This window comes from Bradyrhizobium sp. BRP22 (genome assembly GCF_020194175.1).
Classification (GTDB): domain Bacteria; phylum Pseudomonadota; class Alphaproteobacteria; order Rhizobiales; family Xanthobacteraceae; genus Bradyrhizobium.
On the sequence record NZ_JADYVX010000010.1, the window covers coordinates 1 to 57,671 of the forward strand.

The 57,671-nt window shown below is 63.6% G+C and carries 49 protein-coding genes and 1 pseudogene (1 of these 50 running past the window's edge); 12 read left to right on the forward strand and 38 right to left on the reverse strand.

Annotation, left to right across the window (positions count from 1 at the left end):
- The first annotated feature begins 338 nt into the window (after positions 1-338).
- Positions 339-3,182: a winged helix-turn-helix domain-containing protein gene (locus tag I6F35_RS15180; protein WP_225118492.1), complete on the forward strand. Its 2,844-nt coding sequence runs from the start codon at positions 339-341 to the stop codon at positions 3,180-3,182.
- A 79-nt stretch (positions 3,183-3,261) separates the two neighbouring features.
- Positions 3,262-3,969, forward strand: a complete 708-nt coding sequence (locus I6F35_RS15185) for a hypothetical protein (RefSeq protein WP_225118493.1) — start codon at positions 3,262-3,264, stop codon at positions 3,967-3,969.
- 3 nt (positions 3,970-3,972) lie between these two features.
- On the opposite strand, the gene I6F35_RS15190 is transcribed toward I6F35_RS15185, so the two are convergent.
- From I6F35_RS15190 to I6F35_RS15240, 11 genes are all read right to left on the reverse strand, one after another.
- Positions 3,973-4,911, reverse strand: a complete 939-nt coding sequence (locus tag I6F35_RS15190; protein WP_225118494.1) for an acyltransferase domain-containing protein — start codon at positions 4,909-4,911, stop codon at positions 3,973-3,975.
- A gap of 54 nt (positions 4,912-4,965) precedes the next feature.
- Positions 4,966-5,913, reverse strand: a complete 948-nt coding sequence (locus I6F35_RS15195) for an AEC family transporter (RefSeq protein WP_346283165.1) — start codon at positions 5,911-5,913, stop codon at positions 4,966-4,968.
- On the reverse strand, positions 5,913-6,800 hold the full coding sequence (gene mdcB / locus I6F35_RS15200) for a triphosphoribosyl-dephospho-CoA synthase MdcB (RefSeq protein ID WP_225118495.1): 888 nt from the start codon (positions 6,798-6,800) through the stop codon (positions 5,913-5,915). The genes I6F35_RS15195 and mdcB overlap by 1 nt, the downstream gene beginning before the upstream one ends.
- Positions 6,797-7,444, reverse strand: coding sequence for a malonate decarboxylase holo-[acyl-carrier-protein] synthase (gene mdcG / locus I6F35_RS15205; protein ID WP_225118496.1), 648 nt, complete (start codon positions 7,442-7,444; stop codon positions 6,797-6,799). Before mdcG ends, mdcB begins: the two co-directional genes overlap by 4 nt.
- Positions 7,445-7,451: 7 nt before the next feature.
- Positions 7,452-8,174, reverse strand: a complete 723-nt coding sequence (mdcE, locus tag I6F35_RS15210) for a biotin-independent malonate decarboxylase subunit gamma (protein WP_225118497.1) — start codon at positions 8,172-8,174, stop codon at positions 7,452-7,454.
- Entirely contained in the window at positions 8,161-9,099 is a 939-nt protein-coding gene (locus tag I6F35_RS15215) for a biotin-independent malonate decarboxylase subunit beta (RefSeq protein WP_225118498.1), read from the reverse strand. The genes mdcE and I6F35_RS15215 overlap by 14 nt, the downstream gene beginning before the upstream one ends.
- Positions 9,096-9,413: a malonate decarboxylase acyl carrier protein gene (gene mdcC / locus I6F35_RS15220; RefSeq protein WP_225118499.1), complete on the reverse strand. Its 318-nt coding sequence runs from the start codon at positions 9,411-9,413 to the stop codon at positions 9,096-9,098. The genes I6F35_RS15215 and mdcC overlap by 4 nt, the downstream gene beginning before the upstream one ends.
- A 13-nt stretch (positions 9,414-9,426) precedes the next feature.
- Positions 9,427-11,076, reverse strand: a complete 1,650-nt coding sequence (gene mdcA, locus I6F35_RS15225) for a malonate decarboxylase subunit alpha (protein ID WP_225118685.1) — start codon at positions 11,074-11,076, stop codon at positions 9,427-9,429.
- Between the two features lie 130 nt (positions 11,077-11,206).
- A complete protein-coding gene (locus tag I6F35_RS15230; protein ID WP_225118500.1) occupies positions 11,207-12,001 on the reverse strand; it encodes an alpha/beta hydrolase in 795 nt (264 codons plus the stop codon).
- 255 nt (positions 12,002-12,256) lie between these two features.
- Entirely contained in the window at positions 12,257-12,835 is a 579-nt protein-coding gene (locus tag I6F35_RS15235; protein WP_225118501.1) for a cytochrome b, read from the reverse strand.
- Entirely contained in the window at positions 12,832-13,890 is a 1,059-nt protein-coding gene (locus I6F35_RS15240; protein WP_225118502.1) for a catalase family peroxidase, read from the reverse strand. Before I6F35_RS15240 ends, I6F35_RS15235 begins: the two co-directional genes overlap by 4 nt.
- Before the next feature lie 193 nt (positions 13,891-14,083).
- Here I6F35_RS15240 and I6F35_RS15245 point away from each other — a divergent pair, with 193 nt between their 5' ends.
- Complete coding sequence (locus I6F35_RS15245; protein WP_225118503.1) at positions 14,084-15,172, forward strand: mandelate racemase/muconate lactonizing enzyme family protein; 1,089 nt, start codon at positions 14,084-14,086, stop codon at positions 15,170-15,172.
- 6 nt (positions 15,173-15,178) lie between these two features.
- Here the strand turns inward: I6F35_RS15245 and I6F35_RS15250 are convergent.
- A pseudogene (locus I6F35_RS15250) lies at positions 15,179-16,179 on the reverse strand (alpha/beta fold hydrolase).
- A gap of 433 nt (positions 16,180-16,612) precedes the next feature.
- Between I6F35_RS15250 and I6F35_RS15255 the strand changes: the two are divergent.
- The 3 genes from I6F35_RS15255 to I6F35_RS15265 all read left to right on the forward strand — a co-directional run bounded on the left by I6F35_RS15255 (position 16,613) and on the right by I6F35_RS15265 (position 21,009).
- Positions 16,613-17,476 (forward strand): alpha/beta hydrolase, encoded by an 864-nt coding sequence (locus I6F35_RS15255; protein ID WP_225118504.1) that lies wholly within the window; start codon positions 16,613-16,615, stop codon positions 17,474-17,476.
- A 414-nt stretch (positions 17,477-17,890) separates the two neighbouring features.
- Positions 17,891-18,691, forward strand: a complete 801-nt coding sequence (locus I6F35_RS15260) for a CbbQ/NirQ/NorQ/GpvN family protein (protein WP_225118505.1) — start codon at positions 17,891-17,893, stop codon at positions 18,689-18,691.
- Positions 18,688-21,009, forward strand: coding sequence for a VWA domain-containing protein (locus I6F35_RS15265; protein WP_225118506.1), 2,322 nt, complete (start codon positions 18,688-18,690; stop codon positions 21,007-21,009). Before I6F35_RS15260 ends, I6F35_RS15265 begins: the two co-directional genes overlap by 4 nt.
- A 162-nt stretch (positions 21,010-21,171) precedes the next feature.
- On the opposite strand, the gene I6F35_RS15270 is transcribed toward I6F35_RS15265, so the two are convergent.
- From I6F35_RS15270 to I6F35_RS15340, 15 genes are all read right to left on the reverse strand, one after another.
- Entirely contained in the window at positions 21,172-22,020 is an 849-nt protein-coding gene (locus I6F35_RS15270; RefSeq protein WP_225118507.1) for an urease accessory protein UreD, read from the reverse strand.
- Positions 21,986-22,642, reverse strand: a complete 657-nt coding sequence (gene ureG / locus I6F35_RS15275) for an urease accessory protein UreG (RefSeq protein ID WP_225118508.1) — start codon at positions 22,640-22,642, stop codon at positions 21,986-21,988. The genes I6F35_RS15270 and ureG overlap by 35 nt, the downstream gene beginning before the upstream one ends.
- Positions 22,643-22,646: 4 nt before the next feature.
- A complete protein-coding gene (gene ureC / locus I6F35_RS15280) occupies positions 22,647-24,356 on the reverse strand; it encodes an urease subunit alpha (protein WP_225118509.1) in 1,710 nt (569 codons plus the stop codon).
- Between the two features lie 4 nt (positions 24,357-24,360).
- A complete protein-coding gene (locus tag I6F35_RS15285; protein WP_225118510.1) occupies positions 24,361-25,056 on the reverse strand; it encodes an urease subunit gamma in 696 nt (231 codons plus the stop codon).
- A 12-nt stretch (positions 25,057-25,068) separates the two neighbouring features.
- A complete protein-coding gene (locus I6F35_RS15290) occupies positions 25,069-25,740 on the reverse strand; it encodes an urease accessory UreF family protein (protein WP_225118511.1) in 672 nt (223 codons plus the stop codon).
- 3 nt (positions 25,741-25,743) lie between these two features.
- Positions 25,744-26,274 carry an urease accessory protein UreE gene (gene ureE / locus I6F35_RS15295; protein WP_225118512.1) on the reverse strand — a complete coding sequence of 177 codons (531 nt, stop codon included), beginning with the start codon at positions 26,272-26,274 and terminating at the stop codon, positions 25,744-25,746.
- 33 nt (positions 26,275-26,307) lie between these two features.
- The gene (locus tag I6F35_RS15300) at positions 26,308-27,327 is read right to left on the reverse strand and encodes an alpha/beta fold hydrolase (protein WP_225118513.1); all 1,020 of its coding nucleotides are present in this window, start codon (positions 27,325-27,327) and stop codon (positions 26,308-26,310) included.
- A gap of 77 nt (positions 27,328-27,404) precedes the next feature.
- Positions 27,405-28,442: an aliphatic amidase gene (locus I6F35_RS15305; protein ID WP_225118514.1), complete on the reverse strand. Its 1,038-nt coding sequence runs from the start codon at positions 28,440-28,442 to the stop codon at positions 27,405-27,407.
- A 75-nt stretch (positions 28,443-28,517) separates the two neighbouring features.
- The gene (urtE, locus tag I6F35_RS15310) at positions 28,518-29,213 is read right to left on the reverse strand and encodes an urea ABC transporter ATP-binding subunit UrtE (protein WP_225118515.1); all 696 of its coding nucleotides are present in this window, start codon (positions 29,211-29,213) and stop codon (positions 28,518-28,520) included.
- Complete coding sequence (urtD, locus tag I6F35_RS15315) at positions 29,213-29,962, reverse strand: urea ABC transporter ATP-binding protein UrtD (RefSeq protein WP_225118516.1); 750 nt, start codon at positions 29,960-29,962, stop codon at positions 29,213-29,215. Before urtD ends, urtE begins: the two co-directional genes overlap by 1 nt.
- Positions 29,963-29,965: 3 nt before the next feature.
- The gene (gene urtC / locus I6F35_RS15320) at positions 29,966-31,114 is read right to left on the reverse strand and encodes an urea ABC transporter permease subunit UrtC (protein ID WP_225118517.1); all 1,149 of its coding nucleotides are present in this window, start codon (positions 31,112-31,114) and stop codon (positions 29,966-29,968) included.
- A 2-nt stretch (positions 31,115-31,116) separates the two neighbouring features.
- Entirely contained in the window at positions 31,117-32,010 is an 894-nt protein-coding gene (gene urtB, locus I6F35_RS15325) for an urea ABC transporter permease subunit UrtB (protein WP_225118518.1), read from the reverse strand.
- A 58-nt stretch (positions 32,011-32,068) separates the two neighbouring features.
- Positions 32,069-33,325: an ABC transporter substrate-binding protein gene (locus I6F35_RS15330; protein ID WP_225118519.1), complete on the reverse strand. Its 1,257-nt coding sequence runs from the start codon at positions 33,323-33,325 to the stop codon at positions 32,069-32,071.
- Between the two features lie 256 nt (positions 33,326-33,581).
- Positions 33,582-34,190, reverse strand: a complete 609-nt coding sequence (locus I6F35_RS15335; RefSeq protein ID WP_225118520.1) for an ANTAR domain-containing protein — start codon at positions 34,188-34,190, stop codon at positions 33,582-33,584.
- Positions 34,191-34,215: 25 nt separating this feature from the next.
- Positions 34,216-35,367, reverse strand: coding sequence for a transporter substrate-binding domain-containing protein (locus tag I6F35_RS15340; protein ID WP_225118521.1), 1,152 nt, complete (start codon positions 35,365-35,367; stop codon positions 34,216-34,218).
- 308 nt (positions 35,368-35,675) lie between these two features.
- On the opposite strand from I6F35_RS15340, the gene I6F35_RS15345 reads away from it, so the two are divergent.
- Both I6F35_RS15345 and lon read left to right on the forward strand, forming a co-directional pair.
- Positions 35,676-36,080 carry an Hsp20/alpha crystallin family protein gene (locus tag I6F35_RS15345; protein ID WP_225118686.1) on the forward strand — a complete coding sequence of 135 codons (405 nt, stop codon included), beginning with the start codon at positions 35,676-35,678 and terminating at the stop codon, positions 36,078-36,080.
- 9 nt (positions 36,081-36,089) lie between these two features.
- A complete protein-coding gene (gene lon, locus I6F35_RS15350) occupies positions 36,090-38,483 on the forward strand; it encodes an endopeptidase La (RefSeq protein WP_225118522.1) in 2,394 nt (797 codons plus the stop codon).
- A 31-nt stretch (positions 38,484-38,514) separates the two neighbouring features.
- On the opposite strand, the gene I6F35_RS15355 is transcribed toward lon, so the two are convergent.
- The 7 genes from I6F35_RS15355 to I6F35_RS15385 all read right to left on the reverse strand — a co-directional run bounded on the left by I6F35_RS15355 (position 38,515) and on the right by I6F35_RS15385 (position 46,467).
- Positions 38,515-38,847 (reverse strand): cytochrome c, encoded by a 333-nt coding sequence (locus tag I6F35_RS15355; RefSeq protein ID WP_225118523.1) that lies wholly within the window; start codon positions 38,845-38,847, stop codon positions 38,515-38,517.
- A gap of 9 nt (positions 38,848-38,856) precedes the next feature.
- Entirely contained in the window at positions 38,857-40,200 is a 1,344-nt protein-coding gene (locus I6F35_RS15360) for a molybdopterin-dependent oxidoreductase (protein ID WP_225118524.1), read from the reverse strand.
- A gap of 130 nt (positions 40,201-40,330) precedes the next feature.
- The gene (locus tag I6F35_RS15365) at positions 40,331-40,825 is read right to left on the reverse strand and encodes a DUF892 family protein (protein WP_225118525.1); all 495 of its coding nucleotides are present in this window, start codon (positions 40,823-40,825) and stop codon (positions 40,331-40,333) included.
- Positions 40,826-40,937: 112 nt separating this feature from the next.
- Positions 40,938-41,681 carry a Crp/Fnr family transcriptional regulator gene (locus tag I6F35_RS15370; protein ID WP_225118526.1) on the reverse strand — a complete coding sequence of 248 codons (744 nt, stop codon included), beginning with the start codon at positions 41,679-41,681 and terminating at the stop codon, positions 40,938-40,940.
- Positions 41,682-44,852, reverse strand: coding sequence for a CheR family methyltransferase (locus I6F35_RS15375; RefSeq protein WP_225118527.1), 3,171 nt, complete (start codon positions 44,850-44,852; stop codon positions 41,682-41,684).
- Between the two features lie 322 nt (positions 44,853-45,174).
- Complete coding sequence (locus I6F35_RS15380; RefSeq protein WP_225118528.1) at positions 45,175-45,456, reverse strand: hypothetical protein; 282 nt, start codon at positions 45,454-45,456, stop codon at positions 45,175-45,177.
- Positions 45,457-45,465: 9 nt separating this feature from the next.
- A complete protein-coding gene (locus tag I6F35_RS15385) occupies positions 45,466-46,467 on the reverse strand; it encodes a chemotaxis protein CheB (RefSeq protein WP_225118529.1) in 1,002 nt (333 codons plus the stop codon).
- Between the two features lie 98 nt (positions 46,468-46,565).
- Here I6F35_RS15385 and I6F35_RS15390 point away from each other — a divergent pair, with 98 nt between their 5' ends.
- The 3 genes from I6F35_RS15390 (at position 46,566) to I6F35_RS15400 (ending at position 49,735) form a co-directional block, all read left to right on the forward strand.
- On the forward strand, positions 46,566-46,961 hold the full coding sequence (locus I6F35_RS15390; protein ID WP_225118530.1) for a response regulator: 396 nt from the start codon (positions 46,566-46,568) through the stop codon (positions 46,959-46,961).
- Positions 46,962-47,100: 139 nt separating this feature from the next.
- Positions 47,101-47,280 (forward strand): hypothetical protein, encoded by a 180-nt coding sequence (locus I6F35_RS15395; protein WP_225118531.1) that lies wholly within the window; start codon positions 47,101-47,103, stop codon positions 47,278-47,280.
- A 340-nt stretch (positions 47,281-47,620) separates the two neighbouring features.
- Positions 47,621-49,735 carry a catalase gene (locus I6F35_RS15400; protein ID WP_225118532.1) on the forward strand — a complete coding sequence of 705 codons (2,115 nt, stop codon included), beginning with the start codon at positions 47,621-47,623 and terminating at the stop codon, positions 49,733-49,735.
- A 108-nt stretch (positions 49,736-49,843) separates the two neighbouring features.
- On the opposite strand, the gene I6F35_RS15405 is transcribed toward I6F35_RS15400, so the two are convergent.
- The gene (locus I6F35_RS15405) at positions 49,844-51,652 is read right to left on the reverse strand and encodes an alkaline phosphatase family protein (RefSeq protein WP_225118533.1); all 1,809 of its coding nucleotides are present in this window, start codon (positions 51,650-51,652) and stop codon (positions 49,844-49,846) included.
- A 426-nt stretch (positions 51,653-52,078) separates the two neighbouring features.
- On the opposite strand from I6F35_RS15405, the gene I6F35_RS15410 reads away from it, so the two are divergent.
- Positions 52,079-53,374, forward strand: a complete 1,296-nt coding sequence (locus I6F35_RS15410; protein WP_225118534.1) for a cytochrome c peroxidase — start codon at positions 52,079-52,081, stop codon at positions 53,372-53,374.
- A 4-nt stretch (positions 53,375-53,378) separates the two neighbouring features.
- Here I6F35_RS15410 and I6F35_RS15415 read toward each other — a convergent pair whose 3' ends face one another.
- From I6F35_RS15415 to I6F35_RS15425, 3 genes are all read right to left on the reverse strand, one after another.
- A complete protein-coding gene (locus I6F35_RS15415; protein ID WP_225118535.1) occupies positions 53,379-53,885 on the reverse strand; it encodes a hypothetical protein in 507 nt (168 codons plus the stop codon).
- A 266-nt stretch (positions 53,886-54,151) separates the two neighbouring features.
- Positions 54,152-56,251: an alkaline phosphatase family protein gene (locus tag I6F35_RS15420; RefSeq protein WP_225118536.1), complete on the reverse strand. Its 2,100-nt coding sequence runs from the start codon at positions 56,249-56,251 to the stop codon at positions 54,152-54,154.
- 259 nt (positions 56,252-56,510) lie between these two features.
- Positions 56,511-57,671, reverse strand: the 3' portion of a protein-coding gene (locus tag I6F35_RS15425; protein WP_225118537.1) for a cytochrome c peroxidase. The gene runs 216 nt beyond the window's last position; only the last 1,161 of its 1,377 coding nucleotides appear in the window; the start codon falls outside the window, past its right edge; it ends in the stop codon at positions 56,511-56,513.

The following is a 57,671-nucleotide window of genomic DNA, read 5'->3' on the forward strand; positions in this document are numbered from 1 at the left end:
ATCCCCGGACGGCCCCCGCCCCCTTTTCCTCTCCATGCACCATCTCTTTGTCGCTTCCCTTCGAACAGGTTGCTGGTTCTGGCGACAGACGATCCGATAGCCTGGAGCATGATCCGGAAAAATGGGCGCCGGTTTCCCGAAAAAAAACATGCTCAAACAAAGAGCTAACGCAGGATGACGATTCGAAGATACGTCATCACGCTTTCGGGAAGCCCGGCGTGGATCATGCTCGTCCGTCGCGATCCGCTCCAGCGAGGACTCCCGTCCAAACTAGTGCCCCAATCCGGGCACAAATCGTACTTTCGCCAAAGGCGGCTTTCGTAGCAGGCAGGTAGCGCGTGCAGGGCGGCAATACCGACGAGTCGGCGCTGGCATTCGGACCATTCCGACTGCTGCCAAAAGCGCGGCTGCTCGAAAAGGACGGCCAACCCGTACATATCGGAGGCCGCGCGCTCGACATCCTGATCTTCCTTGCGGAACGCGCCGGCGAGGTCGTCGGCAAGCGGGATTTGGTGTCCCGCGTGTGGGCCGACGTGAACGTCGACGAGGGCAGCCTCCGCTTCCACGTCAGCGCGCTGCGCAAGGTGCTTGGAGACAGCGCATCCGGCGCCCGATACGTGGTGAACGTTCCTGGCCGCGGCTATTGCTTCACCGCGCCGATCATGCGTGCGGAGACGACGCCCGTCGCACCGCCGGCCAGCGGCCCACCCCTTCCCGCGCAAATCGCCAGGATGGTCGGGCGCACGGAAACGATCGAGAAAATTGCCGCCGAGCTCGCGCGCCACCGCCTGGTCACGGTGGTCGGACCAGGCGGCATCGGCAAGACGGCCGTCGCCCTGGCGGTGGGGCACCGTCAGCTTCCCGCTTATGGCGGAATGGTCAGGTTCGTCGACTTCGGCGCGCTGCGGGACAAGCGCCTGGCGCCGAGCGCGCTGGCATCGGCACTGGGGCTTTCGGTCTCTTCCGACAATCCGGTGCCCAGCATGCTGGCGTTTCTGCGCGAGAAACGCATGCTGCTGATCTTCGACAGTTGCGAGCATCTGTTGGAAGGCCTGGCGATGCTCGCCGAAAGCATCATCCGCGAGGCGCCCGAGGTCTCTATTCTGGCAACCAGCCGCGAATCGCTGCGCGCCGAAGGCGAGCAGGTTCACCGGCTGTTTCCGCTGGATTGCCCGCCGGAGCGCACCACCATCAGCGCTCCTGACGTGCTGGCCTATCCGGCGGCGCAATTGTTTGTCGAACGCATCGCCGCGAGCCTCGGCAGCTTCGAGCTCGGCAATACCGAAGCGCCGCTGGTGGCGGAGATCTGCCGCAAGCTCGATGGTATCGCGCTTGCGATCGAGCTCGCCGCCGGCCGCGTCAACGCCTACGGGATCCAGGGCATCGCCACCCTGCTCAACAGCCGCTTCTCGCTGTTGTGGCAGGGCCGACGCACCGCGGTGCCAAGGCATCAGACGCTGAGCGCGGCGCTCGGCTGGAGCTACGATCTGCTCACGCCTTCCGAAAGCATCACGCTGCGCAGGCTGTCGGTGTTCGCCGGCACTTTTACCCTGGAAGCCGGCCTTGCGGTGGCCTGCGGCGGTGGGATCGACGAAGCCGAGGCGGTCGAGGCGATCGCAAACCTGGTGGCAAAGTCGCTGATCTCGCTGCCGTCAACGGCTCAGCCGATACGCTATCGACTGCTCGACACCACGCGCGCTTTCGCCGCCGAGAAGCTTGCGGAAAGCGGAGAAGCTGCCAGGATATCGCGCAACCATGCGATCTATTTTCGCGACCTCCTTGCCGGCATCGCCGCGAGAACCGCGGGCTTCTCGACCGGCGACAGCTTCGCTCCCTATGCGGATCATCTTGCCAATGTTCGCGCCGCCCTGGATTGGAGCTTCTCGGATCAGGGCGAGCGCGCGATCGGAATAGGGCTTGCCGCGGCATCGGCCCAATTCTTCCTCCAGCTTTCGCTGCTGACGGAATGCCATCGCTGGGCGCGACAGGCGCTGGCCGGGTTTGATCCAGAAGTTGTCGACCAGCGCCAGGAGATGGAGCTTCAGGCCGCGCTCGGCGTGTCCTTGATGTTCACACAAGGCAACACCGAAGAAGTTCATGCGGCCTTCACCCGCAGCCTGGAACTGGCGGAGGCCCACAACGACCTGCACTGGCAGCTGTGCCTGCTGCGAGAGCTACACATCTATCTCACCCGGATCGGCGATTATCGTGGCGCGCTCGTGATCGGCGAGCGCGGCGAGGTGGTCGCCAGGACATTGAACGATGCCGCTGCCATCCGCACCGCGGAGTGGATGCTCGGGGTCGCCAACCACCTGATCGGAAATCAGAAGAAGGCTGTCTTGCAGTGCGACAGCGCCACGAACCATGATCCGGCCAGGCTGCAGATCAACATGCAGCGCCTGGGATCTGATGACCGGATCGTCGCGCTGGTGGCTCTTGCACGCAGCCTCTGGCTGACGGGGCATCCCGATCGTGCCATCAAGGCGGCAAGATACGCGGTCAGCGAGGCCGAGCGCACACGGCAGCCGCTCACGATCGGCATTGGCCTGATATGGTCCATCTACGTGTTCCTTTGGGTCGGTGCTTGGGACGACGCCGACAGACTGATCGAACGCCTCATCAATCATGCGGCCAGGCATTTTCTCGGGCCCTACCAGGCCGTGGGACTCGGACTGAAGGGCGAACTGTTGATCGGCCGCGGCGAGCCCAAGATCGGCATCGAGCTGCTCCGTCAGGGCGCCGCAACATTGCGGCAGACGCGGCACAAAATCCTGAGCACGGTGTTCGCGGCCGCGCTCGCCGAAGGCCTGGTGCAAGTGCGGCAATATGAGGAGGCGCTCGGAATCATCGACGAGGCGATCGCGCAGCGCGACAGCGCGGGTCAATCGTTCGATCTGCCGGAGATGCTCCGCGTCAAGGGACACGTGCTGGCTTCCTCGGCCCGGCAATCCGAGGCTGAAACCTGTCTGATGCAGTCGCTCACGCTGGCCCGCGAGCAAGGCGCGCTCGGATGGGAATTGCGGGCGGCTGCCACCTTGGGACGGCTCTGGGGTGAGCAGGGCAATGCCGCGAAGGCCCATGCGCTGATCGCTCCGCTCTATGCGCGGTACGGCGAAGGCCTCGATAGCGCCGATCTCAGATCCGTAAAACTACTGCTCGATCAGCTGGCTCCGAGCATCTAACAACATCTAACGCGCAAATTTACCTCCCCTGGGCCATGCTCTTTCTGAGTGTGGAGCTGGTCGAAGACGGGATTTGCGAATGGGACTGCTTGATGACGCCCTCGAGGCCTGCGGCGGCCTGGAACGATGGCGTCGGTTGAAGAGATTCACCGTCCACGTTTCCATCGATGGCGCGCTTTTCTCCCACATCGGCAACGCGGGACGGCTCAAGGACATGGTCGTGGAGGGATCGACCGGAGTCCAGACGCTCCAGCTCACCGGCTTCACCGCCCCCGACAAATGCGGCCTGTATCAGCCCGACTGGGTCGCGATCCAGAGCCTCCAGGGCGAGATCCTGCGATCATGTCGCAACCCGCAGACGGCCTTTTCGGATCGTCACGACGACACGCCGTGGGACGATCTGCACCTGGCCTATTTTTGCGGTCTCTCGCTCTGGAACTGCTTGACCACCCCGTTCCTGCTGGCGCAACCGGAAATTGAGACCGAGGAATTGCCGCCCTGGAACGCCGGCAGCCAGATCTGGCGGCGTCTGCGCGCGATATTTCCGCCGACCATCGTGACGCATTCGAAGGAGCAGATCTTCTACTTCGATAGCGACGGGCTTCAGCGGCGATTGGACTACCAGGCGGCGGGGACGCCAGTCGCGCATTTGACCTGGGCGCATCAGAAGTTCAACGACATCGTCATCCCGACGCTTCGGCGTTGCCTGTCTCGCCAGCCCGACGGCACGCTGGTTGCGAAGCCGGCGCTGATCGACATCGAGATCTTCGACGCGTCATTCGAGTAGCCCTCAACGATCGACACGGGCTGCCAGCCAGGCGCGAACTCCGTCCAGCGTCCGGAAGTCCTCCAGGGATCGCGCCGCGACGTCATGATAGGCGCCAGCCACCATCTCGCTCAGCGCCCGGCCCGGCCCGAGTTCCAGAAAGACCGTCGCCTCGCTCTCGATGCATGCCTGCAGGCAATCGGCCCATTGCACCGTTTGCGATATCTGCGTTGCCAGCTTGTCGAGACCGGTTCTGACATCGATGACGGGCGCAGCATCTATCCCGCTCAGGAGCCGTATGCCGGTGGGTGGCGGGACTGTCACGGCAAGCTCGCTTAGTCGCTCGCGGAATTCCGTCGACGCGTTCGCAAGTCGTCTGGTGTGTGATGCGACTTCGACCGGCACATCGACGATCCTGGCCGCATTCATCGCCTTTGCATCATCGGCGAGCGCTTCCAACGTTGCGCGGCTGCCGCCGAGGACGAAGGCATCGCCCGGATTGACGATGGCGACCGCGGCATCGTGCCGTTCGCACAAGCGGTCGATTGTCTCGCGCGGAAGGCCGCGAACGAACAGCATTCCATCGCCGGGCAATGTGGCAGCGTCCATCACTTCCGCGCGGCGCGCCACCAGGTCGAGCGTATCTGCCATGCTCACCAGGCCCGCAACGCCCCAGGCCGCCACCTCGCCAACGCTGTAGCCGGCAATGATGAGCCGGTCGGGCAAGTGGGCGCGCAGCGCAGACGCCGCGGCCAGCGCCTGCAGCGTGCAGAGGATCTGGCCGATGCGGTTGTGATGCAGCGCCTCCGCAGTTTCGCTGCGGACGATCTCGCGCGGATCCCGGCCGCCAAGCAGTACCGCGGCGTGGGCAAACAGGCCTGCCGCCTCCGGCGCATCGCCGGTAAGAGCGAACATATCGCGGTGTTGCCATCCCTGCCCGGAGCAGAGGATTGCGAGGGTCATGGCTGCGCGCCTCTTCCTGTTTGAGCATGATCCTTTCGGAAAACCGGTTTCCACTTAGTGAGGAAACAGCACGGTGATGGCGATCGCCATCGTCACGATGCTGACTACGGTGCTGGCGGTGACCATGGATCCCGCCGTCCCCGGATTCAGGCGATAGTTTACGGCGAACAAAATGCCGAAGAAGCCGGAAGGCACGGCCGCGAGCAGGATGGCCACTTTGCCGATGCCAGCGGAGACCGGCACGACGGCGACGACCGCGACCGCAAGCAGCGGCCGGATGACGTCGGCCATGGCAGTCGCGGACACCGCTTTCCAATCCAGCTGGAACGGCTGGGCCGAGATCACCAGGCCGGTCAGGAACAGCGCGACGCCGGGAGCGGCATGCCCGATCAGCAGCAGGCAGGCGTCCGCGACCGGACCGAGTTCCAATCGGGACAGCGACAACACGATACCCAGCGCCGGCGCGATGACGACCGGCTTTGTCAGCGTGCGCCCCAGCGCCCTGAGCATCTGCACCGCGGGAGTGCCGACCGCCGTCTCCTTCCTGGTGCTCATCTCGACGATGATCAGCGTCAACGGGCTGACAACGATGGAGCCGGCTGCGAGCGCAACCGCGACCGGGACCGTTCCGGCCGGCCCTAGCACGGACGACATGATCGGCAGACCGACGCCGGCGAGATTGGGAAAGGCGATCGTCAGCGCCTGGACCGACGCTTCGGCCCTGGAGACGGCGGTGCTAGCGCGCATGCCAAAATACCATGCGAAGTAAACGATCAGCATGACCACGCTGAAGACTGCGAACAGCGGCGCCTGTTCGAGCATTTCGCTGCGCGGCGCCGATGCGGTCGCCGCGAACAGCGATGCCGGCAGCGCAAAGCCCATGACAAGAGAGTTCAGGCCATCGACCTGGTGGTTGTCGACGATGCGGAGCCTGCCGGCGCCGAAACCGAGCAGCATCACGAAGAACACCGGCGCCAGCGCCAACAGGATCGCATTGGACATCAGGGACAGGACCTTTCGTGAGCGTCGACGAAGAGGGTCATGGCCAGGAGATCGGCCGATCCGCCGGGGCTGAGCCGGCGGGCGACAAAGCGTTGGTGAATCGCGCCGGCGCGCTCCCGCCAACCGGGCGCACCGACGCCGCCCTGGCCGAGAAACTGCCGCGCCACGCGGCGCGCATACAGCAGGCCGTCGAGCCCGCCGCGGTGCAGCAGGTTGGTGTCCTCGACCGCGGCGATCAGCGCAAAGCATGCTTCGACCCGCGCGGCCTCCGCATCATCGGCGGCAATAAGAGCTCCTCTGCGCAACGCCGTCAGGCCGACCTGGTAGACGCTGGGAAATCCATTGGCCGCTTCCGCGCGCGCGCCGCCAGCGCCGAAGCGACGACGGGCCCTCATGCCATGGCTGTGGAGCAGCACGGGTCCAACGAGAATGCTGCTACCCCACAGGCGCGTCACGGTTGCTCCCAATGACAAAGCGGGATCGACTCGTCCGTTGCTTCTTGCTCCGGCCGCCGCGCACAGCAGTCCGAGGCCGAAGATGGCGCCGCGATGGGTATTGATGCCTGACGTCGCCGCGAACATCGCCGCCTCGGCCTCGAGACCGATGACCCTCAGCCGCTCCATCGCGCAGCCGCCGGCGCCGCCATCCGCCAACGCAGCGAAATACGGGCCAATGGTTTCCGCACTGACGCGCAGCGTCTCGGCATCCATGTCGTCATGGCTGCCACGATCGATATGGCTCACGAGGCCGGGCTTCGGCCATGTCTCCAATTCCAGCAGCAGGCAATCGACGGCGCTTGCCGCGATCGCCGCGGCGTCGGGCGCACACGGCGCCCGCACCTGTGGCGGCTGCGCCCGCTGGGCGCGCCATGCCAGAGCCAGCGTCATGACGGCATCTCCCCGGCAAGAAAGAGACTCGTGTCGCGCAAGGCGACGCCGCCGATGGTCTTGACGAGGACCTGCTCCGCGCCCGCGTGCAACTCCCGCCAGTTCACGGCCGCGCCGTCGTCGCGGACCAGTTCGCCATCGATCCGCATCGGCGCGAGGGCCTCGATCTCGGCGAGGCCTGCAACGAGGCCTGCAACATCGGTAGCGCAATCAATGCGCAGCAGCAGGTCGAGATCGGAACGATCGGTCAGGTAATCGAGCCCGGTCAACACGCGCCAGGCGAGGCTGCCGAACACCCTTGCCTCCACCGAATGAACCGAAGCGAGGTCATCGAGACGCTCGAGCGTGGCCCGCCACGCGGGTGGCGCCGTTCTGCTGGCTGCCTCCAACGAGGGCGGCGGCGCGATCAAGAGCACGTCTGCGGCCTGCATCAGGAAGGAAAGCCGCCGCTTGCCGGCAAAGGGCGGCAATGGCAGGCCCAGCGCCACGCCGTGTCGCTCGCAAGGCGTGGCACGCCGCCCGATCAATGGCCAGCCGTTCTCGACCCATGGCGCGACCAGCGGATCGGCCGCCAGATCGCCCCGCACAGCAAGCGCCGCGCTCCAGCTCTCGGGGCGGACGAAGATCAGGTCATGGCGTCTCATCGGTCCCTCAGCGGGTTTGCAGGGCAAGCTCACGAACACGCCCCGCGATATCTGCAGCCTTCACGCGGCCACCGCGTTCGTGACCGAGCGCGTCCCGTCGGTCGCGCGCATCGGGCATGTTGCGCAGCAGTTTTTCCAGTTGATCGGCCAGCGAGACGGTGTCGTCCCAGGTGACATGAACGGCGCCGAGCTGAGCGAGATTTTGCAGGCCGGGAGCGAATACCGGCGTGGATTTGGCTTTCTCTTCGAGCACCTCGATCGGCAATTTCGTCACCTTGGACATCGACGGCAGGTCCATCACCGCCGGATCCGCGCCGGGCAATCCCACCAGCATGCGGGTCGCAAGCGCGGTCGCAAGAAATGCACCGGCCGCCGAGTGGCCATACAAGAGCCCGATGGTCGGCCGTCCCTGGATGTCCGCATGGATCAGCGACTTGGCGAGATGGGCCAGGAACTCGTTCAGCCCCAGCAGTTCGTCGCGTTTGCTCATGCGCTGGCTGTCGCTGTCGACGATGACCAGGATCGGACCGCTTCCGCTCTTGAGCGAAGCAAGTACATATCCAGAGAGCTTGACGGCCTCGTCGACGCCGAGCGCGGCTCTATCAGCGACACCGATGACCAGCGCGCGGCCGCCGGATCGCAACGTGCCCGATCCCAGCAGAACGCCACTGTCGTTCTTCACGTCGTGGCCGTCGGGAAACATCGAAGCGAGAATACTATCGAGCGTCACGGGCAATCCTCCGGACCTTGTCGGCAAGTTCGATGAACTGATCGGCCGGCAACGCAGGAACGGACCCGGCGTCCGGAACGCCCTCCGCTACCCAGATGTCGACCGCATCCCTGCAGGCGCCAAAGCGCTGCAATCGATCTTCAAGGCGGGATTGCTCGGCATTCAACGTGTCGATGCCGAAGCCCGCCGTCGTCTCAAGCAGTTCCAGCGCAGCCTCACGAAAGGCTTGCACCGTGTCGTCGGCGAACAGGTCGGCGCCACCGATCAGCCGCCGGTGCTTGCCGCCCATCGTGCGCCAGACCAGGGCGCGGTCGCGCGAGTCGAACTCTTCCACGCCGCGGTTGGTCTCGATGACTTCGGGACCGGAGACGGCGATACGCCCCTGCTCGGACACCGCCAGCGCCGAACAGCAGCCCGCGATCAATCCGCCGCCGCCGTAGCATCCCGAGCGGCCGCCGATCAGCCCGATCACCTTCACGCCGGCGGTCCGCGCCTCGATCACGGCGCGCATGATCTCGGCAATGGCGAGCTCGCCCGCATTGGCCTCCTGCAAGCGCACGCCGCCGGTGTCGAACAGGATCAATACCGGGATCGACTTGAGTTCTTTCGCCGCCCGCAGCAATCCAACCAGCTTGGCGCCGTGGACCTCACCGAAAGCCCCGCCCATGAAGCGGCCTTCCTGCGCCGCGATGAAGACCGGCGATCCGGCAAGGCGGCCATGGCCCACGATGATGCCGTCATCGAACTGCTCGGGAAGATCGAACAGCTTCAGATGCGGGCTGACCTCGCGTTTCTCGGGGCCGATGAATTCGACAAAGCTTCCGGGATCGAGCAGCAGCCGGACCCGTGCCCGCGCTGACGCTTCGTAGAAGCTCGTCGCGCGGGCCTGCTCCACCGACGGCTTTTCCAGTTCCGCAATGCTCATTGCTCGTCCTCCGCCATCAGCCGCACCGCCTGGGCGAGACGCAGCGATACGGTGTCCGGCCGCGCGCCGCCGTCATTGATCGAGAATTTGAGCCCGCCGGGCGAGTAGCGCTCGACGAAGTCGGCGACCACGGCATCCCACACCTCGCCAAAGCCTTCGGCCGCCGTCTTGATCTCCAGCAGGCATTCCGTTTCGGGCAAGACACGCTCCGCCAGCACTTCCAGATTGCCGGACGCGACCACGCCGATGATGGCCATTTGCCTGGTCCCGCCGGCACGAGTGCGGGCCTGATGGTGAAAACTCAAGTCTTCCATCGCGGCGATCCTCTCACCAGTTACGGAATTGCGAAGGCGGCGCGTAGAGCCCGCCCGACCATCGGACCAGATCCTTGATCGAGCGCGCCGCCAGCATGCTCCTGTCGGCGTCGAGCGGATCGATGCCAAGATCCTCCGGCCTGCGGATCACGCCGCGCTCGCGCAACTGCTGCACCATTTTCCTGTCCCTGTTACGGCCGACATCGGTGTAGCCGGCGACGCCGCGGATCGCCTGCTCCCGCTCGTTCGCGTCCCGGCACATCAACAGATTGGCGACGCCCTCCTCCGTGACGATGTGGGTGACGTCGTCGCCATAGATCATCACCGGCGCCAACTCGAGCTTGAGCTTCTCGGCGAGCGCGAGCGCATCGAGCTTCTCGACGAACAAAGGCACATTCTTTTCGCCAAAGGTCTCGCCGATCTGCACCACCAGCTTGCGGCCACGGCGGAGCAGCGCCGAACCGTCGGGATCAGCCTCGCGGCCGGCCTGCAGCCAGGGCTCGCTCGGATGGCGCCGCCCGCGGGCATCGGCGCCCATGTTCGGCGCGCCACCGAAGCCCGCGATGCGCGACGCAGTCACCGTAGAGGAATTGCCTTGCAGGTCGATCTGCAGGGTTGAGCCGATGAACATGTCGCAGGCATAGAGGCCGGCGGTCTGGCAGAAAGCGCGGTTGGAGCGCAGCGAGCCGTCCGGTCCCGTGAAGTAGATGTCGGATCGGGCCCGAATGTAATCGTCCATGCCGACCTCGGAACCAAAGGAATGGATCTGTTGGACCCAGCCGGACTCGATCGCGGGAATCAGGGCGGGATGAGGATTGAGCGCAAAATGGCTCGCGATCTTGCCTTTCAGGCCCAACTTCTCGGCATAGGTCGGCAGCAGCAGTTCGATCGCCGCCGTGCTGAAGCCGATGCCGTGATTGAGCCGCCGCACGCTATAGGGCGCATAGATGCCCTTGATCGCAAGCATCGCGGTCAGGATCTGGCCTTCGGTAATGGCCGCCGGATCGCGGGTGAAAAGCGGCTCGACAAAGAACGGCTTGTCCGCCTCGACGATGAAATGGACGCGATCAGCCGGGATATCGACGCGCGGCACCTTGTCGACGACTTCATTGACCTGGGCAATCACGATGCCGTCCTTGAAGGCGGTCGCCTCGACCACGGTCGGCGTGTCCTCGGTGTTCGGCCCGGTATAGAGATTGCCTTCGCGGTCGGCGCTGACAGCAGCGATCAGCGCGACCTGCGGCGTAAGATCAATGAAGTAGCGGGCAAACAGCTCGAGATAGGTATGGATCGCTCCCAGTTCGATCTTGCCGCCGAACAGCATCTGCGCGATGCGTGAGGATTGCGGACCGGAATAGGCGTAGTCCAGTTTCTTCGCCACGCCGCGGTCGAACAGGTCAAGATGCTCGGGCAGCACGACGCCGGATTGCACCATGTGCAGGTCTTTCACCTTGGCAAGATCGACGGCGAGAAGCGCGCGGCTGAGCAGATCAGCCTGCTTCTGATTGTCGCCCTCCAGGCAAACGCGATCGCCGGGCCGGATGACGGCTTCCATCAGTCGCGTCGCGTCGCGCGCCTCCACGATCTTGCCGCGTGCGAGCCTGGTGCCGGCCTCGAGGCGCGCATCGCGCGCTTCGCGCTGATGCTGCCACGTCGTTGCCATCCGGCCGGCCGCCTCAGCATTTCTGGACGTCAACATCTGGAATCATCCTGGTCTGGCCGATGGGTGTTCTGGCGGAATTTCCCGTTGGGACATTCCGCCTGTTCTTTGCGGATCTATCTTTTGCAGCGCTCTATTTTTGAGCGCGAGCGGCGTAGGTCTCAGCGTTTCGGGCCGCTTCCGTGATCACGGCCGCGACTTCCTTTGGACGTGCTTCAAACACGTCGTGGCCGACGCCCTCGATGACCGTCGTGTGACTCTTGGCCCGGGCGTAGTACCAGCGCTCGAGATCGGGATTGATGATACGGTCGTCTCCCGCGACGATACCCCAACTCGGCTTTGCCTTCCATGCCGCTGCGGTCAGCGGTGTGTTGAAGACCCTGGCCGCGGCCAGCACCTGCGAACGGCCCATGAATTCCGCTCGCTCGCGTGGCAGATTGGGAGCGAACAGCACGGGAAATAAAGTCGGTTCGAGGTAGGTGTACTTGTCAGGCGTGATCTTGATCGCTCCCTCGGTCTTGGCCAGGACGCTTGGCTTCAACTTGGCAAGCGAGCCTTCGTCTTCGCCGACGTCGGGCGCGTTTGCGGCGACGTAGACGAGGCCGACCACGTTCGGATGAACGCCGACCTCGGTGATGATCGAACCGCCATAGCTGTGGCCGACGAGCAGCGTCGGTCCGTCCTGCAGGTCGAGAATTCGTTTCGCCGCCGTCACGTCATCGGCAAAAGAGGTTTCCGGCTCCTGCACCATGGTGACATGGAATCCCTCCTTGGTGAGGATTTCATACACGGGCTTCCAGCCCGACGCGTCCACCCAGGCACCGTGCACCAGCACGATGTTCTTGAGCGGTTCGGCATTCGCCGGGACGATTGCCCAGGCGAGAGAAAGAGCGGCCGCAAAGGCGAGGCAGGCTTTAACGTGTTTCATGTCCGAAGACTCCAGGTTGGGTGCTGCTAACCATAGAGGCAGAGACTGTCTCGCGTATTTCTATAACCAGGTGCGATTTCGACTTTGCACGCCGTTGAATGATGCCGTCGGTGCGATCCGCTCGCAATCTTGACACGTCGAATTGATTGGCTCGCGTCAGGGATTTTTGCCGCCGAGCGTCGCTCGCGTCACCTTGTGGTGCTAGCAAGCGCCAAGACCCGCTTGCTCGTATCATCGCAAGTGGGTCTCGTGATGTCACTCAGCCGCCGTGTACTCGACCCGCGTGACCTCATCGCGGATCGGCACCGGCGCCATCGCCTCGAACACGCCGTCATGGCGAACCAGCGCGTGGAACAGCGCGGCGGCAGCGTGCATCAGGATCAGCGCGAAGAATGCAAAGGCGAGATAGTAGTGGGCATTCCACAATAGCGTACGCACGCTGTCGCTCTGCGGCAGGATCGCGGGAAGGTAGATGCCGCCATAGAGCTCGACGGGATAGGCGGACGCCGACAGCATGGCCCAGCCGAGCAAGGGCATGCCGATCATCAAGGCGTAGAGCGCGTAATGCGACAATTCCGCGGCGAGCTTCATCGGCTCGGGCAGATCGGCCGGCAGCGCCGGCGCGCCATAGTAGAAGCGAGTGACCAGGCGGATCAGCGCCAGCACCAGGATGGCCGTGCCGAGCGTCTTGTGGATTGCGACCAGCGGCACGTATTTCGGCATGATCGTAGATACCATGCCGACGCCGATGAACAGCATCGCCAGAATGCAGATGGCCATGACCCAGTGCAGCAGACGCTGAAGTGGAGAGAAGTGATGACGGATGGCGTTCATGGCTTCGGGCCCGCTACGGTTCGTGGATAATCCTTGGCCTCCGCGGTGCGGAGATCGTACGATTTGGCGTAGACCGACGAGCGCGCCGCCGGGAAAGGATCATCCGAGGTGCGCATGCCCGGGGGCAGCACGGTCGGATCGAAGTTGATGTCGCGGCACGGACCATCCGCCTCGCCTTCGATCCGCTGCACGACGAGCGTGCCGACCTCGACGGTGCGACGATCCTCCGGCCAGGCTTTGGTCGGATCCGCCGTGGGATCGCCCGGGTTGGCGACGGTCACCGTCATGGTCCAGCGCAGCGGACCGCTGCGAACCCGCTGGGTGATCTCCTGCTCAAGGAAGTCAGGATCGAGCTTCTTGAGATCATCCTGCGTCACCGGAACGACTTGGGCTGCCGGCAGCAGCGACCAGCGCACGGCGTGATCGGCTCCGGAACCGTCGGTGAAGATGAAACTGTTGAGACCGTTGAAGCGATCCTCGGCATAGCTGCCGGTCCAGGGCGCATTCTTGGCCCACGCGCCGAACGACGCAAACTCGGGATGCGCTTCGGCAAACACCTTCATGGCGTTGGGATCCTTGCTGCCGGCCGCCAGCAAGAGTTCGTGAAAACCTTCCGGCGTGGAGACGGCAAAGACCGGCGCATTGATCATCGCCGTGCGCCATTCCTGACCATCGGGAGGCGTGATCCGCAATCCGATGCCGCGCACGCGGACGGTCGCATCCGCGGCCTCCGGATTGGGCGTACCGAGATTGAAGCGTCCCAGCGCCGGATACTGACCGGCGGCCAGCACCGAGGCGCGCGAGAGCGCCGCACCATTGCCATTGGATTCGAAAACGCCGGTGAAGCAGATGCCCTTGGCGTGATTGCGGCGGTGACCGAGCGCCGGGCCGCTGGGAGGCGCCAGCGCCTGGAGCATCTTCCAGGGTGTGAGGCGCTCGGGCGAAAGCCATCCCGCGGTGTAGGCGAAGGCGGCGGCGCTGCCGGCGACGACGACGCCGATCAGCACGAATGATCCGAGCACGGAACGTGCGGTAGATGAGCGTGGCTGGAGCATTCAGACCTCATGATGACGACGGATAAATTTGTCCTGTGTCCATCACTATTCGTCTTGCGCATCCTCCGGTCTTCCCAACCTGCCGAGACTCTTTCAAAATCGCACGGCTGGCATATGCCGCAGGCTCCGCGGCAGGGGATTGTCGATCCGCCGCCATCGTCCTAACCTGCACGAAAAAACAGGTGGAAACGCAATGGCACGTATCAGGAATATCGAGACCGGGCTCTACCGGATTCCGCTGTCGGTCATGCTGTCGGATAGCACTCATGGCGAAATTGCGGCATTCGAGCTCATTACCGTTCGCGCGCACGATTCCGACGGCGCCGAAGGCGTCGGCTACACCTACACGGTCGGCCGTAATGGCGGCGCGACCGCCGATATTCTCCGGCGCGAAGTTCCCGAATTGATCGAGGGACGCGAGGCCGACGACACCGAAGCGCTGTGGCACCATGTCTGGTGGGGCCTGCATTATGGCGGGCGCGGCGGCCCCACCGTGCTCGCGCTCTCGGCGCTGGACATCGCGCTCTGGGACCTGAAGGCGCGGCGCGCCGCGCTGCCGCTGTGGCGGCTGCTCGGCGGGTTCGATCAGCGCGTCCCCTGCTACGCCGGCGGCATCGACCTCGACCTGTCGGTCGAGGCCCTGCTGAAGCAGACCGACGACAATCTGGGCAAGGGCTTTCGCGCCATCAAGATGAAGGTGGGCCGTCCCGATCTCGGCTCCGATGTTGCGCGCGTCAAGGCGATGCGCAAGCATCTCGGCGACGGCTTTCCCCTGATGGCCGACGCCAACATGAAATGGACGGTGGAGGAAGCCATCCGCGCCGCGCGGGCGCTGCAGCCCTATGATCTCACCTGGCTCGAAGAGCCGATCATTCCCGACGACGTCGCCGGCCACGCGCGTATCCTCGCCGCAGGCGGCGTGCCGATCGCAGCGGGAGAGAACTTACGCACGCTGTGGGAGTTCAAGAACTACATCGCCAACGGCGCGGTCTCCTATCCGGAGCCTGACGTCACCAATTGCGGCGGCGTGACCTGCTTCATGAAGATTGCGCGGCTGGCGGAAGCCTTCAATCTTCCCGTCACCAGCCACGGCGCGCACGACATCACCGTGCACCTGCTCGCGGCCTGCCCGAACCGCTCCTACCTCGAGGCCCACGGCTTTGGCCTCGATCGCTACATCGAGCATCCGCTGGTGCTCGAAGAAGGCATGGCGCTGGCGCCAACGCGGGCGGGCCATGGCATCAATTTCGACTGGAAGGGACTGCAGAGCCTCGCCGCGTGAGCCGAACTAATTCGCTCTCTGAGGATCGAACTCAAGGACAGCACGCCCAGGGATCAGGTGCGCTGCGAGAAGAAAGCTGCGCACGGTCGTGCGAAGCTCCGCCTGGCGTCCCACCAAGAGATGGCCGCCGGTGTCATAGACGAGCAGCTTCGCGCGGGGAATCTTGCTCGCCGCGAATTCGGCGGCAGGCAAGGTATTGAAGCCGTCATCGCGTGATGAGACGATCAGCGTCGGCGCGGTGATGTTTCCCAGCGGCAATTCGCGAAGTTCCGGGTTGCTGTCGATATTGATGCCGGGAAAGCGCAGCGACAGCGGCTCGATCGCCCTGACAATGTTCATGACGCGGTCACGCTCGGCTGCCGGCGACGCGGCCACCAGCTCTGGCGGCACGCCGATGAATCGGATGAGCATCGATGGCGCGATCTTCTCGGCGGCCCACCAGACAAAATCGGCCCCACGATTGACCAGCCAGAACGTGAACCGGCTGCCACGGCTGGCTTCCACCGACACCGGGCTTGTCGGCGAGTACGTGCCGGGGCTGATCAGGATCAGCGCCGAGATTTTGTCCGGATGACGCAACGCCAGCTCGATCGCCGAGCGCGCCCCGCCGATATGCCGACCACGGCGATCTCTGAGATGTTCAGTTGCGAAAGAAGCGCGGCATGCGCATCGGCCTGGGCCGCCGGAGAAACATCGCCTGGAATAGGCGTGCGCAGATAACCGAAGCGGGAAGGCGCGATGATCCGAAATCCCTCACCCGCGATCTCGACCGCATTGGCGAGGCCATGGTCGAAGCCGCCACCGGCGCCATGGATCGACAGGAGCGGAAGACCGGCGCCGGTCTCGCCATACTCGATCGGTCCCGCGCGCGTGTCGGCAATCAAGCTGCCCCTGCCCGTAGCCTCGCGGGCGCGGTCAAGCTCGCTCACGTAGAGAAGAATGACTGCACCGGCTATTCCCGCCAGAGCAAGCGATGTGGCCAACAGGACAAGTTTCACGCCGCTCATCGCAGCTCCTCAGGAGAGAGTACAGACATCCTACTACTGTCGACCAGCCGGCATGTTGATTCTCCGCAAAGCGTGCACGCGCCTGACAGGCCGGACCATCTGCCCGCGCTATACCCGCATATTCAATCCGTATTTGTGCTGCGAACGGCTTTCGGCGAGTGAAGCGCCACGCGACATGGGCCCGCTTGTTCTGATCCATAGGTCTGCTCGTGCCGCCGTTTCGAATTCGCCTAAGCAGGAAGGTAAAGGTCAACCGGTGCCGCGGCCATCGGACTGCTCGGCGTCTCGGCAAGTTCCGCTGCTGGCCATAGCTGAACGGTGCCGAATCGGACCAAACTTGTGGTGGCGACGCCCAAGCGGGCGATAGAACGTTCCCTGCTGTCGTGGTAACGGATCGATGCGTGCCGGGCAGCGTCGACGGCAAGGAAGTGACATGACGCGAACGATCGAGTGGCAGTACGGAAGCGGTGAAGTCACGCTTGGTCTCGATGAGGCTGGCCAGGGTGCATCCGTCGTTCTTCTGCCAGCCTTGAGCTCGATCTCGACGCGGCAGGAAATGCGTCCTCTGCTTGATCGGCTCTCTTCTCATTTCCATGTCACAACCGTCGACTGGCCCGGCTTTGGCGACCTGGCACGTCCATCCGCGAACTGGACGCCGGATATGCTCTCGGCATTTCTCGATTGGCTCCTGACCGAGATCGTCTCGCCGCCTCACACGATCATTGCGGCCGGGCATGCGGCGACCTACGCGCTGCACCAGGCGGCTAACCATCGCGGCACGATCGAACGTCTCGTATTGATCGCGCCGACCTGGCGCGGACCATTGCCGACCATGATGGGTGGCGAGCGCCCCTGGTTCGCCCGCATTCGAGCGGCGATCGATCAGCCTCTGATCGGCCCGCCGCTCTATCGGCTCAACGTCAGCCGCTTCGTGATCTCGAAGATGGCGAGCGGCCACGTGTACAGCGACCCTGAGTGGTTTACCGGCGAGCGCCTCGCCGCAAAGCTCGCCGTCACGCAAGCCGAAGGCGCCCGCTATGGCTCGGTGCGCTTCGTGACCGGTGCGCTCGACCGCGTCGACAATCGCTCGGCGTTTCACGATCTCGTGCGTCGCTCGGATATTCCGATCCTCGTCATCTACGGCGCCGAGACGCCACCGAAATCGCGCGCGGAGATCGAATCCCTCATTGGATTCCCGAACGTCAAGGTCAAGCGGCTGCCAAAGGGCAAACTCGCCGTCCACGAGGAGCTGCCGGACATTGTCGCCGGCGAAATCGTGGCGACGTTGTCAGGGTGAGTCGGTCATCATCCTTCCGCTGCAACCGCTTGCTTGTGCCACAACAACTACCTGTGGTTATGGGTCCCCGCTTTCGCGGGGACGACACCAGGAGAGAGCAGTCCACTCCATCCCCTCGCCCTGAGGAGCCGCGAAGCAGCGTCCGAAGGGCGAGGCCACCGGCGGGCCTCATCCTTCGAGACACGGCGAAGGCGCCGCTCCTCAGGATGAGGGTCTGGCAGCGGGCGCCCGCCGCATTCCGCTTGTCTTGGCGCTCCTTTCGCGTTCTAATCGGCACTGAGGCGTTTTCATCGCCTGTTCGCACGCTTCGATGCTGCAGCGTGTTCTGGGCAACGACTGCCAATCCCAGTTGCGAAGGGACGGTGGCGCTCGGCCTTGCGGCATCAATCCTTCGTCATGCACGGAGGATGTTTCATGAATCTCGACGCCTACCGGATCGCCGACGAGCCCTACTACCAGCCGCTCGGCCATGAGATCGAGACCTTTCAGGCGGCCTATGCCGAGCGCCTGCCGGTGATGCTGAAGGGACCGACGGGCTGCGGCAAGACCCGCTTCGTCGAACACATGGCCTGGCGACTTGGCAAGCCCTTGATCACGGTGGCGGCGCATGAGGACATGACTGCCGCCGATCTCGCCGGACGCTACCTGCTCGAACCGCAGGGGACCGTGTGGCACGACGGGCCGCTGACGCTTGCGGTCCGCCACGGCGCGATCTGCTACCTCGACGAGATCGTCGAGGCGCGCCAGGACACCACCGTCGTGATCCATCCGCTCACGGATGCCAGGCGTATCCTGCCGCTGGAGAAACACAACGAGATCGTGCCGGCACATGGCGATTTCCAGCTCACGATCTCCTACAATCCGGGCTACCAGAGCGCGGTCAAGGACCTGAAGGAATCGACCAAGCAGCGCTTCGTCGCGATCGATTTCTCCTATCCGCCGCCCACCACCGAGGCCGCCATCATCGTGCGCGAGAGCGGCACTGACGAGGATCTTGCCGGCATCCTGGTCGCGATCGCGCAGCGCTCGCGCAATCTGCAGGGCCACGGCCTCGACGAAGGCGCGTCAACGCGCATGCTGATTCATGCCGGGCGGATGGTGCGTGCTGGGCTGCCGCTCGACGTCGCCGTGCAATCCTCCATCGTGCTGCCGATCACGGATAATCCCGATATCCGCGCGGCGCTCAGCGACGCCATCCAGGCCTGCCTGCCGTGAACGCAGCCAAACAGGTGACGCTGCATCTGGTGCCTCCCGACGAGGAGGACAGCGCGACGCACCGGATTCATCGCTTGATGCTCCAGCGCGAAACGCTGCGGCCGCTGTTTCGTGCCGCCTGGGATGATCTCTCGCATCATTTCGACGAGAGCGAGTTGGAGGCCTGGGCCGGCGCCGTGCTGACGCTCGCGCATGTCAACGCCGGACCTGCCTGCTTGATCGCCTATTGGGAAGCGAGCAAGAATGACGCCGCCGACAGACAGGAGATCGCGCCGCTCCTGGTGGCAGGCCAGATGGCCGCCAATATCTGCCGCAACGCCGGCGCGCAGGCTGCGACCGCCGCGCTGCAGGCGCTGCCGGTTGCCACGCGCGTTTTCGGCAGCGGTCCGGCCCTGGCACGATGGTGGCGGGTGGTGGATCTGCTGGCGCGGCAGGCGCCGGAATCGGTTGCGCCGGCCGCGGACAATATCGCCCAAATCCTTGCGCCCGGCACGATCGACGCCTTCGAGGATTTCGTCGCGGCCGGGCTGAAATTCGCTTCCGGTAACAAGGCGCGGCGGCAGGCATTCTTCCGCCTCGAGGAAGAGTTCGCACGCCACATGATCGCCCGCGATCTCGGCAGCGTAACATTCCTCGAGACCGAGATCGAACTGAAGGCGTTTGTCACTGCGCTCTGGGGCAAGCCGCCTTTGCTGCGCAGTTTTGCGGCCGACAACAGCCAGACGCCGCAGCGGCGCACCTCGATTGCCGGTCCCCTGATCCGATTGCCGGAAACGTTTCGCGGCGTGCAGGGCGACGCGGCGCGCGCGCTGTTCCGGGCCGCGGCGGCGCATGCACAGGCGCATCTGGTGCTGGGCAACGGCCTGTTTCCTGTCGGCACACTGAAGCCGCTGCAGATTGCGCTGGTCAACCTGATCGAGGACGCCCGCATCGAGACGCTGGCGATGCGGCAACTGACGGGCCTGCGGCGGCTGTGGGCGCCCTACCATGTGGCGACGCCGTCGGGTGTCGTCGCGGCGCCGACCTTGATGGCGCGGCTGGCGCGCGCGCTGTTCGATCCCGCTTACGTCGATGACGACAGCTTCGTCGCCAAGGGCCGCGCAATGTTCACCGCAGCGCTCCCCCGCATCGATGACCCCGCGATCAGCCGCGAGATCGGCATGCTCCTCGGCAACGATCTCGGTCAGATGCGGGTGCAGTTCAATGTCAAGACCTACGTCGTCGAGCCCGTCTATCGCGATGATGGATTGGGACTGTGGGACTTCGGCGAGAACGCGCCGCCCTCGGGCGAGGTGATCGAGCTGCCGGTGGATGCGGTGCGGATGGAGCGGCAGGAAGCGCCTGATGGCGACAGCAATGAGCCGGACGGAAAGGGTGAAGCGCTCGGACGCGGCCGGCCGGTGGCGCCGGACGAACGCGGCATCATCATCGCGAAATATCCGGAATGGGACCGCGCTCACGGCATCGAACGTCCCGAATGGACCACCGTGCGCGAGGTCGCCGCGCACGCCGGCGATCCGCGCCTGATCGAAGCGGCACTCGACCACGCCGACGCATTGCGCAGCCGGATCGGACGATTGGTACGCGGGGTGCGGATCGGCCGCACCATTCGTCTCAACCGGCAGCATGAAGGACATGACATCGATATCGACGCCGCGCTCGATGCCGGCATCGCGCTGCGCATCGGGCAGGAGCCGGATCCGCGCGTGTTCCGCTCGTCGACATCAGTTCATCGCGATCTCGCGGCATTGCTGCTGATCGACGTCTCTGAGTCGACGCGCGACCGGCTCGCCTCGGGCGCGACCATTCTGGATGTCGAGCGGCTGGCGGTCGCGGTGCTGGCAGAGGCGATGGGACGGCTCGGCGATCCCTTCGGCCTGCTGGCGTTTGCGTCGGACGGACGCGAGGACGTCAGGATGACCACGATGAAATCCTTCGAGGAGCCGTATGACCGGCGCTGCGTGGCACGACTCGCCGGCCTGCGATCGGGATTGTCGACGCGGCTCGGCACCGCGCTGCGCCATGCGGGGAAGGTGATCGGCAACACCACTTCCGGCCGCAAGCTCGTGATCGTGCTGACCGATGGCGAGCCGTCCGACATCGACGTGTCCGATCCGCTTGACCTCGTCGAAGATGCACGACGCGCTGCGCTCGGCCTCAAGAATACCGGCGTCGATGCCTATGGCGTCGTGCTCGGCCAGGCCGGCGGCGAGGCAGCGTGGCGGATCTTCGGGCGCGGCAACACGATGATGGTTCACAGGATCGAGGATCTGCCCGGGCGACTGTCCGAACTCTATTTCCGCCTGGCGCGACGCTAGACTTCACTTCCCGCTTGCGGGGAAGGTCGGCCCGTACGCGCCGGGTGAGGGCTCTCTCCCCACGGAAGTCCCATCGTGGAGACACCCTCACCCCAGCCCTCTCCCGCAAGCGCGAGAGGGAGCGCGGTGTCGATCGCGGCTGCAATTCATCCTGCGCTGAGCCTACTTGCGGCGGCGCGCGAGATCGGCGCCGAGCGCCGCGCGTCCGGCGACATGGAAGGCCGCTTCGAGGCCCCGCGCGAGCGTGCCGCCGTCCGGCGCCAATATGCGCATCACGAGGCCGGCCCCGTTCGGCGCGGGTGAAGCGCCGGACAGACAGCCGCAGGTATCGACGATCCGGCTGAACGTTCCGACATCGGGCAACCTGTCCGGCGGAGCGATCAGCACGATACTCGCTACCGCGGCCATGTCGCCGAGCGCGCCGTTGCGCATCTCGTCACCGCGGATCGATCCACGATCGAGCAACAGGATGCGGCCATCGGGACGCAGGATGCGCTGCCGGCTGGAGAATGAAGCAAATGGCCGTCCCGCCTGCTTCGGGTCGTGCACCGCAAATCCGTCGGCCAGGAACAGCACCGCGTCGTCAGCGACGGTCGCGATCGTGTCGAGGCACAGATCGGCGCCGGGAAACAGCACATAGGGATCGCTCGCAATCGCGCAGAACGCGCCCGGACCGACCGTGATCGCTTGCTGCTGCAGCGCGCCGGACTCGCGCCCGTGATGCACGACGGTCGACGCCTGCGTGGTCAGGTGAAAGGCGGCATTGGCGGCAACGGCCACATCGAGCTTGAGACGGTCGCCGGCATAGAGGCCGCCGGAGGCCGACTGCAGATAAAGCGTGAGCAGTTCAGGCCGCGCTACATCGAGATAAAAGCCGCGGGTGACGTGAAAGGGGTAGCCGACATGCTGGCGCCGCAGCATGGTGCAGCCGCCGGCAAAGTCCGCGGCGAGATGCGCTTCGGCGTGGCGGCCGGCGTCAAACGCGGAAGAGGACAGCGGCAGAGATCGCATCGGCAACCGCCTCGATGCCAGCACCGGAGCGCGCGTTGGTCGCAAGCACCGGACGCCCGCCCCTCACCTTGACAGCCTCGGCCAGCATCGGTTCAAGCGCGACGCCGACGTGCGGTGCGAGGTCGACCTTGTTGACGACGAGGAGATCGCAGCGGAGCAGGCCCGGACCTCTCTTTCGCGGAATATCATCGCCGCCGGCAACGTCGATCACGAACATCCACCAGTCGACGAGATCGAGCGAGAAGGTCGAGGCGAGATTGTCGCCGCCGGATTCGAACAGGATCAGTTCGAGCCCGGGAAACCGTGCTTCGAGATCGTCGCCGGCGGCGATGTTGAGCGTTGGGTCCTCGCGGATCACCGTGTGCGGACAGGCGCCCGCCTCCACCGCCGAGACGCGCGCCGGATCGATCAGGCCGGAGCGTCGCAACCGCTCGGCATCCTCCTTGGTCACGAGATCATTGGTTACCACGGCAAAATCGATGCCGCGGCGCTGCAACACCGGGATCAGCGCCTCGATCAGCGCCGTCTTGCCACAGCCGACGGGACCGCCGATGCCGACACGTGCCGCGGCGGGACCGGTGTGGGCTGCAGTGCGCTCTGCAGGGCGTAGCTTGTCGAGCATCGCATCACCTCAGCATGTAGCGCCGCGCCAGCGGCAATTCGCGGGCCGGCTCGCAGGTCGCGAGCGCGCCATCGACGAAGACGTCGAACGTCTCCGGGTCGACGGTGATCTTCGGGCAAAAATCGTTCCAGAGCATGTCGCGTTTGGAGAGCTTTCGCGTTCCCTTGACCGGCAGCAATGTCTTCGAAAGGCCGAGAGCACCGGCGAGGTCGCGCTCGAGCGCGAGCGGATGCACGAAGCAGGCCGAAAGCGCCGCCGGCGCGCGGCCGAACGCGCCCCATTGCGGGCGCATCAGCATCGGCTCGCAGGTCATCAGGGAGGCCGCGCTGTCGCCCATCGCGCCCCAGGCGATGAAGCCGCCCTTGATGACGAGCTCCGGCTTGATGCCGAAGAAGGCCGGGCGCCAGACCACGATGTCCGCAAGCTTGCCGTCTTCCAGCGAGCCGACATCGTCGGCGATGCCAAAGGTCCTCGCGGCATTGATGGTGTACTTCGCCACATAGCGGCGGATGCGCGCATTGTCGCCAAGGCCCGCGCGATCCTCCGGCAGCGCGCCGCGCTGATCCTTCATCTTCGACGCCAATTGCCAGGTGCGGCAGATCACCTCGTGGATGCGGCCCATGCCCTGGCTGTCGGAGCCGAGCATCGAGATCGCACCGATGTCGTGCAGCACATCCTCGGCGGCGATGGTCTGGGCGCGGATCCGGCTTTCCGCGAACGCCACATCCTCCGGGATCGCCGGATTGAGATGGTGGCAGACCATGGTCATATCGAGATGTTCGTCGAAGGTGTTGACCGTGAACGGATTGGTCGGATTGGTCGATGACGGGAGGCAGTGCATCTCGCCGGCGACGCGGATGATATCAGGCGCGTGGCCGCCGCCGGCGCCTTCGGTGTGATACATGTGAATGGTACGGTCGCCGATCGCTTCCAGCGTGTTCTCGACGAAGCCGGATTCGTTCAGCGTGTCGGTGTGGATCTGAACCTGGAAATCGTATTCGTCGGCGACGCGAAGGCAGGTGTCGATTGCGGCCGGCATCGAACCCCAGTCCTCGTGCAGCTTCAGTCCCATCACGCCGGTCTCGAGCTGCTCGACCATCGGCGGCGCACGATGGGAGTTGCCGCGCCCAAGGAAGCCGAAATTCATCGGCCAGGCCTCGGCAGCCTGCAGCATCTTGCCGGTGTTGAAGGGGCCGCCGGAATCGATGCCGACCGTGATCGGCCCGAGCGAACCGCCGATCATGGTGGTGATGCCGCTGGCAAGCGCATGCTCGACAAGGCCGGCGCTGTCGAAATGAACGTGGACGTCGATCGCGCCGGGTGTTGCGATCAGGCCTTCGCAATCGCGCACGGTGGTGCCGGTCGAGACGATCAGCCGCGAATCGACCCCGTCCATGATCGCGGGGTTACCGGCCTTGCCGATGCCGACGATGCGGCCATTTTTGATTCCGAGATCGCCCTTCACGATGCCGATGACGGGATCGATCACCACGACGTTGCAGAGCAGGAAATCGAGCGCGCCTTCGGCTGACGTGATGCCGGCCATGCCGATGCCGTCGCGCAAGGTCTTGCCGCCGCCATGCAGGCATTCGTCGCCATAGACCGCGTAGTCCTTCTCCACTACGGCGACCAGCGAGGTGTCAGCGAGGCGAACGGAATCGCCGGCGGTCGGCCCATAAAGTGCGGCGTAATCTCGCCGTTCGATCATTGCCATGGGTTTAGGCTCCCCTGAATCCCCGCGCGCGTGCCCGCGCCAACGCAGCATCGCGCACGTCAGGATCGACGCCGACGCCGTCGGTGAGATTGTTGAGCCCGCTCAGTTCGCGCCTCCCGCCGAACTCGACCAGCGACACTTCCTTGGACGCGCCGGGCTCGAAACGTACAGCCGTGCCGGCGGGAATATCGAGCCGCATGTTGAAGGCGCTCGCGCGGTCGAATTCGAGCGCCTTGTTGACCTCGAAGAAATGGAAATGCGAGCCGATCTGGATGGGGCGATCGCCGGTGTTGACCGCGGTCAGCTTCACCTTGCGCCGGCCGGCATTGAGCTCGAGCTGACCATCGCGCGCCGTGATCGCGCCGGGATGCTCGGTGTCGGCGGCAGCGCCCGGGGAGGGGCGGATCGGTTCATGCACCGTCACCAGCTTGGTGCCATCGGGGAAAACGCATTCGACCTGGATGATATGCATCATCGCGGCGATGCCGGGCAGCACGTCTTCGGTGGACAGGATGGTAGAGCCATGGCCGATGAGATCGGCGACCGACCGGCCGTCACGTGCACCTTCGAGGATCTCATCGGTGATGATGGCGACCGCTTCGGGATAGTTCAGCTTCAATCCCCTCGCGCGCCGACGTCGCGCCAGTTCCGCGGCGTTGAAGATGGTCAACCGCTCCAGTTCCGTTGGCGTCAGCAGCATGCCTTCATACTCTCAATTGGCGAACAGCCGCAGATCGGCCTGTGCGTGGCGCGCCGCGGCGACATCGAGGAAGGGCGCAAAGCTTTCAAGCTCGGCATCGGGCGGCGTCTCGTTCATCGTGAGCTGCTCGATCAGCGGCAGGCAGTCGGCGAGCACCTCCTGCCCCTGCAGCGCGCCGACCGCCCCGAGCCGGATGGCGGCGGTGATCAGGCCCGAGGCGACGGTGTAGCCCGAGGTCAACTGCGCCAGGTTCTCATCGAGCCCGACGGAGGACCACACCGCGCCCTGCATGACCGCGATATGGCCGAGACATTCACCCGACCGCACCGCATCACGCAGGATGGCCGCGAGATCATTGCCGATCCGCGCGTGGGAGGCGAGAAACGACGCGCCATTGCGGCGCGAGCCTGCGCGCAGACTCTCGACCAGCGTCGAGGCCTCCACCTCGCGATCGACTGCGGCGATGACGGCGAGATCGCCGTTGCAGCGGAAAGCGCGAAGCAGCGCGACCCGGTCGTAACTGGCCCATCGGTGCTGCAGCGCCGCCGACACCAGCCGCTTCAATTCGCGCGCGTCGAGGCCGTGGCGCAGGGCGATGATGCCCTCGATCCCATAGGAGAAGGCGAAGGAGCCGCTGGGAAACGCTCCGTCCGCCTGCCATAGCGCTCGCAGGGTTGGCAACATCGCTCAATGGCTTCGATCGTGATGGTGGACGTGATGCCCGTCGTGGCCGTCCTCGGATGCCGCGTGATCCGGCAGGTCCTCTTCCTCGTCGAGCACGCTGATGCCGACACGGCGCGAGGCGACCATGTCCTCCAGCCGCGCGATGTAATCCTCGGGCCGCCCCTCCAGCGCCACGAACAGCACCTCGCCGCCGAAGCGGACGCGCCAGTGCAGGTTTCCGACGTGATAGCCGAGCTCGATTGCATCGGCGATCGAACGCGGCTCGAGCTTCAGCCAGCGTTCAGTCGCCGCCCGCACGACGATCGCGCTGTCATTCTCCAGCATCAGTACTGCGCCATCGAACAGCTTCTGGTGACGCGGCAATGCGATCGCGAGCTCGACGCCACCACGGGTGGTGATGAGCAGCCGCCGTCGCGCCAGATCGGCGACGGGCACGTTGACGACATCGACCGCGCCGCGGTGCTCGAGCCGATGCAGCTCCTCGGACAACTCCGGCTCCAGCCGGCTACCGAGCACGCGATCGATGCGCAGCATCGCAGTCTCCTTCCCACATCCTGCCGCTCGCCGTCACTTGGCGAGCAGATCCTTCAATTTGACGTCGATGAAGTCGACATCCACCGGATTGGTGCCGGGACCGCCCGCGAAGTGGCCCCAGATCGAGGGCACCGGAACGAACTCGGCATTCGGCATGTGCTCGACTTCGAACCTGCTGTCCTCCGGCGGAAAATAGAGGTCGGTCTGTCCGGGCATGACGTAGGCCTTGGCCTTGATCGCGCCCAGCGCCGCCTTGAAGTCGCCGTCGTAGATTTCGTTGTCGCTGATATCGCCGTTCTGCCAGGTCCACAGCATGGTCAGGAGATTGTTGGGATCTTTAGGAAGAAAGAAACCTTCCCAGAACGCGACCAGGAAGTCCTCCAGCGAGGAATAGCCCAGCGCCTCGAGGTCGAGCTTCTCGCGATAGAACGCCTGCGAGAATCCCCAGCCGGCATAGACGCGGGCGGCGGCGCGCAAGCCGCGGGCCGGCTTCTCGGTGTACCAGCCTTCCTTCCAGACTGCGTCGGCGGTCAGCGCCGCCTTCACGCCTTCGAGGAAGACGAAATTATGCCGCGAGCACTTGGCCGAGCCGCAGAACGGCGCGATCAGGTCCATCATATCAGGATAGAGCGCGCCCCAGTGGAAGGTCTGCAGCGCGCCCATCGACCAGCCGGTCACAAGGCGAATATGCTCGATGCCGAATTTCTCGGTCACCAGCCGGTGCTGGACGCGCACATTGTCGTAGGCCGTTACATGGGGAAAGCGCGGACCGTTGTACGGCTCGGGCGTGTTGCTCGGCGACGACGACAGCCCATTGCCCAGCATGTTCGGGATGATGATGAAATACCTGTTCGGGTCGAGCGCACGGCCCGCCCCGACCAGCCATTCATTGTCGTAGTGCTGGCCCGAATACCAGGTCGGATAGACGATGACGTTGTCCTTTGCGGCGTTGAGCCTGCCGAACGTCTTGTACGCCAGCTTGCAGCCGCGCAGGGTGGCGCCACGCTGCAGCCTGACGTCGCCGAGGTCGTAGATGTCGTAGTCGAGAGTCATGACGGCGCATCCTCTCCTGCTTCATGGTTTGGCGTGCGCCGGCCGGCTGTTCGGCCGGCGCCGCAGCATGTTCTGGTTCAGCGATGCGCGACCTTCTTGGCCGGAATGCCCTCAATCGGACATTCCTCGGTGCCGACGGTCGAGCGCGTGAAGGATTCGACCATCTCGCGCGTGCCTTCCGGATCAGCGATCCACTTCGAATAGAATTCGTAGGGGCAGGTCGCAACGCCGCGATCGCCGTCGCCGGAATTGATCATGCCGGTGTAGCCACGGTGCACCAGCTTGAAGAGATGGTTCTGCGACTGCCCGTTCTTGCGGGCGTCGCGGATCAGCGACTTCGAGAGCTGGGCATATTGCACGCCGTAATCCTCCTCGCCGCATTCGCCGAGCGTACGGCCGTCGAAGCCGATGATCGCCGAATGGCCGAAATAGGAATAGACACCATCGAAGCCGGCGGCGTTCGCGACCGCGACATAGACGTTGTTCGCCCAGGCCATCGCCTTGGCCATGATGACCTGCTGGTCCTTGGCCGGATACATGTAGCCCTGGCAGCGCACGATCAGCTCGGCGCCCTTCATCGCGCAGTCGCGCCAGATCTCGGGATAGTTGCCGTCGTCGCAGATGATCAGCGAAACCTTCAGGCCCTTCGGCCCGTCCGAGACATAGGTGCAGTTGCCGGGATACCAGCCTTCGATTGGCACCCAGGGCATGATCTTGCGATATTTCTGCACGATCTCGCCCTTGTCGTTCATCAGGATCAGCGTGTTGTAAGGCGCTTTCTTCGGGTGCTCCTCGTGCCGCTCGCCGGTGAGCGAGAACACGCCCCACACCTTCGCCTTGCGGCAGGCTTCCGCGAAGATCTCGGTCTCGTCGCCCGGCACGACGGACGCGGTCTCATACATCTCCTTGGAGTCGTACATGATGCCGTGGGTGGAATATTCCGGGAAGATCACCAGATCCATGCCGGGCAGGCCGGTCTTCATGCCGACGATCATGTCGGCGATCTTGCGGGCGTTGGCCAGCACCTCCGCCTTGGTGTGAAGGCGCGGCATCTTGTAGTTCACGACGGCGACGCCCACCGTGTCGTTGCTGGAAGTAATATCACCGTGCAGCATATCGCTCTCCTTGCGGTTTTCTGGTCACTGCTTCCTGGTCCTCACGCACCGTTGCCTCCCTCCACGACATCCGGCTCACACCGCCATGTGGCGGTGAACCAGCGTGTCGCTGAGCTCACCGATCTCGCCCGACGCCACCACGCGCCCCTTCTCCATCATGGCGAAGCGATGCGCGGCGCGGCGGACGAACGATACGTTCTGCTCGACCAGGATGACGGTGAGCCCGACGTCCCGGTTGAGGCGGATGATGACGTTCTCGATCTCCTCGACGATCGAGGGCTGGATGCCTTCGTTGGGCTCATCCAGCAGGATGATCTTCGGATCGGCGGCGAGCGCGCGCGCGATCGCGAGCTGCTGCTGCTGACCCCCGGACAGCACGCCGCCATTGCGCTCGAGATTGTTCATGAGATACGGGAACAGCTCCGCCACCAGCGCCGGAATTTCCCGCCTGCCGTCGTTGCGCGCGAACGAGCCCATCAGGATGTTCTCGCGGATCGAGAAGTCCGGAATGATCTCGCGGCCCTGGGGGACATAGGCGATGCCCGCCCGCGCGCGCTGGAAGGTGGGCTTGGTGCCGAGATCGTCGCCGTCGAGCCTGATCTCGCCATCCATCCGATCGGTAAGGCCCATCAGCGTCTTCAAGAGCGTGGTCTTGCCGGTGCCGTTACGGCCCATGACCGCGGTCACCTCGCCACTCAGCACGTCGAGGCAGACATCGTGCAGGATGTGGCTGCGGTCATAGAAGCTGTCGACATGGGCAAAGGCGAGCATCACGAAATCCCCTTCGATCCCAGATAGGCTTCGCGCACCTTCGGATTGTTCTCGATCTGCTCGACATTGCCCTCGGCCAGCACCTGGCCGAGATGCAGCACGGTAATGCGCTCGGCGATCTCGCGGACGAAGGCCATGTCGTGCTCGACCACGATGATGGTGTGGCGGCCCTTGAGGTTGTTGACGATCTCCGAGGTCTTGTGCGTCTCTGCCTGGGTCATGCCCGCCGTCGGCTCGTCCAGGAGGATAATCTTCGGATTCTGCGTAATCAGAAGGCCGAGCTCGAGCCACTGGGTCTGGCCGTGGCTGAGATAGGCGGCGATACGGTCCTGCTCCTCGGTGAGGCCGATCAGCTCCAGCACCTCGTCGACGTTGCGCTCCGCCTCGGCGCCGAAGCCGAAGCGCAGGTTGGCGAACACGCCGGGCTTCCTGCAGCTCGCCACTTCGAGATTGCGGCGCACCGTGAGCTCCTTGAACACGCTCGGGATCTGGAATTTGCGGCCGATGCCGGCGCGCGCGATCTTGTGCTCTTCCCAATTGGTGATGTCGGTGTCGTGCAGATAGACGCGCCCGTCCGTGGACTTGGTCTTGCCGGAGATCAAGTCCATCAACGTGGTCTTGCCGGCGCCGTTGGCTCCCAGCAGCACGCGCAGCTCGCCGTCATCGACCGTCATGGTCACGCCGTTGACGGCCTTGAAGCCCGCGAAATCCACGCTCAAGCCGTCGATCGTGAGTGCCGCCTGCGCCATCGCCTACTCCGCCAGTTGCGACGAGGCGTCGCTGACCCGCAGCGGTTGCGGCGAGGCCGCAGGCTTCCGCGCCAGCAAGCGGTCGATGAAATCATGCGCGAGCCCGGCAAGGCCGCGCGGCAGATAAAGCACCACCAGCACGAAGATCAGGCCGATGATCGCCTTCCAGGCTTCGGCAAAGCCTTCGGTCTCGCTGACGGTCGCCGAGATCGTATTGATCAGGATCGCGCCGATGCAGGCCCCAAGGATCGAGGAGCGCCCGCCGACCGCGGCCCACACCACCATGGTGATGGAGAAGGTCAGGTCCATGAAGGTCGGAGATGCGAACTCCGACACGATCACATAGAGCATGCCGGCAAAGCCCGCGATCGCCGCCGAAACCGCGAAGAAGAAGGTCTGGTAGGCCGGCACGTCGAAGCCGAGATAGCGCGCCCGGTTCTGGTCATCGCGTACGGCCTGCAGGATCAGGCCGGCGCGCGTGTCGATCAGGAGCCGCGCGCCGACCAGGACGAGGCTGAGCGAGACCGCGACGAGATAGTAGGTCGGCACGATGTACGGATCGAATTCGAGGCCCGCGATATTGAACCAGCCGAGATCGGTGAGGCCGTTGAAACCGTTGGTGACCGGCTGCGAGTCGATCACCACCAGCCGGACCAGCAGCACCAATGCGAGCGTGATGATGGAGACGAACACGCCCGAGATGCGCTTGCGGAACACGATGGTGCCGAGGATGGTGGCGAGCACCACCGGCAGGATCAGCCCCATCGCGACGCCGAACCACTGGCTCTGGAACGGCAGCCACAGGAAGGAGGCCTTGTTGATGCAGCAGAGTTCGGTCGGTGCGCCCGGCTCGGCGTTCCACAGCATGAAATCCGGCACCGGTTTGTCGGAGCCCTGCTGCAGGCTGGTCGTGCTCGCGAGCTTCAGCGACATCGCCAGCATATAGGCGCCAGCGCCGAAGAACAGGCCCTGGCCAAGATTGAGGATGCCGGCATAGCCCCAGGACAGCGCGACCGCCGTACCGAGCATGCCGAACACCAGATATTTTGCGACACGGTTGAGCCAGAACGCATCCATCACCAGCGGCAGGAACATCACCAGCACCACGAACGCGGCATAGATCGCCCAGTCGATCCTGCGTTTCATCGGCATCGCTAGCGCCCCTTCAGGGCGAACAGACCCTTCGGCTTGAGCACGATGATGGCGATGACGACGCCGAACACGACGGCGCGCGCCAGGATGTCGTTGGTCGCGGCCGCAACGAGCCCGTTGATCTCGCCGAGAATGCCGGCTGACAACACCGAGCCGAGCAGGCTGCCGACGCCGCCCATGACCACGACGAGAAAGCCGTCGACCACCATCGACGTGCCCATGTCGGGAAACACCGTCTTGAAGCCGGACATCATCACGCCCGCGACACCCGCAAGCCCGGAACCGAACGCAAAGGTCAGCGCGTTGACGCGGGTCACGTCGATGCCGCAGGCCGCCGCCATCTTCGGATTGCGGATGATGGCGCGCACCTGCGTGCCAATAGCGGTGCGATAGATGATGAACCAGGTCATGAGCGCGAGGAACGCGGTCACCAGGATGATGAAGGTGCGATAGCGATTGATATCGGCACCGAGGATCGAGAACGTGCCCTGCAGGAACGGCGGCACCGCGACGTTCTGCAGGCCTGGTCCGAGGCCCTGGATGTGGATGCCGAGAAAAGTGAGACCGAATTCCAGCCGCACTGCCTGCTGGATCAGGATCGCGATGCCCCAGGTCGCAAGCAGCGTGTCGAGCAGGCGACCGTAGAGCCTGCGCACCACGACGCGCTCGATCAGCAGCCCGAGCAGCGCGGTGACGATGAAGGCGAGCGGGATCGCCACGAAAATATTGGTGCCAAGCCAGATGCCCGAGAGCACCGTGACATAGGCGCCGACCATCACCATCTCGCCATGGGCCATGTTGATCACGCCCATCGCGCCATAAGTGATCGCAAGGCCAAGGGCGACCAGAAGCAGGATCGACCCGAGACTGAGTCCGATAAAAAGAACTTCGAGCATGCCACCGCCCCATCCTCCACCGCGCGCGAGCACGCGCGGCGGAGGCTGTGTGCCTCGATCAGGTTTTGAGCTTGGCCGTTTCGAGCCCCTTGCCCGTGCAGAACAGGTTGGTCGGGGTCTCGCCATAGGCGACATAGGGCAGCGGGACGACCGGCTCCTTGTAGGCGTCGATGATCTTGCCCTGCCCGTCCGGAAGCCACTGCGCGATGCGCGGCGTCAGATAGGTATGCAGATTGTCGGGATCGATCTTCACATGGCCGTTCGGCGCATCGAACTCCTGGCCCTTCACCGCCTCGCGGATCCCGACCGGCGTGATCTCGGCGGCCTTCTCCGCGGCCTGCTTCCACAGGAAGACCTGGAAGTAGGAGGATTCCAGCGCATGATGCGTCACCGCCTTTGGATCTTTCACGAAGGCGCGGTAACGCTCGACAAAGGCCTTGTTGCGGTCGGTGTCGATCGCCTGGAAGTAAGGGAACGAGGTATAGCTGCCGACGGCATATTCCGCGCCCATCGCCGCGATCTCGATCTCGGACGTCACCGTGGCGCAGATCGGCAGCTTGTCGTGGGTGAGACCCTGGTTCTTGTATTCGCGATAGAAGGCGACGACGGAATCACCGACCACGTTGGACAGCACGACGTCGCAGCCCGAGCTCTTGATCTTGTTGACCATCGAGCCCCATTCGGAATGGCCGAGCTCGAGATATTCGTCGGCGATCCATTCGCCGCCATTCTTCTCGATCAAGATCTTGGAGACCTTGGCCATCTCGCGCGGATAGATGTAGTTCGATCCGACGATGAAGAACTTCTTCTTGCCGAGCGTCTTGATGATCCATGGGATGAAGTTCGAAAGCTGCTGGTTCGGAACGGCGCCGGTGTAGACGACGTTCTTGGAGCATTCGAAGCCTTCGTAATAGGTCGGATAGAAATAGAGATTGTTGCGCTTTTCGAACACCGGCAGCACCGCCTTGCGGCTTGCCGAGGTGTAGGAGCCGAACACGGTCGGCACCTTGTCCTGGATGACAAGCTTCGACGCCTTTTCGTTGTAGGTCTTCGGATCGGACGCGCCGTCCTCGGCGATCGCCGTGATCTTCATCCCTTTGACGCCGCCGGCGGCGTTAATCTCGCTGATCGCCATCAGCGTGGCGTCATGCAGCGACTTCTCGATGATCGAAAGACCGCCGGTCAGAGAGAACAACACGCCGACCTTGACCTCGCCCGCCGCGCGCGCGCCGGTCTGGAAGACCCAGGGCGACGTGATCACGGTGCCCGTTGCAAGCAAACCATTCCTCAAAAACCTGCGTCTGTCGATCGCCATACTTACGCTCCCCATGTGTCCAGGCGCACCAAGCCGTTCGCGCCGAAGCGCGTTGTTTCGAATCCAGAAAAATCCCAAGATCAGGCCGCTCCCCCCGAAAACGCCAATGCGTCGGCGGCGAATCTCGACCCACAAAACAAAAAAGCCCGACAGATCCTCGCGGATCTTTCGGGCTCACCTAGCCTGAGCCGAACCAGCAACATCGATGGTCCAGCGAAAGTCGCGAGAAGGATTTCCTCTCGCGACGCTTCAAAAGCTAATCACCTTTCACGCGGTATTGCAACAGCTCGTTTGCGTGGATGATCGCGGCCGCCATCTCATCCATCGACAGACGCTTCGCCATCGCTTGCTTGCGGATCGTTTCGTATGCTTCCGCTTCATTCAATCCCTGGCCGTCCATCAGAATGACCTTCGCCTTCTGGATGCGCTGGATGCCGGCGAGCTTGCGCTCGAGTTTGCGCATGCGTTTCTCGGCCTCGCGCCGCTCGAGCCACAAGCTGCGCGCGATCGTCAGGTTGGTGAGCAGGCCGAACGGTCTGATCGGCCGCTCGATCACCGCAACCGCGCCGGCTTCCAACACCAGTTGAAGCGTCGATGGATCCTCGTAGCTGACGACGGCGATCAGCGTCGGCCGATGATTTGCATCCGACTTCAACAATCGCTGGATCTCCTCGCGCACGTCATGCTCGATCGCAAGCAGCACGATGTCGGCGCCTTCGGCCCAACAGTCGGGCACCGGCCACTGGGTCTCGACCATGCAGCCGATGCGGCGCAGATGCTCGATCAGCTTGGTGCGCTCGGTGTCGGCGGGATGCACGACGTGAACCCGCAGTCCGCGCAAGTCCCGAAGAATTTGGATGGCCACGTCCAGTTTCTCCGTTACGGGGTGCTCATGAGTGGAGCAACGGCAACTCGACTGACCAATCGTCGAGGCTCTGGACGACACAATAGGGATCGGGCTTCACCCGCACGCCCGGATTCCAGACCGTCTGGAAGCGGCCATTCCGGTCGAGCCGGGCGATCCGCGGCCACAGGAAGGTGTGGTTGTTCTCCGGATCGACCCTGACGCGGCCCTGCGGGGCATCGAATTCGGCGTCGCGCAAATTTCCGAGCACCTGTTCGGGATCGTCGGAGCCGCATTTCGCGACCGCGCGAAACGCCAGATGAAGCTGGAAATAGGCGGCCTCGGCGCCGGCGGTGACGGGAGCGTCGGCGCCGTATTTCTCCTTGAAACTGGTCACGAAACGCTTTGCCGCCGGCGAGGAGAGCGTCTCGAAGAAGGGAGCGGCGGTGATGTGGCCTTCGGCGGCCTCAGTGCCCATTTCCGCAACCTCCGCTTCGCTGGTGGTCAGGCTCGCGATCGGCATGCGCGCAGGATCCAGGCCCGCGGCGCGATAGGCGCGATAAAACACCGAGGTGCCGCTGCCGACCACGGTGGAGAAGATGACGTCGGGCAAGGTCTTCTTGATGCGCTTGATGACCTTGTCGAAATCGTCGGGCGAAGGGCGCAAGGGCACGTAGATCTCGTCCAGCACCTTGCCCTTTCCCTGGACCACGAAATCGGCCATCACGCGGTTCGATTCGTAGGGGTAGACGTAGTTCGAGCCGACGAACAGGAATCGGCTATAGGCCGACAGCAGGAATTTGGCGAGCTGCAGCGAATTCTGGTTGGGCGCAGCGCCCGTATAGATGCAGTGCCGCGAATATTCGAACCCCTCATACAAAGTGGGATAGAACAACAACGCGCGATGCGCCTCGACCACCGGCAGCACCGCCTTGCGCGTGCTCGACATGTAGCAGCCGAACAGGAGCCTGATCCTATCCACCTGGAACAGCCGCTCGGCGAACGCGCGATATTTCTTCGGATCCGATGCCGGGTCATACATCACGGGCTCGACCGGACGGCCAAGCACGCCACCATTCGCGTTGATCTCCTCGATCGCCAGCAAGGTGGCATTGAGTTGCGTCCGCTCAATCGCCGATGTCACGCCCGTCTGCGAAAACAGCACGCCGACGCGCCATGCACCGGCATGATCCTCCATCGATCCCATAATGAATCAAACCACCCCACATGTCCGGCGAACGGGTTGCCGCCTGCCGTCAGCTTAGTACCGATCCGTTCGGATTGAAAAGCCGCAAAGTAATGCGCAAGGTACTCTTCGATCCGGGCGATCCGCATCGAAGGACCGGACAAACAGCCGGGCCTTCGGTCGCGCAGCCCATGACGGTTCCGGCAGAGCGTCTGTCAAGGGCATTAGCTGCCATTGCGGCTGTGCAAGCCGGGCTCTTTCGGAGTAGGTTTGAGGCAAACTGCGAGCTCTTGAGAATTTTACTGGAGGCGGAACGACAAATGCCGACAAAAGATCCGGTCAACTGGATGTTGTCTGAAGCGATCGAATCGCTCGCACGCGCCGAACGGCTGCATCAAAGGTTGTTCAGCCTGCAGCCGGGCGGGGTACGCGAGCCCAATTGGGAGCCGCCGATCGACGTGCTGGAGACCGATCGGGAGCTGTTGATCTTCGTGGCGCTGCCCGGCGTCGATCCCGATCAGGTGGTGGCGATCATCGAGAACGGGGTGCTGATCATCAGGGGGCAGCGGATATTGCCGGCCGAGCTGCGCGATGCGCTCATCCACCGGCTCGAGCTTCCGCAAGGCCGGTTCGAGCGCCGCATTGCGTTGCCGGCCGGACGCTATGGCGTCAGCCGGACCGCCGCGAATGGATGCGTCGTGTTGCGCCTGTCGAAATCCGTGTGAGAGTTCAAGATGTCGCTTGATAGTGAAAATCCCGCTCCGGCTGCCACTGGAGCGAAAACAGAATCGGTCGCGATCCCCTCGGATGCGCTGATCATCGTCCCGGTCCGCAACATCGTGCTGTTTCCGGCCGTCGTCGCTCCGATCACGATCGCTCGCGCCAAGTCGATCGCCGCTGCCCAACAGGCGCTGCGCGAACAGCGGCCGATTGGAGTCGTGCTGCAGCGAAACGCCGACATCGACGATCCAGGCCCTGATGACCTGCACCGCGTCTGCACGATCGCGAATATCGTCAGGTACATCACCGCGCCGGACGGAACGCATCACATCGTCTGCCAGGGCGTGCAGCGCGCGCGCATCCTCGATTTCCTGCCCGGCACGCCATTCCCGGCGGCGCGGGTGCTTCACATCCCAGAGCCGACGACGACATCGCCCGAGATCGAGGCGCGCTTCATGAATCTGCAGCGGCAGGCGATTGAAGCGGTTCAACTGCTGCCGCAGGCGCCGCCCGAGCTTGTCGGCGCCTTCCAGGCAACGACGGCTCCCGGCGCACTCGCCGATCTCACGGCGTCCTACATGGACATCAAGCCGCAGGAGAAGCAGGAGATCCTCGAGACCATCGATCTCGCCGCCAGGATGGAGAGAGTTTCGCACTATCTCGCCGAGCGGCTCGAAGTGCTGCGGCTGAGCAACGAGATCGGCCAGAAAACCAAGGCCGCCCTCGACGAGCGCCAGCGCGAGGTGCTGTTGCGCGAGCAGATGGCGACCATCCAGCGCCAATTGGGCGAAGGCGAAGGCAAGGCGCAGGAAGTCGCGGAGTTGAGCGCGGCCATCGACAAGGCGAAGATGCCGCCGGAGGCCGAGAGCCAGGCACGCAAGGAACTACGTCGCTATGAGCGGATGCCGGAAGCAGCCGCCGAGGGCGGCATGGTGCGCAGCTATCTCGACTGGCTGATCGATCTGCCCTGGGCACTGCCGGAAGAAAAGCCGATCGATATCCGCGAAGCGCGGCGCATCCTCGATGAGGATCATTTCGGCCTGGAAAAGATCAAGGCCCGCATCATCGAATATCTCGCGGTCCGCAAGCTGGCGCCGCATGGCAAGGCACCGATCCTGTGTTTCGTCGGTCCGCCCGGCGTCGGCAAGACCTCGCTCGGCCACTCGATCGCGCGCGCCATGGACCGGTCGTTCGTGCGCGTCAGCCTCGGCGGCGTCCACGACGAAGCGGAGATCCGGGGACACCGCCGCACCTATATCGGCGCCCTGCCCGGCAACATCATCCAGGGCATCAAGAAGGCCGGCTCTCGCGCCTGCGTGATGATGCTCGACGAGATCGACAAGATGGGACGCGGCATCCAGGGCGATCCGTCGGCGGCGATGCTCGAGGTGCTCGACCCCGAGCAGAACGCGACATTCCGCGACAACTATCTCGGCGTTCCCTTCGATCTCTCGCGTGTCGCCTTCATCGCAACGGCGAACATGCTCGATACGATTCCGGGACCGCTGCAGGACCGGATGGAGATCATCAGCCTGCCCGGCTACACCGAGGACGAGAAGCTCGAGATCGCGCGGCGCTACCTGGTGCGCCGCCAGCTCGAGGCCAACGGCCTGAAGCCGGACCAGGCGACGATCGAAGACGATGCGCTGCGGTCGATCATCAAGGCTTATACCCGGGAAGCCGGCGTCCGTTCGCTCGAACGCGAAATCGGCAAGGCGCTGCGCTATGCCGCGGTGCAGGTCGCGGAAGGCAGCTCGAGCAAGGTGACGATCGGCACGCGCGATCTCACCACAGTGCTTGGCCAGCCGCGTTTCGAAGGCGAGATCGCCTTGCGCACCAGCGTGCCCGGCGTCGCGACCGGGCTGGCCTGGACGCCAGTTGGCGGCGACATTCTGTTCATCGAAGCGACCCGGGTGCCCGGCAAGGGCGGGCTGATCCTCACCGGCCAGCTCGGCGATGTCATGCGTGAAAGCGCGCAAGCCGCGTTGACGCTGGTGAAAAGCCGCGCCGCGCAGCTCGGGATAGATCCATCGCTGTTCGAGAAAAGCGACATCCATGTCCATGTGCCCGCAGGCGCCACGCCGAAAGATGGTCCGAGCGCCGGCGTCGCGATGTTCACCGCGCTGTCGTCCCTGCTCACCAATCGCACGGTGCGGCACGACACCGCGATGACCGGCGAGATATCGCTGCGCGGCCTGGTGCTGCCGGTCGGCGGCATCAAGGAGAAGGTGGTCGCGGCCGCGGCCGCCGGCCTGACCCGAGTGATGCTGCCGGCACGCAACCGGCGCGACTTCGACGACATCCCGCAAGGCGCGCGCGACAAGCTCGAGTTCATCTGGCTGGAGCGCGTCGACGAAGCGATCGCACAGGCATTGGAGCAGGCCAAACAGACAGCCGCCGCGCAATAAAATGCAAGGGCACACGGCTCGCCGCGTGCCCTTATTCCTTGCCCTTGGTCTGCACCAGGTAGCCGACGATCGCCGGCACGTCAGCGTCGTCGATCGGCGCCTTGTAGGCGTTGATCATCTTGTGCACCTCGGCTTCCCAGGTCGCCTTGGGCAGCGGCGGCTGGTTCAGCACCATGTCGGGCGAGTGGCAGGCCAGGCAGTTGTTGTTGATCGCATCGGCGCTGGCGCCGCCGGGAAACAACGCATCGCCTGCCGGCAGTTCCACCGTCGTCGATTTGATTGCCGGCAGATCCTGAACCCAGGCCGGCGTCGCGCACAGCAATGCAGTCCCGAAGCAGCCGATCGCAACCATTCGTTTCAGCATCATCAGCTCCTAGACTGCCCTGACCTGCACGGTCTCGATGACGTTGAGCATGAAGCCGCTGGTGTTCCAGTTCGGCGTATCCGGCTGGACCTCGCCTGAGGAATTCGTGCAGCGGACCATGAGCGCGTGATCGCCTTTATCGGAAGGCGCAAACTCCGTCTGCCATTGGCGAAAACCGTATTTGCCGAAATCATCGCCAAGCCTGGTCGGCTGCCAGGACCTGCCGCCGTCGCTGGAGAACTCGACCTTGGCGACACCGGTGTCGCCGCCGAAGGCGATGCCGCGAACCGGCACGCGCGCGCCCGCAGCGAACGATGCGCCATCAGCGATATTGGTGAAGAAGGAACGCGGCACCATGCGGTTGATCGGCACCATCTTCACACCGCTCTGGCCCGGCACGATATTGGCGTGCGGCGTATCGGGAATCGTATAGGCGACGGCCATCCAGTAATTGTCGTCGGGCTTGTCGAGCACTTCGATGTCGCTCAGCATCTTGACCCAATAGGTCGAATACCATCCGGGCACGATCAGGCGCAGCGGGAAGCCGTTGAGCAGCGGCAGTTGCTCGCCATTCATGGCGTAGGCGATCATCACTTCGCCGTCGCGGGCGTGATCGATTGCAAGCGACTTCCTGAAGGTCGGAGCATCCGGCACCACCGGCTCATCCAGTCCCTTGAAGCGGACCTGGACGGCGCCGGCCTTGACGCCGGCCCGATCCAGCACGTCCTTCAGCCGCACGCCGACCCATTTGGCGTTGCCCATGGCGCCATGCGCCCATTGCGCGCCGGGCACGCGCGGAGAGAAGAAGCCGCGCGAATTGCCGGAGCATTGATTGACCGCAGCGAGCTCCACCCGCGGCAGGTCGCGCACGATGTCCGATATCGACAATGACAGCGTCCGATCGACATGGCCGCGCACTGCGAGGCGGAAGGCGTTCGCGTCGACCGAATTCGGGATTACGGCCCAGTGCCAGCGCACGTAGAACTGATCGTTCGGGGTGAAGACGCCGCGGTCGAACACGTCCATCGGCGTTTCAAGCAGCGGCGGCCGCACGCGCTGCAGGATCATGTCGCCTTTTTGCGGAAAATCGTGCGTGACTGGCCGTCCCCGCGGGCCGCTAGCAAACGGCAATTTGACGAGTTCGTCGGCGAAGGCCGGCGAGACCGCAAGCGACAAGCCGGCAATGCCAAGGTTACGAAGCAGCGTGCGGCGCGACTGGCGTTGAAACGGCGCATTCGCAAGCGTCGTGGCGGAGCGGGTGGGATGCAAGTCCGGTGGCGAATGGCTGAATGGATATTGCTTGTCGTCGCGCATCGGCGCTTCCTCCTCGGGCCCGGCGATGCCGAGCCCCATAGGCACCGCCCCATCACAAATTCGAATGATCGTTCACCCAGCCTAATGTCGACCGGACATCCGGGTATTTCGAATTTGCCCGCTACCGAGGCAGCGCAGCGCTCCGTGCAACATCGGAAGGCGCGACCGATCAGGCCGCCAGCGCGTCCTGATTGATTTCACCCTTGGCAAGCGTCGTCAGCAGTTCGTCCGCCCGCCTCTCCTCGTCGAGCGCGCCATGCAGCAGCCGCTGGTCCTCCCGAAGGTCGAGCTGGCCCGCAAGTGCGGCCGCGCTTCCATAGGCCGCGATCTCGTAATGTTCGAGCTTCTGCGCCGACGCGATCATGCCGGCGTCGCGAAGGTAGTCGTCCTTCAGGATGGCGCACATCTTCTCGGTCTCGTGGATCAGCGCCTGCATGGCCTGATCGGTATGCCGCTCGGCACCGGCGCCGTGCTTCTGCAGGATCGATCGCAGCCGCTCCTCCTGCACGACGGTTTCCCGCTGATGGCGCTCCAGCGCAGCCCTGAGCGAAGGATGCGACGCCATTTTGGCCATGCGCTGCAACGCCTCGGCAAGCTGCTGCTCAACACTGACGAGTTCCTGCAATTCGGCAAGATACATGTCCTTGAAGCTTGTGATCTGCATGGTGATATCCTTTTCGCTTTCGAACGGACCGCTACCCAGCCGGCCGCGGCCCTCAAGCTGACCACTCAACAAGGGAACCAATCGCCGGTTCCTAAGCCGGGATACCGGCGGCTCACGCCCGATAGAGATACAGATAGTTCGGCGAGAACAGCGCCGTGCTCTTGAGCGCGTCGAGATCGGTGATCGTCAGCGTCCGTTCGCGGAGCAGAATGAGGCCGGCGCTGCGCAATTCCTGCAGCGTGCGGTTGAGATGAACGACCGAGAGCCCGGTCGCGTCGGCCAGATCCATCTGCGTCACCGGGAAGGCGCAGGAATTGCCCTCGATCAGGCCGACCGGCCGCAGCCGCTCATGGAGCTCGCACAGCAAATGCGCCACGCGCTCGAGCGCCAGCCGGCGGCCAAGATTGATCGCCCATTCGCGCTGGATCGCGCTGTTCACCAGCGTCTCGCACCAGAACGCCTCCGCAACCGAACGATCGCGCGCAACCAGCGCTTCGAATTGCGCGCGTTTCACCTCGGCATAGACCACCGGCGTCAGCGTTGCGATGGAATGATCCAAGGTCGAGAGCAGATAGGCATAGGCGTCGCAGGTTTCGCCCGGAAGGATGAAGTTGACGATCTGGCGCCTTCCATCCTCCAGCGTCTTGTAGCGGCACAGCCAGCCCGACAGGATGACACGCACACTGCTGACCGTATCGCCCTCGCTGATCAGGTCCTCGCCCGTTCCGATGTGCTGCATGCCTTCGCGTATCGCCCGTTCGAGCGAGACAACGCCCTCGTCCGACAAGCGCCTTAGCGTATTCAGCCGTCGGATCACCGGCTGCGCCAGGCTTCCCTCGACGGGTGCAGGATGCATCTAGCTGCCCATCATCGGGGTGTGGAAGGTGCGCCGGCTCAAGGGAATGGTGATAGTGCAATGGAGGCCGCCAGCATTGAACATCATCATGGTCTGCCCCTTGAATTCGAACGCCAGCGTCCGCTCCAGCAGTTCGGTGCCAAAACCCTTGCGCGGCGGCGGCACGACGGACGGGCCGCCCCGCTCAAGCCAGTCGAAAACCAGTTGCGGCGGATCGACCGCCTCGTCAATGCGCCAACTGATCTCGACGCGCCCGGAAGGCTGGCTCAGCGCGCCGTATTTGAGCGCGTTGGTCGCGAGTTCGTGGAGAGCGAGCGCAAAAGTTTCCGCGGCCTTTGGCTGGAAGCGCACTTGCGGGCCGGAGGCGCGTAGCTGGTCGCCTTCGCGGGCATTATAGCCGAGCAATTCCTCGATGACGAGATATTCGAGGTCGACCCCGCCTTCGGGGTCGCGCGTCACCAGCGCCTGGGTTCGCGCGAATGCGTTCAGGCGGCCGTCGAGATGGGCGGCATATTCGTCGACGTTCGAGCTGGTTTCCGCGGAGCGGCGCGCGATCGAGCGGACGACGCCGAGCGTGTTGCGAACACGGTGCTGAAGCTCCGCAAGCAGCAGCCGCTGCCGCTCCTCCGCACGCGTGATTGCGGTGACGTCGATGAAGGTGATGACCACGCCGGCAATGAAATTGTCGATACTCCGATAAGGCAGGATGCGGACGATGTAGCGCGTGCCGCTGTCAGGCGCGCTCAGTTCGCGCTCGGCGCTGGCGAGCGTGCGCAACACCCGACGAACCTCATCGTAGAGTTCCTCGATCGGAATCCGTGCCTTGATATGCGAAATCGGCCGGCCGACATCAGTTTCGACCAGATGCAGCACCTGGGTGATCGCAGGCGTGAAATTCATCACCTTGAGGTCATTGTCCAGGAACACGGTCGCGATCTGCGTGCTCTCGAGGAAGTTCTTCAGGTCGCTGGTGGCACGGGTCAATTCCTGCACCCGGTGCGCCAGCTCGCCGTTGACGGTTGTCAGCTCCTCGTTGACCGACTGCAATTCCTCGCGCGAGGTCTCCAGCTCCTCGTTCGCCGACTGCAGCTCCTCATTCAGCGATTGATATTCCTCGTTGGAGGATTTCAACTCCTCGTTAGTGCTTTCGAGCTCTTCGATGGTGGCCTGCAGGCGCTCGCGCATTCCCCGCAACTCGCTCTCCAGCCGCTCGACATGCTCGGTCCTGACCAGCGCATTGGGATTATTCTCGTTGTTGGCGACCATGCGGGCCGGGCCGTCCTTGAACAGCACGACGAAATTGCGATGGCCGCCGGACCTGTCCTGGATCGGTTCGACCGTGATGTCGACCGTCACCCGATGGCCATTGACACCGAGCTGCACCTGTTCGGCATGCGCAGCCTCGTTGGTCTCCGCTGCCCGGCCGAGCACGGTCCGCAATTCCAGGCGGAGATCGCGATGCACGAGACTGAGCAGGTCGAGCGTCGCGGCGCCCGCGGTCGGCTCGATATAGCGCCCGGTGCGGCCGGAGAAATGCAGGATCTGGAAATTCTCGTCGGTGATGACATAGGCCGGCGCATAGCGCTCGGCGATGCGCTGGGCCCGGCGCTCGAGGCCGACATCAGCAGGCCCCAGCGCGCGTGACGGGGGGACTTCGACAGCCGCGCGCCCGGCCGCGGTCGTGATCGGAAACTCCGGCGGCAGGCGTGTGCCGGTCTCGAGCCTCTTGAAGATGCGCGCCCGACGGTCCACCGGCGCGAACAGCTTTGGATGCCGCGTCACGTTCTCGGAGTTGCCGAGGAACAAAAAACGGTCCGGCAGCAAGGCGAAGTGAAACAAGGGAATGACCCGGTTCTGCAACTCGGCGTTCAGGTAGATCAGGAGGTTGCGGCAGGACACCAGGTCGAGCTTCGAGAACGGCGCGTCCTTGATGACATTGTGCTGCGAGAAGATGCACATCTCGCGCAGCTCCTTCACGACACAATAGGTGTCGCCCTCGCGGACGAACCAGCGCGCCAGCCGCTCCGGCGACATGTCGCCCTCGATCTGGGTCCGATAGCGTCCGACCCGGGCGGCAGCCAGCGCGCGCCCGTCGATATCGGTCGCGAAGATCTGCACCTGCGGCGGCGAGTCGAGCTTGGCCATGTGCTCGCGAAGCAGGATGCCGATCGAATAGGCCTCTTCGCCGGTGGCGCATCCCAGCACCCAGACGCGGACCTGCTGGCCGGCAGCCTTGTCCTCAAAAATCTTCGGAATGACTTGCGTTTCCAGCACCTCGAATTCGCGCTTGTCCCGGAAGAATTCGGTGACCCCGATCAGGAGGTCGTTGAAGAGGAGCTGCGCCTCGTCCTTGTCCTGTCTCAAGTAATCGACATAGGAGGCGATCTCGTCGATCTGCACCACCTGCATGCGCCGCTGCACGCGGCGAAGGAAGGTGTTCTGCTTGTAGCCGTGAAAATCATTGCCGGTCTTGTTGCGCAGGATATCGGCAACACGCGACAGCGAACTGGCTGCCGCGGCGAGGATTTCGTCAAATCCCTGCCGCTCCTCCAGGCTCCGCAGATGGCGGGCATAGACCCGGATGTGCTCGGGGATGTCCGCGGGCGGCAGCACGAAATCGGCGATTGCGGCCGCATTGTTGCCGTCGGCGAGCGGATCGGCATGATCGCCGGCGACACGTTCGGCGATGGCCAGCCCGCCATGGTCCTTCAGGGTCGCAACGCCCAGCGTCCCGTCGCCGCCGGTCCCGGCGAGCACAACACCGATCGCCTCCTCGGCCCGTTCTTCGGCGAGCGACACCAGGAAGCTGTCGATCGTGGCGCGTTCGCCCGGCGCCTGCTCGGCCGTGCGGATGGCCAGACGATCGCCCTGGATCGTGGCGATCCTGCCGGTGGGGCAGAGGTAGATCGTGCCGCCTTCGATCAGGGTCCCGTCCTGGATCTCCAACAGCCGGCTGCCTTCAGAGCGCTGCAGCATCTCGCGCAGCCGTCCTTCATCAAACGCCTCGCGGTGCTGCAGCACCAGCACGATGGTCTCTTCGGCAGTGAGCGCAAGTTTCGAGAAGAACCCCTCGATACTGTTCATCGTGCTGGCGGACGCGCCGACGCCGATGATCAGCGGCACCTTGGCCCGGCGCCCGCGCTCCGCTGGTTCCGATCCGGGTTCACTCATGGGCAGCGGCTCTCGTTATTCTGTCAGGGCCTGATTCAGCTTGCCAAACCATGCAGATAGCAGACTTTGACACTATCCTAATAGACATTCCGCCGAAATAACGCGCGACAGCGCGATCCGGTCACCTGGCTCAACGAAGCCCTGTCCATGAAGGTGTTGGGGGAACTGCATACCGGCCGAAAATGGCCGGAACCGTGATTGACATGTCTGAAGAAGAATCGCGGGGCCTGATCCTCGGACCCAATATTGCCGGGGCAAAAGCGTGCGCCCGCAGCTCGACTGCACTTTCGAGCTGGCGCCGGCCTCACGAAGCTCAGATGCGTCACTTCCCCCTGACCGGCGCCGGATAGAGCTCATCCTCCAGATACGCGATGCGCTGCTCGATCAGGGTACGGTGGCGCTCCCATTGCAGCAGGGTCTGCTCGAGGAGAATGATCAGGCGTTCGGCCTGCGTGATATCGTGACCGCCAGCCTGCAGATCAAACAGCAGATCCCGCTGGTTGCGGAGGCGTTTCAAACCTTCCTCGATGTCGGCTTCGGCCTTTCGCAGGTGGCGCCGCTCGACCTCGAGCAGTTGGGCACGCTCGGCACGCGATATGGCCATTGGCACCGCCTAAGCTTTCGGAAGCCGCGGGTCCAGCGACTGTAGCACGACGCGCCGGATCATGTCGGCATATCCGCGATACTCCGCCGCCCGTGCCTCATACATTTCGGCCACCGCGGCCCGGCCGCTCTGGCGGCCCTCCAGCGCCATGCGATGCACCAGTTCGGCGCGCTCCTCGATGATCCGCAGCGCCACCCGCAACGCCTCGTCGACCCGGCCCTCCTGCTCCTTGGCCAGCACGTCGGCGGTGAAAGCATGGCCGACCTGGCAACGGAAACGCAGCGGATGACTCTCCTTGAGCTCGGAAAGCACCCCGCCGCAGCTCGGACAGGTCAGCGGGGCCGGAGCGGCAATCGGGAGCAGGCTATCGCTGCCAATCCGCTCGCCCGCAGCGATCTCGACCTCCAGCCGGATTTCCGGCGGAATTGGCAGCGCAGCACCCGGCGCCTCGCGAACCAGGTCTGACAGGACGTCACCGATCCGCGTCCCGGGAACGCAGAGGTCGACGGTGGTCGCCTCCAGCGCGCGCAGCGGCATCTCGTCGGAGATGGCGTCTTGGGGGTCCTGCACCAGCGCGAAACCGCCGCAGCGCTTGATGGCGTTCAGCCCGGCCGCCCCATCAGACAGAAATCCGCTCAGGACGACGCCGATTACCCGTGGGCCATAGTGCAGCGCGGCGGAGCGGAATAGTGGATCGATCGCCGGGCGCACCATGTTCTCGCGCGGGCCGCGGCCCAGCATCATGTGATCCCTCAAGACCAGCAGATGATGGTCCGGCGGCGCGAGATAGATATGGCCATGCTCGATGAGCATGCCACTTTCCGCCTGGCGAACCGGCAGCTTGGCGGCCGCACTCGTCACGGTGGCAAGAAGCCCGATTCCCTGGGCCGGGATGTGTAGAACAATGAAGATCGCCGCGGCGAGATCGGCTGGCAGCCGGCCTAAAATCTCCTTCAGCGGCGCCGTTGCCCCGGCTGAACCGCCGATGACGATTATGTCGCGGTTGCCCATGGAACCCGCCATCGTTTGGGATGTTTTCGATAAGGCGGAGCTTCGCCTGACGTTCCTAACTCCAACAGGATTCCGGCGCAAAGGACGCGGAAGGTACAATGTCAGCACCGGTTCTTCTTCGCGAGGGCAGCTTCCTGACTGGACGCCGCGTCCTTGTCGTCGAAGACGAGTATTTCCTCGCCGACGACATTGCGCGGGCATTCCGGACGCTCGGTGCCGAAATCGAGGGGCCGGTCGGTGAAGTCGAAGATGCGCTGGCCCTCCTGAACGGGCTGCGGACGGTCGACGGCGCGGTGCTCGACGTCAATCTCAGAAGCGCGTCGATACTCCCGGTGGCGCGCACGCTGCGATCCCGCGGTATCCCGTTCGTCTTCGCAACCGGCTATGACAGAAGCGCGATCGACCCTGAATTCGAGGACGTCCCGCTGTGGGAGAAGCCGCTCGATATTCCGGCAATGACTCGCGGGCTGAGCGGGCTGATCCTGCAGCATTGAAACGGTCGTCTGGATTGTGGACCGGCGGGCAAGCCGGCGCGCCCATCCATCAATTCGATATCGAATTTGCGCAGGTTAGTGCGCCCGTTCCGGAACGCCGCCATGCTGTTCGGCCTGGTAGCATCGAGCGGGTTGCGTCATGAATGAACTGGACAAACGGATCGAACGACTAGAGCGCAGAGCCGCGGAAAGCGCGCTGATTGCCGACCTCTCGCCAAGGGCGGAAATCCGGATCCACAACATCCGTCTGGCCGATGAACTGCGGCAGGTCGCTGCCGAACTGAAGGCGTTGCAGTCGGAGCGGCCCTGGGCGGCCTGAGCGGCGGAGCTGCTTGGCCGCGCGCGACATTTCGAGGTGCCGCCGCAGATCGCTATGTCGCCGGCCGCCGGCTGGCGAAGCACGGCAGCGCCAGCTCCGAGAGCGCCATCAAAATGAAAGGTTCTTATTCCTGTCCCGGCGTGCCAGCGGATCATCAAAATTTTACTCAAGTCGATGGGTGCCCGGAAAGCATCGCGCCTCCACCCGCTTGGCCTGGATTATTCGCTCGACAATCTCGCAAACATTTTTCGGTGAGAACCGATCGTTCTTCGACGCCCGGCGTTTGAACCGCAGACAACATCCAACTCAACGATTTCTCCGGATAGTACTGCGAGGCATGATGGCCGGCTCAACCGAATTCGACAAACTCGCTTCTGCGCGCATCGCCGACGCCAACATTCGACGAGGCCAGGGGGGCGAAACCCACCAGATTGCTGAAGGCGAGATACCAACCCTCACGACACAGCAAGGTGCACCTGTCGCCGACGACCAGAACAGCCTGAAGATCGGGCAGCGCGGCCCGACATTGATGGAAGACTTTCACTTCCGCGAGAAGATCTTCCATTTCGATCACGAACGTATCCCCGAACGCGTGGTGCATGCCCGCGGGTTTGGAGCGCATGGATTTTTCGAAACCTACGAATCGCTTGCCGACCTGACCAAGGCCGACATCTTCCAGCGCGCGGGCGAGAGGACGCCGGCGTTCGTCAGGTTCTCGACGGTGGCCGGCAACAAGGGTTCGGCCGATCTCGCTCGCGACGTGCGCGGATTTGCGGTCAAGCTTTATACCAAGCATGGCAACTGGGACATCGTCGGCAACAACATCCCCGTCTTCTTCATCCAGGACGCCATCAAGTTTCCGGATATCATCCATGCCGCCAAGCAGGAGCCCGATCGCGGCTTTCCGCAGGCGCAGACGGCACATGACAACTTCTGGGACTTCATCTCCTTGATGCCGGAATCCATCCACATGGCAATGTGGATCATGTCGGACCGGACCATTCCGCGCTCTTTTCGCTTCATGGAAGGATTCGGTGTCCACACGTTCCGGCTGGTGAACGAACGTGGAAAATCGACCTTCGTCAAGTTTCACTGGAAACCGAAGTTGGGCATGCAATCGGTGGTGTGGAACGAGGCCGTCAAGCTGAATGGCGCCGATCCCGATTTCCACCGGAGGGATCTCTGGGATGCGATCCAATCCGGCAACTATCCCGAATGGGAGCTCGGCTTGCAGCTATTCGATGACAAATTCGCCGATGAGTTCGAATTCGATGTCCTCGATCCGACAAAGATCATCCCCGAGGAACGGATCCCGGTCCGCCGTGTCGGCCGGCTGGTGCTGGACCGCACCGTCGACAACTTCTTCGCCGAAACCGAGCAGGTCGCGTTCCACACCGGCAATGTGGTGCCCGGCATCGACTTCACCAACGATCCCCTGCTGCAGGGCCGCAACTTCTCCTATCTCGACACGCAGTTGAAGCGGCTTGGCGGGCCGAACTTCACCCATCTGCCGATCAACGCGCCCAAATGTCCTTTCCACACGCTACAACAGGATGGGCACATGGCCTTCTACAATCCGAAGGGCCGCGCCAACTACGAGCCCAATTCGTGGGGCGGTGTGGCGGGCGGACCACGCGAGGCGCCCGAGCGCGGATTTCATTCGTTCCCGTCGCCGGAGGCGGGTGAGAAGCGGCGCGTGCGCGGCGAGCTTTTCGCAGATCACTACAGCCAGGCGCGGCAATTCTACATCAGCCAGACACAAGTCGAACAGACGCACATCAAGGATGCCTTCACCTTCGAGCTCAGCAAGGTGGAGACTCCGGCCATCCGCGCGCGCATGGTCTCTCATCTCATGAATGTCGACATGGAGCTGGCGTGTGGCGTGGCCGCTGGTCTTGGGATCGAATTGCCAACGGCGGCGGAGCCTGCCCGCCCCATCATCCAGGATCTACCGCCTTCGCCGGCTCTCAGCATCGTGCGGAACGGGCCCAAGGATTTCAAGGGACGCAAGCTCGGCATACTCGTAAGCGACGGCACCGACGCACGCCTGCTCGACGCGCTCATTACCGCTGCGAAGGGTCGCAGCGCGCTCATCGAGATCGTTGCGCCAGCTGTCGGCGGCTTCAAGACGTCTGACGGCAAGGTTCATCCGGCCAAGCAGAAGATCAATGGCGGCCCTTCGGTTCTGTACGATGCCGTCGCGATTCTGATTTCGCCTGACGGAGCAAAGCGGCTCGGCTCGGAGGCCACCGCCCGGGATTTCGTCGCGGATGCTTTCGCGCACGCAAAATTCATCGCTTATGCCGATGCGGCAAAGCCGCTGCTCGACAAGGCGGGAGCGACATCCGATGCCGGCTGCTTCCTGCTGTCGGCTCCTGCTGATGCCGATCGTTTCATCCAGCACTGCGGCGAATTGCGCTTCTGGACGCGCGAGCCGAACGTCCATTCGGTGTAGCGTTGGGCGACGTCAGTAGGAGACGTAAGAGAATCCGTCGTCGACATGACTTGAATCGACCGGCCCGCACCTGATGGAGATGCGGGCCAGTCCATCTTGCGCCTACCCTCAATGCCGATCGGAATCGCCCGCCTTGAGCGCGACTGCGAGATTGCGCACCGGCCGGGTCACGAGCGGATCGAGATCAAAGCGCTTCTCGAGCAGTTTGAGGATCGAGGTCGTGTCGTAGTCCTCGTGAGCGACACCCGACTTCTCGAAGCGCTTGGAGATCAGAAGCGCAGGGATACGGGTGCCAGGTCCCCATTGGTCCGCAGCCTTCGCTTCATCGCCGCGACGATTGTGGGGCGGCGGCGGCACGTGATCCCACTGGCCGCCGAACTCGTCATAGGTGATGACGATGAGGGTGTCCCTGCCGTCCGGTCCTTCGACGATCGCCTTGACCAGATCGACCAGATGCTGGCTGCCCTCGGCTTCGCTGGCGTAACCAGGATGCTCGTTCTCCTCGCCGATCGGCTTGATGAAGCTGACGTCCTTCAACCTGCCGTTCTTTGCCGCCTGGATGAACTCCGCCTCGTCCTTCAAATGGTCCTTGCGGGCCTTGGTCCCGGGCGCGTAATTGGCAAAGTAGTTGAACGCCTGATGGTGGAACTGGAAGTCCACGTCGACGCAGTTGGGGAAGACTGCGGTGGGCAGATGGTTCGGATCGGTGCAGGTGGTGCCGTTTCCGTTGGTCCAGCCCGAGGCACCGACATCACCGTTGGCGTTCGACCAGCCGCCGGCATACCAGGCCCAGTCGACGCGCTTGGCCGACAACCGATCGCCGATGTTGGGCGTGTTGAGCGGCGGCAGGCGCCGGGCATCCGCCGTGCCCGGCGAATAGGGCTGATAGAACGGCTGAGTGGTGTTGATCGCATAGTCGCCGCAGGCGAGCCCGGCCGGCAAACCTGCCTGGCTGCACTTCGCCGTCAGTTGCGCATCCTTCACCGTGGTGAGCGGGGTGTAGAGCGGCGTGCTGGTCGGCATGCCGTTGGCGTCGACGATGGAGTGCAGGTCGTTGGCACTGCCGTCGTTGGAGGCGCCAACGAATTGCGGCGCGGCGGCCGCGACCAGGAACTGGTGGTTGAGGAACGAACCACCGAAGGCGCCCTGGAAGAAGCTGTCGGCGATGACGTAGTTCGGCGCACCGCGATCATGGAGATAGCGGTAGATCGGCAGCTTCTTGGTGTCGTAATAGCCCATCACAAGACCGGACGCATCGCTGCCGGTCATGTAGCGGTTCTGACGGCCGCCATTGATCTGATACTGCTCGCTGTAGAAGCGATGCACGATGTCTTCCGTGCAGCCGCCGGGCAGACCGGTGCCGTTGAGGAAGCCGTGAGCCGCGAACGCGCCGATCGGCTTCGGGCAGGTGGTTGCCGACGTTGGAATGAAGTCGTTGATTTCGAACGGCTTGTTCTTGAAGGCGCTGAGAATCGCCAGCGAACCGCCATTGTCGGTGCAACTCGTCGGCAACGGCGAGGGAGACGTGAGATTGACGTCGTTCTGCAACAGGCACGTATAGACCGTCTTGTTGTCCTGGCGGACCTGCAGCGTGTGCGGCTGATCGGCATCGGAGACGCCGTTGATCCGGTCACGGCCGACGTCGCCCCAGTGGCCGTAGAGATTATCGAAGCTGTGGTTCTCCTGATAGATGATCACGATGTGCTTGTACGCCTTGAGCAGATCGTCCCGATCATGGTGACCATGGTCATGATCGTGATCATGACCGTGATTTCTGAAGTCCTGCCACTCGTCCCTGATGTCGTGCTTGAACTGGTCGATGATCTTCTCGACGAGATTCTCTGCCTTGGCCATCGGCGCGACCGCAATCGCACCGATAGCCAATGTAAACGCGGGAATGGCTCCCCAAAGCCGCATGGTGTTCTCCCCTGAGAGCAAACATGGAATAACGCAAGTGAGGCTATCTGCCGCACATTTCGATCCGATGACTGTTTTCCGACAATGCAGGAATCGCGCACACGCGGAGACCACTTGCATCACGCTTAGACCGACGTCGATGTGTGCTCTGACATCTGAGCGTCATCAAACTGACGACAAGCTTCGTCTATCCAGTCCAGCCGCGGTCTCGCCAACAGGGTCGCTGTCATCCGCACGACATCTGCTGTTCACAGACCGCTCGAGCAGATTGTTGCAGGGGCTTTTGTCGTGATGATCAGGAACATTCTTGCGTGCCGCTCGCGCCGAGACACCGCGGCTGCCGCGGTTCGCGTCACTTCATCCGCCTTGATTCGACTGATCGCCTTGGTTGCAGCGCTCTTCCCGTTGCGGACTGAAGCCTTTCCATTGGGCGGCGATCAGACAGTGCTGCCGACCGGCACCGAATTCTCCGAGGAGGCTCTGGCGAAGCCGCGCGAACTGTTCCACTCGGAGGCCGTGGGCGGGCACAAGTCCTATCTGATCAATCTTGGCGATCTCGCGTTCAACTCGCCTGCCATCCTGGGCGGCAAGGCGCGGCAGGCGGAAATGAGCTGCGGCACCTGTCACGTCAACGGGACATCGAATCCGAAGCTGTTCGTTCCCGGTGCCTCTTCGCGCCCCGGCACCTTCGACACCACGAGCCTGATGTTCAATCCGAAGGCATTCAACAGCATCCTCGATCCGGTCCGGATCCCCAGCCTGCGCGGCGCGCGCTTTCTGGCGCCTTACGGGCATGATGGCCGCATGACCTCGCTGCGCGACTTCATATATAATGTCATCGTCAACGAGTTCGACGGGCCGCGGCCGAGCGATGCCGTCCTCGACGGCCTGGTCGCCTACATCAACGACATCGACTTTCTTCCCAATCCCCGGCTTTCGCCCGGCGGCGTGCTTGCCGCACAGGCGAGCGCCGCCGAGCGCCACGGCGAGCAGCTGTTCTTCAAGCCGTTTCCACACCAGCCCCAACTCAGCTGCGCCACCTGTCACACTCCGACCGGCGTCTTCACCGACCAGACTCGCCATGACGTTGGCTCAGGCGGCCTGGTGAAAACGCCGACCTTGCTTAACGCCAACTTCAACGCGCCCTACTTCCACGATGGCCGGTATGACACTTACGAAGAAGTGGTCGGGCATTTCGACCGCATGTTCGATCTCGCCCTCTCGTCGCAGGACACGCAGGACCTTGTCGCCTATCTGACGGCGATCGGCGACGGCGACCGCCCTTTCGACAAGGACGGTGTGGCGATCCGCATGAAGGAAGTACGTGAGCTCGCGAGCGTGCTGGAATTGGCCATCCCCGCTGCGGACACCGCCGTGGTCTCGCTGGCGGTCACGGGCGTCGGCGCCGAGCTGCGTGAACTGACCGAGCATATTCCGGATATCAGGTATGCTTCGGTCGGAGGCCAGGAAGAACGGCTTGCGGCGCGCACCGTCGTCAAGGATCTGGTTCTCAGCCTGCGTCGCATTGATCTCGCAGTTGCTGCAGGCTATCTCGACGAGGCCATGGCTGAATACGACAAGTTCTCCATGCTCGCGACCTTTGATGTCCCCGTCGCGTTGAAAAAGGCCGAGCCGTGGTCGCTGTTCAACGCCAACGTTCACCAGTCGCACTACGCTGCGCTCGGACGGATGCTGCAAACGACAGTCAGGCAATCGCAGTGACCGCTCACTCCGAGGCCGGCGGCGCGACCCATACGTCGCTCTGCCGGATGCGGTCGATCAGCGCCCGCGGATCGAATTTGCGCATACCGGGCGGAAGTTCGAACGATTGCGCCGATTGCGGCTCGTCTCGGATGTTCTCGACGACGATCATCGTACCATCCGCGGTCTTGATCTGGAGCGGAAACCGGCGCTCGCGGTCGACCCAGCCGACAAAGCCGGCGCCGGACGCAGCAGTGATCCGATAGATGTCCGCCTTGCGATCTCCGACCATCCCCTCCCCGTCGCGCCCGCAGTGCCAGGTGTCGGGATCCACCGGCGCCGCCAGGGACGCCATCATCTGCCATTGCCGGCAGGGCTCGTCGGGATCAACTGGAACGAACATCCGCGTCAGCGGAGTTGATTGCCGTGCGTCCATGAACACCTTCGCGCGCGGGCGCACGAAATAGGCAGCAGGCGTCGCAACTTCGACCAGAAAGAAGCCATCGGCAAAATCGGCCGTCTCTATCCTCACCTTGTTTTCCGACACACGCACACTTCCGATACGCGCAGCCTGTTCACCGCGCATCGTGGCAATGTCCGCGGAAAACTGCTGGGCCGCGGCCGAAACGCTGACAAGTGCCGAGCCGACTAGAGCAAACAGCGATGCTCTCAGCCTCCTGTTCCCCCTTGCAATTATTCGGTCTCGATCCATCGCAAAATCTCAGCGTAAAGAAACACGGTGGTGCCGACCGAACCATTGGCTCGACCGGCCCCCTCTTCAGATCGGCTCGCGATCAGTTACTCGGTATAGGACAGCGTAACCGGTTTGCTGAAGTCGAACGCGTCGAACATGTCAGCAAGCGCGGGGCTGTTGGTCGGCACATACTCGTTGTTGCGCGAATATGTCGGGTTTGGCAGGTTGTCGCGGCTGCGGTTCGTCAGCGGCTGCAGATCCCAGTTGCGCTCGATGAACTTCAAGAGCGAAACGTGGTCGCCGTAGTTGTGGTAGATCTTCCCGCCCGTCGAATAGGGCGACAGGATCAGGATCGGCATCCGCGGTCCATCGCCGAAGAAATCGATCGACTGAATGTAGCCCGAGTCCCAGTAGCCGCCGGCTTCGTCCCAGGTGACGAACACTGCCGTCTCCGCCTTGAGCTCCGGATTGTTGTCCAGCGCATTCAGGACGTTCAGCACATAGGCCTCGAACAGATCGACCTTCGAGCTTTGCGGATGCCCATCGAGCAGACCATCCGGCTTGCCGAACGACACTGAAGGCAGCTTGTTGTCCTGGATCGCCGTGATCAGATCGGCAGTATCCTTCATGTGAGCCTGACGCACGGTCGGGTTGGCCATGATCGAGGTCGCATATTGGAACGGATTGCAGATCTGGCAGTAGGCCACGCCGAGCGCGTGCGCCGGATCGGCAAGCGCGGCGGCATTGAGATCCGGCTTGTTCGGGTTGGCGGCAACTGCGGCGTTCGAAAGCGCCACGGCGTCATTATACGCACCACCGTAGAAGGCCCAGGAGATCTTCTTCTCCATCAAGGCATCGCCGATGGTCCGCACCGACGATGGCGGCATGTTGCTTCCACCCGCCAGCGCACCGTTCGGCAGATAGCCCGGATTGACGTTGTTGAGCATGTAGTAGTGGTTGGGCTTGCAGTTCGGCTCCGCCGCATAGGGCAGATTGTTCAGATAGGTCACGATCGGCTTGACGCCGGGCTGGAACACGTCCGAGCAATCGCTGAAGTTGCCGTCCACCGTGTAGCGGTTCACCGATCCGGAAACTGGATTCGGGTTCGCAATCTGGTTTGCAGGCGGCGTGGTCGGGTTGCCCTTGCCGTCGCTCCAGAAGCCCGCGTCGCCGGTGCCGAGCATGAAGTGGTTGGCGCCGGTGCCGCCGTGGAACGACTGGTGGAAGTTGTCGCCGAGCGTGAAACGATCGGCCAGCATCTTCAGGATCGGGGCCTGCCCCTGCTGGGCATTGTAGAAGCCCATCGAGTTGGCCATGCTCTTGTTGGAAGCCGAGTAGGTCGCCATCACGAACGGGAACAGGTCGTTGAGGCAACCGGAGTTGTTGGCCTTCGTCGCGCTGGCGGCGCTGCAATCCTCCTGCTGCCAATCCTGATAGAACCGATGCGTCGTGTCACCGGTGTAGTCATCGTCGCTGATCTGCTCGCCCTGCAGCGGGAACGGTCCGGTCAGATGGCCGGCGCCGGGAACGCGAGTATCGAGGACACCAGTCGGCAGTCCGCTGAAACCGGTCGTGAGAATATCCAGATCGCTCGGATCCATGTCCTTCTCGACGCTGGCTTGAGCAATCGTCTTGAACGGAGGCGACGTATCGCTCTGCGCGGTAGGCGTGCCCGCCGTGTTCGGCTGCGGCATCGCGTTGGTCGCACTGTAGGGCGACTTCGCAATTGTCGGCGCACCAATATAAAAGGAAGACTGCGCGGCAACCGAGTATTGCTGCGCTTGCGCGAAATTCGGACCCGGCGAGCCATCCTCGTTGACGATGCCTTTCGACAGCAGGTTGGAGATCGTCTGCCCCCTGCCCTTCGGCTTGTACACACCGAACGTGTGATCGAGTCCGCGGTTTTCGCCGATCAGGATGATGACGTGCTTGATCGGGGACGCCGTCTTCACCTTGTCGCCGTGATCATTGTCGTTGTCACCGTGATGGCCGTTGTTGTCATGACCGTTGTCACCGTGGTGACCATTCCCGTCGTGATCGTGGCCACGACCGTCATGAGCGAAACGATCGTGGTGGGAGCGCTTGTCCCAATCGCTTCGGCCGCCGGGATAATGTGCTGCATAGGCCGCTGTTGCGACAGCGACTGTTGAAACGACGCAAAGTGCTGTGGTGGTTCGCCAGTTCTTCTTATGATTGAAAGTCATCATCGACCCCAAAGGTTGTGGTTGGCGACCTTTGTCTAATGCGGCAACATGACGCACGCTTATCGTTGCTGTGAAAGCGCGCGAGAAATTTCGACTCGTTCAAAAGATTCTCTGCGCTGCATCTGCTGCAACGATGCATGCATCGCGACTGATGCCATTCGCATCGCGCGACAAGACAAACGAATCTTCGGAAGTGATGCGCGCGATGCGATCGCGAGAGAATTTCAGCGGAGGCGAATTCACGCCCCGCGGCAATAGCCTAGTGAGACAGATGTTTCGACTGCATCACCTGGCGCAGCGCCGCGTAGTGCTGATCATGCACATTCTGATTGAACAGCGACCATGGTTCAGCGCCCGCTAATAAAGCAGGGACAGCCGCGGCCATGAGATAGCGATAGTTCCTGAATTCGGTTGCAGCGTCAGCAGTGCGGCCTTCGGCTACGGCGATGTCTACTCGCCGCAGCATGAGGACGAGTTCCTTGAGACTGTTGCGCGCCAGGACGCGTTGTTGCTCGCCGCCCGACACACTGGTGTTCTTTCGATCCGGGTATCTCTCAGTCAGCTCGCGCAGTTCCTGTCCGATCGTGTCGACGGCCAGCGCGACGACCGCCTTGTCGCCCGAGGGGATTGCGGTCGCGAGCACCGTGTTGAAGTCGTTGATTTCCTTCAGCGTCGCGCCGGCGCCGTCGCGCTCATACGGCTGCACGCCATCGCCGATGGCGGTGAGATAGGCCACGAGGTCATGCTTGTCCTGCGCCGACAGGCCAAGATCGAACGCACGGTCGAAATGATCGACGACCTGATCAAAGCTGTCGAAGCGACCGTCGTGGAAATAGGGTGCGTTGAAATCCGCGTTGCGCAGGGTCGGCGTCTTGAACAGGCCGCCGGAACCGACGTCGTGCTGCTGGTGATCGATAAAGGCCGCCGACGGCACATGACAGCCGGCGCAGCTCAAGGCGGGATCATGCGGAAACGGTTTGGAGAACAAGGCTTCGCCGCGACGTTCGGACTCGCTGACTTTGCCGACCAGCCGGCCGCCTGGACCGAGACTCGGATTAGGCAGGAAGTCGATGTCCTGAACATAGGCGACGATGGCATCGATGATCGCCGACGACGGCTCGGGCCCGGCAAACTCGTTGACGATGACGTTGCGGATGAAGTCGCGCAGCGAGGCCGATCGCCCATCGCTCCCATAGGGCGCGAGATAGCGCGCACCGCGCAGGCTCGGAATCCTCACGGGATCGAGCACGAGATTGTTCGCCTTCGGATTGAACAATGGTCCGGTGACGTCGAAGTTGCCGGGCCGCGTCGACATCTTCGGCATGAAGAACTTGGCGTTGCCTGCGCCGTTGACGTGGCAGGTGCCGCAGCTCACGCCGGCTTGCCGCGCTACGTCGCCGAGGATCGCCGGCGAATTGAA

What these genes read in the sequence shown, in the direction of transcription:
- I6F35_RS15370 (WP_225118526.1), bottom strand. Translation starts at nt 41,681, where the DNA reads ATGCATCCTGCACCCGTCGAGGGAAGCCTGGCGCAGCCGGTGATCCGA.
- I6F35_RS15230 (WP_225118500.1), bottom strand. Translation starts at nt 12,001, where the DNA reads ATGAAACACGTTAAAGCCTGCCTCGCCTTTGCGGCCGCTCTTTCTCTC.
- I6F35_RS15385 (WP_225118529.1), bottom strand. Translation starts at nt 46,467, where the DNA reads ATGGGCAACCGCGACATAATCGTCATCGGCGGTTCAGCCGGGGCAACG.
- I6F35_RS15260 (WP_225118505.1), top strand. Translation starts at nt 17,891, where the DNA reads ATGAATCTCGACGCCTACCGGATCGCCGACGAGCCCTACTACCAGCCG.
- ureC (WP_225118509.1), bottom strand. Translation starts at nt 24,356, where the DNA reads ATGGCAATGATCGAACGGCGAGATTACGCCGCACTTTATGGGCCGACC.
- I6F35_RS15395 (WP_225118531.1), top strand. Translation starts at nt 47,101, where the DNA reads ATGAATGAACTGGACAAACGGATCGAACGACTAGAGCGCAGAGCCGCG.
- urtD (WP_225118516.1), bottom strand. Translation starts at nt 29,962, where the DNA reads ATGGCGCAGGCGGCACTCACGATCGACGGCTTGAGCGTGGATTTCGCG.
- ureG (WP_225118508.1), bottom strand. Translation starts at nt 22,642, where the DNA reads ATGCTCGACAAGCTACGCCCTGCAGAGCGCACTGCAGCCCACACCGGT.
- I6F35_RS15240 (WP_225118502.1), bottom strand. Translation starts at nt 13,890, where the DNA reads ATGCTCCAGCCACGCTCATCTACCGCACGTTCCGTGCTCGGATCATTC.
- mdcB (WP_225118495.1), bottom strand. Translation starts at nt 6,800, where the DNA reads ATGACGCTGGCTCTGGCATGGCGCGCCCAGCGGGCGCAGCCGCCACAG.
- I6F35_RS15190 (WP_225118494.1), bottom strand. Translation starts at nt 4,911, where the DNA reads ATGACCCTCGCAATCCTCTGCTCCGGGCAGGGATGGCAACACCGCGAT.
- mdcA (WP_225118685.1), bottom strand. Translation starts at nt 11,076, where the DNA reads ATGGCAACGACGTGGCAGCATCAGCGCGAAGCGCGCGATGCGCGCCTC.
- I6F35_RS15360 (WP_225118524.1), bottom strand. Translation starts at nt 40,200, where the DNA reads ATGGGGCTCGGCATCGCCGGGCCCGAGGAGGAAGCGCCGATGCGCGAC.
- lon (WP_225118522.1), top strand. Translation starts at nt 36,090, where the DNA reads ATGTCGCTTGATAGTGAAAATCCCGCTCCGGCTGCCACTGGAGCGAAA.
- I6F35_RS15300 (WP_225118513.1), bottom strand. Translation starts at nt 27,327, where the DNA reads ATGACTCTCGACTACGACATCTACGACCTCGGCGACGTCAGGCTGCAG.
- I6F35_RS15375 (WP_225118527.1), bottom strand. Translation starts at nt 44,852, where the DNA reads ATGAGTGAACCCGGATCGGAACCAGCGGAGCGCGGGCGCCGGGCCAAG.
- I6F35_RS15215 (WP_225118498.1), bottom strand. Translation starts at nt 9,099, where the DNA reads ATGAGCATTGCGGAACTGGAAAAGCCGTCGGTGGAGCAGGCCCGCGCG.
- I6F35_RS15330 (WP_225118519.1), bottom strand. Translation starts at nt 33,325, where the DNA reads ATGGCGATCGACAGACGCAGGTTTTTGAGGAATGGTTTGCTTGCAACG.
- I6F35_RS15390 (WP_225118530.1), top strand. Translation starts at nt 46,566, where the DNA reads ATGTCAGCACCGGTTCTTCTTCGCGAGGGCAGCTTCCTGACTGGACGC.
- I6F35_RS15400 (WP_225118532.1), top strand. Translation starts at nt 47,621, where the DNA reads ATGGCCGGCTCAACCGAATTCGACAAACTCGCTTCTGCGCGCATCGCC.
- I6F35_RS15285 (WP_225118510.1), bottom strand. Translation starts at nt 25,056, where the DNA reads ATGCTGCTGACGCCAACGGAACTGGAGCGGTTGACCATCTTCAACGCC.
- I6F35_RS15255 (WP_225118504.1), top strand. Translation starts at nt 16,613, where the DNA reads ATGACGCGAACGATCGAGTGGCAGTACGGAAGCGGTGAAGTCACGCTT.
- I6F35_RS15305 (WP_225118514.1), bottom strand. Translation starts at nt 28,442, where the DNA reads ATGCTGCACGGTGATATTACTTCCAGCAACGACACGGTGGGCGTCGCC.
- urtB (WP_225118518.1), bottom strand. Translation starts at nt 32,010, where the DNA reads ATGCTCGAAGTTCTTTTTATCGGACTCAGTCTCGGGTCGATCCTGCTT.
- I6F35_RS15405 (WP_225118533.1), bottom strand. Translation starts at nt 51,652, where the DNA reads ATGCGGCTTTGGGGAGCCATTCCCGCGTTTACATTGGCTATCGGTGCG.
- I6F35_RS15290 (WP_225118511.1), bottom strand. Translation starts at nt 25,740, where the DNA reads ATGTTGCCAACCCTGCGAGCGCTATGGCAGGCGGACGGAGCGTTTCCC.
- mdcC (WP_225118499.1), bottom strand. Translation starts at nt 9,413, where the DNA reads ATGGAAGACTTGAGTTTTCACCATCAGGCCCGCACTCGTGCCGGCGGG.
- urtE (WP_225118515.1), bottom strand. Translation starts at nt 29,213, where the DNA reads ATGCTCGCCTTTGCCCATGTCGACAGCTTCTATGACCGCAGCCACATC.
- I6F35_RS15355 (WP_225118523.1), bottom strand. Translation starts at nt 38,847, where the DNA reads ATGCTGAAACGAATGGTTGCGATCGGCTGCTTCGGGACTGCATTGCTG.
- I6F35_RS15345 (WP_225118686.1), top strand. Translation starts at nt 35,676, where the DNA reads ATGCCGACAAAAGATCCGGTCAACTGGATGTTGTCTGAAGCGATCGAA.
- I6F35_RS15270 (WP_225118507.1), bottom strand. Translation starts at nt 22,020, where the DNA reads ATGCGATCTCTGCCGCTGTCCTCTTCCGCGTTTGACGCCGGCCGCCAC.
- mdcG (WP_225118496.1), bottom strand. Translation starts at nt 7,444, where the DNA reads ATGAGACGCCATGACCTGATCTTCGTCCGCCCCGAGAGCTGGAGCGCG.
- urtC (WP_225118517.1), bottom strand. Translation starts at nt 31,114, where the DNA reads ATGCCGATGAAACGCAGGATCGACTGGGCGATCTATGCCGCGTTCGTG.
- I6F35_RS15245 (WP_225118503.1), top strand. Translation starts at nt 14,084, where the DNA reads ATGGCACGTATCAGGAATATCGAGACCGGGCTCTACCGGATTCCGCTG.
- I6F35_RS15380 (WP_225118528.1), bottom strand. Translation starts at nt 45,456, where the DNA reads ATGGCCATATCGCGTGCCGAGCGTGCCCAACTGCTCGAGGTCGAGCGG.
- I6F35_RS15340 (WP_225118521.1), bottom strand. Translation starts at nt 35,367, where the DNA reads ATGGAGGATCATGCCGGTGCATGGCGCGTCGGCGTGCTGTTTTCGCAG.
- I6F35_RS15185 (WP_225118493.1), top strand. Translation starts at nt 3,262, where the DNA reads ATGGGACTGCTTGATGACGCCCTCGAGGCCTGCGGCGGCCTGGAACGA.
- I6F35_RS15235 (WP_225118501.1), bottom strand. Translation starts at nt 12,835, where the DNA reads ATGAACGCCATCCGTCATCACTTCTCTCCACTTCAGCGTCTGCTGCAC.
- I6F35_RS15195 (WP_346283165.1), bottom strand. Translation starts at nt 5,913, where the DNA reads ATGTCCAATGCGATCCTGTTGGCGCTGGCGCCGGTGTTCTTCGTGATG.
- I6F35_RS15420 (WP_225118536.1), bottom strand. Translation starts at nt 56,251, where the DNA reads ATGACTTTCAATCATAAGAAGAACTGGCGAACCACCACAGCACTTTGC.
- I6F35_RS15365 (WP_225118525.1), bottom strand. Translation starts at nt 40,825, where the DNA reads ATGCAGATCACAAGCTTCAAGGACATGTATCTTGCCGAATTGCAGGAA.
- ureE (WP_225118512.1), bottom strand. Translation starts at nt 26,274, where the DNA reads ATGCTGCGCATCGATCGCGTGCTCGGTAGCCGGCTGGAGCCGGAGTTG.